The 47,968-nt window shown below is 58.6% G+C and carries 35 protein-coding genes and 11 pseudogenes; 4 read left to right on the forward strand and 42 right to left on the reverse strand.

The features are described from left to right. Positions 1-121: 121 nt before the first annotated feature. The 14 genes and pseudogenes from PACILC2_RS11715 to cymR form a co-directional block, all read right to left on the reverse strand. Positions 122-2,281: a methyl-accepting chemotaxis protein gene (locus PACILC2_RS11715; RefSeq protein WP_244863458.1), complete on the reverse strand. Its 2,160-nt coding sequence runs from the start codon at positions 2,279-2,281 to the stop codon at positions 122-124. 221 nt (positions 2,282-2,502) lie between these two features. Then, positions 2,503-3,756 carry a peptidase U32 family protein gene (locus PACILC2_RS11720; protein ID WP_443678847.1) on the reverse strand — a complete coding sequence of 418 codons (1,254 nt, stop codon included), beginning with the start codon at positions 3,754-3,756 and terminating at the stop codon, positions 2,503-2,505. A 91-nt stretch (positions 3,757-3,847) separates the two neighbouring features. Beyond that, positions 3,848-4,768: pseudogene (locus tag PACILC2_RS11725) on the reverse strand (peptidase U32 family protein); the annotation flags it as partial. After that, entirely contained in the window at positions 4,701-5,843 is a 1,143-nt protein-coding gene (gene mltG, locus PACILC2_RS11730) for an endolytic transglycosylase MltG (RefSeq protein WP_244863459.1), read from the reverse strand. The gene mltG and the pseudogene PACILC2_RS11725, both read right to left, overlap by 68 nt. A gap of 92 nt (positions 5,844-5,935) precedes the next feature. Next, positions 5,936-6,238 carry a DUF1292 domain-containing protein gene (locus PACILC2_RS11735; protein WP_213528966.1) on the reverse strand — a complete coding sequence of 101 codons (303 nt, stop codon included), beginning with the start codon at positions 6,236-6,238 and terminating at the stop codon, positions 5,936-5,938. Then, positions 6,235-6,540, reverse strand: coding sequence for a DUF1292 domain-containing protein (locus PACILC2_RS11740; RefSeq protein WP_062492009.1), 306 nt, complete (start codon positions 6,538-6,540; stop codon positions 6,235-6,237). Before PACILC2_RS11740 ends, PACILC2_RS11735 begins: the two co-directional genes overlap by 4 nt. Before the next feature lie 8 nt (positions 6,541-6,548). Continuing rightward, on the reverse strand, positions 6,549-6,965 hold the full coding sequence (ruvX, locus tag PACILC2_RS11745; protein ID WP_062492007.1) for a Holliday junction resolvase RuvX: 417 nt from the start codon (positions 6,963-6,965) through the stop codon (positions 6,549-6,551). Positions 6,966-6,987: 22 nt separating this feature from the next. Further along, on the reverse strand, positions 6,988-7,248 hold the full coding sequence (locus PACILC2_RS11750; protein ID WP_062492005.1) for an IreB family regulatory phosphoprotein: 261 nt from the start codon (positions 7,246-7,248) through the stop codon (positions 6,988-6,990). A 54-nt stretch (positions 7,249-7,302) separates the two neighbouring features. After that, positions 7,303-9,934: pseudogene (alaS, locus tag PACILC2_RS11755) on the reverse strand (alanine--tRNA ligase). A 397-nt stretch (positions 9,935-10,331) separates the two neighbouring features. Next, complete coding sequence (locus PACILC2_RS11760) at positions 10,332-11,402, reverse strand: AI-2E family transporter (protein ID WP_213528967.1); 1,071 nt, start codon at positions 11,400-11,402, stop codon at positions 10,332-10,334. A 151-nt stretch (positions 11,403-11,553) separates the two neighbouring features. After that, positions 11,554-11,751, reverse strand: coding sequence for a YrzR-like zinc ribbon domain (locus tag PACILC2_RS11765; RefSeq protein ID WP_062491997.1), 198 nt, complete (start codon positions 11,749-11,751; stop codon positions 11,554-11,556). A 3-nt stretch (positions 11,752-11,754) separates the two neighbouring features. Further along, positions 11,755-12,303, reverse strand: a complete 549-nt coding sequence (locus tag PACILC2_RS11770) for a PRC-barrel domain-containing protein (RefSeq protein WP_213528968.1) — start codon at positions 12,301-12,303, stop codon at positions 11,755-11,757. A 40-nt stretch (positions 12,304-12,343) separates the two neighbouring features. Continuing rightward, positions 12,344-13,486, reverse strand: a pseudogene (locus PACILC2_RS11775) (cysteine desulfurase family protein); the annotation flags it as partial. 16 nt (positions 13,487-13,502) lie between these two features. Continuing rightward, positions 13,503-13,922 carry a cysteine metabolism transcriptional regulator CymR gene (cymR, locus tag PACILC2_RS11780; RefSeq protein ID WP_062491992.1) on the reverse strand — a complete coding sequence of 140 codons (420 nt, stop codon included), beginning with the start codon at positions 13,920-13,922 and terminating at the stop codon, positions 13,503-13,505. Positions 13,923-14,182: 260 nt separating this feature from the next. Here cymR and mnmA point away from each other — a divergent pair. Then, positions 14,183-15,320: pseudogene (mnmA, locus tag PACILC2_RS11785) on the forward strand (tRNA 2-thiouridine(34) synthase MnmA). Positions 15,321-15,406: 86 nt separating this feature from the next. Here mnmA and PACILC2_RS11790 read toward each other — a convergent pair. The 18 genes and pseudogenes from PACILC2_RS11790 to PACILC2_RS11870 form a co-directional block, all read right to left on the reverse strand. Continuing rightward, a pseudogene (locus tag PACILC2_RS11790) lies at positions 15,407-16,728 on the reverse strand (hemolysin family protein). A gap of 290 nt (positions 16,729-17,018) precedes the next feature. Next, positions 17,019-18,331 (reverse strand): annotated as a pseudogene (locus PACILC2_RS11795) (replication-associated recombination protein A). Positions 18,332-18,422: 91 nt separating this feature from the next. Further along, positions 18,423-18,632 carry a hypothetical protein gene (locus PACILC2_RS11800; RefSeq protein WP_213528969.1) on the reverse strand — a complete coding sequence of 70 codons (210 nt, stop codon included), beginning with the start codon at positions 18,630-18,632 and terminating at the stop codon, positions 18,423-18,425. A gap of 294 nt (positions 18,633-18,926) precedes the next feature. Continuing rightward, on the reverse strand, positions 18,927-19,682 hold the full coding sequence (locus tag PACILC2_RS11805; RefSeq protein ID WP_213528970.1) for a tRNA threonylcarbamoyladenosine dehydratase: 756 nt from the start codon (positions 19,680-19,682) through the stop codon (positions 18,927-18,929). Between the two features lie 36 nt (positions 19,683-19,718). Next, positions 19,719-21,551, reverse strand: a complete 1,833-nt coding sequence (gene aspS / locus PACILC2_RS11810; RefSeq protein ID WP_213528971.1) for an aspartate--tRNA ligase — start codon at positions 21,549-21,551, stop codon at positions 19,719-19,721. A 20-nt stretch (positions 21,552-21,571) separates the two neighbouring features. After that, positions 21,572-22,825: a histidine--tRNA ligase gene (gene hisS / locus PACILC2_RS11815; protein WP_213528972.1), complete on the reverse strand. Its 1,254-nt coding sequence runs from the start codon at positions 22,823-22,825 to the stop codon at positions 21,572-21,574. Between the two features lie 818 nt (positions 22,826-23,643). After that, a pseudogene (locus PACILC2_RS11820) lies at positions 23,644-25,156 on the reverse strand (coproporphyrinogen III oxidase). A gap of 13 nt (positions 25,157-25,169) precedes the next feature. Then, complete coding sequence (locus PACILC2_RS11825; protein WP_213528973.1) at positions 25,170-25,340, reverse strand: hypothetical protein; 171 nt, start codon at positions 25,338-25,340, stop codon at positions 25,170-25,172. Positions 25,341-25,448: 108 nt separating this feature from the next. Further along, positions 25,449-25,892 (reverse strand): D-aminoacyl-tRNA deacylase, encoded by a 444-nt coding sequence (dtd, locus tag PACILC2_RS11830; RefSeq protein WP_213528974.1) that lies wholly within the window; start codon positions 25,890-25,892, stop codon positions 25,449-25,451. A gap of 24 nt (positions 25,893-25,916) precedes the next feature. Continuing rightward, entirely contained in the window at positions 25,917-28,100 is a 2,184-nt protein-coding gene (locus PACILC2_RS11835) for a RelA/SpoT family protein (protein ID WP_213528975.1), read from the reverse strand. A 256-nt stretch (positions 28,101-28,356) separates the two neighbouring features. Further along, a complete protein-coding gene (locus PACILC2_RS11840; RefSeq protein ID WP_062491973.1) occupies positions 28,357-28,869 on the reverse strand; it encodes an adenine phosphoribosyltransferase in 513 nt (170 codons plus the stop codon). Positions 28,870-28,872: 3 nt separating this feature from the next. Next, positions 28,873-29,067 carry a hypothetical protein gene (locus PACILC2_RS29880; RefSeq protein ID WP_213528987.1) on the reverse strand — a complete coding sequence of 65 codons (195 nt, stop codon included), beginning with the start codon at positions 29,065-29,067 and terminating at the stop codon, positions 28,873-28,875. Beyond that, positions 29,064-31,325, reverse strand: a complete 2,262-nt coding sequence (recJ, locus tag PACILC2_RS11850; RefSeq protein WP_213528976.1) for a single-stranded-DNA-specific exonuclease RecJ — start codon at positions 31,323-31,325, stop codon at positions 29,064-29,066. Before recJ ends, PACILC2_RS29880 begins: the two co-directional genes overlap by 4 nt. Before the next feature lie 40 nt (positions 31,326-31,365). Beyond that, positions 31,366-32,010, reverse strand: coding sequence for a cation transporter dimerization domain-containing protein (locus PACILC2_RS11855; protein ID WP_372447116.1), 645 nt, complete (start codon positions 32,008-32,010; stop codon positions 31,366-31,368). After that, positions 31,962-32,276: a cation efflux transmembrane domain-containing protein gene (locus PACILC2_RS29380; RefSeq protein ID WP_372447115.1), complete on the reverse strand. Its 315-nt coding sequence runs from the start codon at positions 32,274-32,276 to the stop codon at positions 31,962-31,964. Before PACILC2_RS29380 ends, PACILC2_RS11855 begins: the two co-directional genes overlap by 49 nt. A gap of 42 nt (positions 32,277-32,318) precedes the next feature. After that, positions 32,319-33,257, reverse strand: coding sequence for a protein translocase subunit SecF (secF, locus tag PACILC2_RS11860; RefSeq protein ID WP_213528977.1), 939 nt, complete (start codon positions 33,255-33,257; stop codon positions 32,319-32,321). Continuing rightward, positions 33,247-34,479 carry a protein translocase subunit SecD gene (gene secD / locus PACILC2_RS11865; RefSeq protein WP_213528978.1) on the reverse strand — a complete coding sequence of 411 codons (1,233 nt, stop codon included), beginning with the start codon at positions 34,477-34,479 and terminating at the stop codon, positions 33,247-33,249. Before secD ends, secF begins: the two co-directional genes overlap by 11 nt. Before the next feature lie 82 nt (positions 34,480-34,561). Then, entirely contained in the window at positions 34,562-34,801 is a 240-nt protein-coding gene (locus PACILC2_RS11870) for a post-transcriptional regulator (protein WP_372447117.1), read from the reverse strand. Between the two features lie 256 nt (positions 34,802-35,057). On the opposite strand from PACILC2_RS11870, the gene spoVB reads away from it, so the two are divergent. Then, positions 35,058-36,614 (forward strand): stage V sporulation protein B, encoded by a 1,557-nt coding sequence (spoVB, locus tag PACILC2_RS11875; protein ID WP_213528980.1) that lies wholly within the window; start codon positions 35,058-35,060, stop codon positions 36,612-36,614. Here spoVB and PACILC2_RS11880 read toward each other — a convergent pair. Further along, positions 36,611-37,362, reverse strand: a pseudogene (locus tag PACILC2_RS11880) (YetF domain-containing protein). The gene spoVB and the pseudogene PACILC2_RS11880 overlap by 4 nt on opposite strands. 238 nt (positions 37,363-37,600) lie before the next feature. On the opposite strand from PACILC2_RS11880, the gene PACILC2_RS11885 reads away from it, so the two are divergent. Both PACILC2_RS11885 and PACILC2_RS11890 read left to right on the forward strand, forming a co-directional pair. Next, positions 37,601-37,987: a TIGR04086 family membrane protein gene (locus PACILC2_RS11885; RefSeq protein ID WP_062491964.1), complete on the forward strand. Its 387-nt coding sequence runs from the start codon at positions 37,601-37,603 to the stop codon at positions 37,985-37,987. Positions 37,988-38,101: 114 nt separating this feature from the next. Beyond that, positions 38,102-38,953, forward strand: coding sequence for a phosphatase PAP2 family protein (locus tag PACILC2_RS11890; RefSeq protein WP_213528981.1), 852 nt, complete (start codon positions 38,102-38,104; stop codon positions 38,951-38,953). Positions 38,954-39,150: 197 nt separating this feature from the next. On the opposite strand, the gene yajC is transcribed toward PACILC2_RS11890, so the two are convergent. The 9 genes and pseudogenes from yajC to PACILC2_RS11935 form a co-directional block, all read right to left on the reverse strand. After that, the gene (yajC, locus tag PACILC2_RS11895) at positions 39,151-39,465 is read right to left on the reverse strand and encodes a preprotein translocase subunit YajC (protein WP_062491960.1); all 315 of its coding nucleotides are present in this window, start codon (positions 39,463-39,465) and stop codon (positions 39,151-39,153) included. A 13-nt stretch (positions 39,466-39,478) separates the two neighbouring features. Continuing rightward, positions 39,479-40,611 (reverse strand): annotated as a pseudogene (gene tgt, locus PACILC2_RS11900) (tRNA guanosine(34) transglycosylase Tgt). 30 nt (positions 40,612-40,641) lie between these two features. Beyond that, complete coding sequence (gene queA / locus PACILC2_RS11905) at positions 40,642-41,685, reverse strand: tRNA preQ1(34) S-adenosylmethionine ribosyltransferase-isomerase QueA (RefSeq protein ID WP_213528982.1); 1,044 nt, start codon at positions 41,683-41,685, stop codon at positions 40,642-40,644. 13 nt (positions 41,686-41,698) lie between these two features. Beyond that, positions 41,699-43,792 (reverse strand): SpoIID/LytB domain-containing protein, encoded by a 2,094-nt coding sequence (locus tag PACILC2_RS11910; protein ID WP_213528983.1) that lies wholly within the window; start codon positions 43,790-43,792, stop codon positions 41,699-41,701. A gap of 84 nt (positions 43,793-43,876) precedes the next feature. Further along, positions 43,877-44,905: a Holliday junction branch migration DNA helicase RuvB gene (gene ruvB, locus PACILC2_RS11915; RefSeq protein ID WP_062491955.1), complete on the reverse strand. Its 1,029-nt coding sequence runs from the start codon at positions 44,903-44,905 to the stop codon at positions 43,877-43,879. 19 nt (positions 44,906-44,924) lie between these two features. Then, positions 44,925-45,547 (reverse strand): annotated as a pseudogene (gene ruvA, locus PACILC2_RS11920) (Holliday junction branch migration protein RuvA). Beyond that, entirely contained in the window at positions 45,544-46,047 is a 504-nt protein-coding gene (gene ruvC / locus PACILC2_RS11925) for a crossover junction endodeoxyribonuclease RuvC (protein WP_213528984.1), read from the reverse strand. Before ruvC ends, ruvA begins: the two are co-directional and overlap by 4 nt. Before the next feature lie 190 nt (positions 46,048-46,237). After that, positions 46,238-46,876, reverse strand: coding sequence for a BofC C-terminal domain-containing protein (locus tag PACILC2_RS11930; RefSeq protein WP_213528985.1), 639 nt, complete (start codon positions 46,874-46,876; stop codon positions 46,238-46,240). A 144-nt stretch (positions 46,877-47,020) separates the two neighbouring features. Continuing rightward, positions 47,021-47,968, reverse strand: a pseudogene (locus tag PACILC2_RS11935) (hypothetical protein); the annotation flags it as partial.

Below are 47,968 nucleotides of genomic sequence, written 5' to 3' on the forward strand. Positions count from 1 at the left end.
GGGCGACGATTTGACGGAAGGCGCGGACGGCCTCCGGGGCTTGCAAGCAAAAAAAGCGGCCGCCATAGCGGCAGCCGCCTGTCGCTCCGCGTCCGCAAGGACCGGGCGAAATTGCACTCGCTTATATTGAAAACTTGGACAGCGATTCCTTGAGCTGACGTGACGCGTTCTCCAGCTTGTCGGACAGCTTCACGAGCTCTTCGCTCACATGGAGCTGCTCGTTGCCGAGCGAAGCGACCTCTTCCGATGTGGCGGACGATTGCTGCGCGACGGCGCTCACGTTGCTCATTGCTTCGGACAGCACCGATTGCGACTGATCGAGCTCGCCGATCGATTCGGTCACCGAATGCAGGCTGTGCACGAACAGATTCATCTGACCTTGCACCGTATGGAAAATTTGGCTTGTCTCTTTAACCGACTCGATCTGCTGCTGGAAGATCGGGTAAGCGTCCGACAGCGCGGTAACCGTCTCGTCGATTTCGTGTTGAATCGTCTCCGTCATCTGCGCCACGACATCGATCGACTGCCGGGACTGGTCGGCCAGCTTGCGAATCTCGTCCGCTACGACCATGAACCCCTTGCCCGCCGCTCCTGCGCGGGCCGCTTCGATCGTGGCGTTCAGCGACAAAATGTTCGTTTGCTTCGTAATGTTGTTCAATACGTCCAATATTTTGCGGATCGAACGGGTGCTTTCTTTCAACCGGTCCACTTTCTCGACCATGTTGCGGGTCATTTCTTCCGCTGCTCCCGTCTTCTCGATCAGCATGCTCATATGCGTCGTTCCGCGTTCGCTCGCTTGCTCGACCTCGCCGGCCGCCGCGCTCATTTGCGTTTTGGCGTCCAGCACCCGTTTCATCTGGGTGTTGATGTTCAGCGTCAGGTCCGTGCCTCTTTCCGCTTCCATCGCCAGACTTGTCGCGCCTCCGGCAATTTCTTCCGTGGCCACCGCAATTTCTTTGGCGGCGAGCGCCGTTTTCTTCGACGCTTCCGAAAGCTCGCCGGCCGTATGAAGCACATCTTGGGCCGTCACGTTCGTTTGCTGCACGAGCTCCGTAATTTTCTCCATCATCTGATTGAAGCTTTGCGAAAGCTGGCCGATTTCGTCTTTTCGTTTCAATTTCGAACGGACGGACAAATTGCCTCTCTCGCCTTCGTTCATCAGGTTCCGGATATTCGAAAGGGGAACCGCCACCGTATAAAGCACGAAAATCCCGATGCCGGCCGCCAGCATCGCTGCCAATATGGAAACGACGGCCGTCACATTGCGGATATAGCCGGCGCTCTTCACCAGCTCGGCGACCGGAATCGTTCCGAGAAGCCGCCAGCCGGGCGATTCCAGCGTCTGATAGATAGCCAGCACCTTCCCGCCGGCGCTCGTCGCCTCCAGCGTACCGGAAGCCTTCGCATTCTCTCCGACAGGAAGCTGAACGTCGGATGGCTGGCCGATCAGCGTCTCGTCGGCATTCGTCAAATAGTTGTTGTTCTGGTCGAGCAACACGATGCGCGATCCGTTGCCGAGATGAACATTTTCAAATTGATTTTGGAATTCCTTCAGGCTGATTTCGAGAACAAACACATACTGGGCGTCGTTATTCAGCGTATTTTTCAGCAGACGCGCCACGCCGAATGTCGCCGATCCGCTGCCGCCGAGCGATTTCGGCTGCGTCGGAATCCATACCGTACGCCCGTTCTGCTCCAGCGCGGCCTTGTACCAGTCCGTGCTTGTGACCGATTCCCACGAAAGCGACGAGCTTCCCAGTATGCCCTGATCGCCCGCTTGCTTGATCGGTATCAAATAGCTCCCTTGCACGCCCCGGTTGCTCATCGTAAAGCTTTGCAGCCGTTCGTTCAGGGAGCGGCTGGCCTCGAACCGCTCGTACTGCGATATCCCGGTTTTGCTATACTGCGCAATCCGCTCTTGAATGACGCTGTCGACGATAACCTGCATGGTCAGCTCTTCGTAGTTTTTGATCATCAGGTCAAGCTTCTCGGCCGTCTGCTGAATCGTCTGATAACCCGATTGCTTCGCCTGCGATTCGATCGTCGACTTCGAAATAGAATAAGACAGCAACCCGACAATAAGAACGCATGCCAGAATGCTGGTGAAAATGACAAGAAACAGCCGGGTCCCTACCGATTTGGCCGGATTGAAGGACAGCGCTCCCTTCAAATCGGCAATTCGGAACATTCCGATCCGCTTCTTTGCCTTCTCCCCGTTCTGCTGCGAAGTATTGCCCTTGTCGACCGGCTTGTCGTTTTTGGGCGACTTGCTTCTTTTCATGTACAGACACCACCCGTTTCTTATGCATAATAACCGGTCGGAGGGATAGTTCCTCCTCCCATTGTAGCCTCAACATTTTATATATCGGTATTAGGGCGGCAAAACATAAGACCAACGGGCAAAAATGAAGCGAAAACTCGTCTTAAAGACCTATGTATGTTTTGAGAGACCTGTAAATAAGATAAAAGACCCGGGGTCCAAGTACCCAGGTCTTGTCGTTATTATGATCCGATGCGCTTGCGCATCATGTCCATCGGCTTCACCGGTCTGTCCGTACGAATGCGGAGCCGCTGCAGCGGATGGCGGGCGGCGTCCAGCCGCTCCCCTTCCTCGCTGAAAATTTCGCCGATCGTCTGCTTGAAGAACGTCCCGCCCGGACCGAAAAATTCGACTTCCTGTCCCGGACGGAAATGATTGCGCTGCTGAACGATTGCAGTGCCGGTCGCGCTGTCGTAATCGAGCACGACGCCGGCAAAATCGTACGGCGCCTTTTTCTCTTCCGGCTCGTAAATATGGGCTTCCGCGCCGGGCTCGTCCAGGAAGAAGCCCGTATTGAGCGGCCGGTTGGCGGCCTTGTCGATCTCTTCCCGCCATTCCGGCTTCAGCTTATAGCCTTCCGGATCGGCGAAATAGGCGTCAATGGCTTGCCGGTATGCGTTCACGACCGAAGCGACATAATGGACGCTCTTCATCCGCCCTTCGATCTTGAAGCTGTCGACGCCGAGCTCGATCAATTGCGGCAAATGCTCGATCATGCACAGATCTTTCGATCCCATCGTGAAGGCATCCCCCGCTTCTTCGAGTGCCGGCGCTCCCTCCCGTTGCAGCTCGTACTTCCAGCGGCAAGACTGGCAGCATCCGCCCCGGTTCGAATCCCGGTCCGTAAAATGGTTCGACAATACGCATCTGCCGGAATAGGACGAGCACATCGCGCCGTGAACGAACACTTCGAGTTCGATATCGACATGGGCCTTGATTTCCGCAATATCTTCGAAGCTCGTTTCCCGGGCCAGCACGACCCGCGGCAGCCCCTGCTCTTTCCAAAATTGCACGGCCCGCCAGTTCATCGTCGATTGCTGGGTGGACAGATGCACTTCCAGTTCCGGCGTCAGCCGCTGCGCCGTCTCGATGACGACCGGATCGGCGGCGATAATGGCGGCGACTCCGACATCGCGCAGCCCGCACAAATATTCGCCCAGCCCCTCGATATCCTCGTTATGCGCATAAATATTGGTAGCCACGAACAATTTTGCGCCGTAGCGGCGGGCAAATTCGACGCCCTCCCTCATCTCCTCGAGGCTGAAGTTGTCGGCATTGGAACGCAAGCCGTATTTTTGCCCGCCGATATAGACGGCGTCCGCGCCGTAGTGGACAGCAAACTTCAGTTTCTCCAGACTGCCCGCGGGTGCGAGCAGTTCGGGTTTGTCGAGCCGATGCCGCTTGCCCTTCGGCAGCGGCTTCGTCATCGTTGTCACTCGTCAGGCACTTCCTTTCGCTTGCTTCAATACACTTGTTCCTTGTAAAAAAGCCGAAGCTCAATTCCCGTCCGGGCGGCTGGACCGCCCGAATCGCATCCAGCCATTCTTCCCGGAACACGTATTCGTCCGGATTCGCGGCGTATGCGTCGATGGCGGCCCGGTAGCTCCGGACGACCGTCTCATTATAGGCGACGGATTTCATCAAACCTTCGATCCGCAAGCTGTCTATGCCGGCGGCCAGCAGTTCGTGCAAATCCTCGATCATGCAAATGTCGTCGGCGCTCATCATATGCGTGCCGTTGGCGTCCTCGTAGATCGGATACATCTCGCCGGCCCGCTCTTCTTCGGTCAGGTATAGGCCGGCGTCGGCCGAGACCGGCACCGCCCGGTGCGCGCCGCGATGATCCAGATAGCTGCCGACGAGTTCGCGCCGGGAATGATAAATATTGGTCATGCCGTGCACCTGGACCTGAACTTCAAGCGAGGTCCGGGCCTTCAATTCCTTCACCTGCTCCAGATTGAGCTCCCGGGCCAGGACGACACGGGTCGCCCCGAACCGGCCCCAATAGTTCGCCGACGCGTAATTGGTCGACGTCATCTCCGCATTCCAATGAAGCTTCAGATGCGGAGCTTCGGAACGGACCGCCATCAGTACCGCCGGATCGCCGAACACGACGGCGTCCGCGCCCGTCTCGGCTACGCCCCGGATATAAGCGGGCAGCTCCTCCGCTCGGTGATTGTCCATAATATTGTTGACGACGGCATAAATTTTGGCCCCGTGCGCATGGGCGAGCCGCACCGCTTCCGCCATGGCCGGCAGCCCGAATTCGCCCGGAAGTCTGAGCCCGTACCGGGATTCCCCGATGGCGAACGCGTCCGCTCCTGCCGCCAGCAGCACCTTCATCTCTTCAAGCGACGAAGCCGTCGCGAGCAATTCCGGTTTATTGCGCACCTTCTCCCCCTCCATTCCGCTTCGCCGTCCGGTTGCTTTCCTCGATGTTGCGCTCATGCTCCTCGAACGTGCGGGCGAACAGATGCTCCCCGCTTCCGTCCTTCTTGGTCACATAGAACAAGTAATCGGATTTCGCCGGGTACAGCGCGGCTTCGATCGAAGCGAGGCTCGGACTGGCGATCGGGCCCGGCGGCAGTCCTTCGTACTTGTACGTGTTGTACGGATCGTCAATTTCCAGATCTTTGTACAGCAGCCGCTCCTTCTGTTCCCCGAGCGCGTATTGAACCGTCGCATCGATCTGCAGCAGCATCCCTTTTGCCAGCCGGTTGTAAATGACGCCGGCGACGAGCGCCCGCTCCTCGTCGACGACGACTTCCCGTTCGACAAGCGATGCGACCGTCATCAGCTGATGAAAATTCAGCCCCCGTGCGGCCATTTTCTCTTTCCATCCTTCGGGAAGCTCGTTCAGCTTGCGCTCCAGTTCGCTCACCATCCGAACGATCATATCGTTCAGCGTACTGTCCTTCGGAAACTCGTACGTTTCCGGGAACAGATAGCCCTCGAGCCGATAACGCAGCTTCCCGTCTTTGGGAATGGACTGCAGCACGGACGAATCCGCCGGCAGTTTAGGATCATCGACCAGACGGAGAAACTCTTCTTTATCGGCCAATTTCTCCTTGTCCAGCTTCTCGGCCATTTGCAAGATCGAATAGCCTTCCGGCACCGTGAACCGTATCGTCTCCGGCTTCACTGTCTCTCCCGCATTCAGCTTCGCGACTATCTCATCGTTCGTCATGCCGGGATGCAATTCGTATATGCCGGCCTGGAACTTGTTTCCTTCATCCTTGTAGCGCAAATAATATTTAAACAGGAATGAATTTCGAATGATTCCTTGTTGCTCCAGCATGTCGGCCACCTGGAAGGCGGTCATTCCGCGTTCAATCTCCACCCGCTTCGCTTCGCCTTCCGGCGCCGGCCGCAAGCCGTTCCAGACATACAGGGCCACCGCTCCGCAGCCGGCCAGCAGAAGCAAAATGATGACAACGATTACCCAGAATGTGATTCGTCCCTTCTTCGGTCCGAGAGACGTATCGGACGAGTATCCGTCCGTCCCTTTCATCGGCCTGTCCAACGCACTTTCCTCCGTTTCCGCAAGCGAAGGGCGGTATCAACCGCCCTTCGCGCCTCGATGGATATATAGCTGCGACAGCTTCGACATGCTGATCAGGAACGTTCGGTTTCCTGGAACAACAGATCGTCGTACGCCTCGGCAGCGGCCTCCCATTCCTCGTCGTCCTCGATGCTTTCAAGCTCCGGCTCCTCGCCGTCGACCACGACGCGGAACATCTCAACCTCGTTCTCCTTGCGCATGGCGGGAGACTGCAGGGCGGCATAGACTTGCCCGCCGAGTTCGAATTCCGCCATAATCCGGTACGATTCGGGCTGACCGCCCTCCGACAGCAGTTCTACTTCTTCGCCGTATTTGCTTGCAAGCAGACGGACCCGGACCGGCTGTATTCCGTTCATCCGTTATCATCTTCCAGTTCGCTAAGGAGCGTATTGAACGTTTCTTCGACCATATTCCATTCTTCTTCGTCTTCGATCGTATAGAGCTTCAGGTCGTCGCCGTCCTCTTCGTAGCGGAACGCGTAAACCTCGTCCTCTTCGGCGTCCTCGTCGCCGTCTCCGATCGGCACGACCATCATATATTTCTTGTCGGAACCGTCGACTTCGAACTTCATGATGACCTCGAATTCTTCCTCGTTGCCGTCTTCATCCGGAATATAAATAATTTCCGGCTCATCAAACTGCATGTCGTCCTTTGTCATCGTTACCCTCACCTTTTCGTTTTAGAATCGAGAAAATTTTGCAAAATGAGCGCCGCGGCCATTTTGTCCACGACCCGCTTTCTTTTCTTTCGGCTGATGTCCGCTTCGAGCAGCGTTCGTTCGGCCGCCACGGTGGTCAGCCTTTCATCCCACAGGTGAACAGGTAATTTCAGTTTTTGCCGGAGCTGTTCCGCAAATGCGATGCAAATTTCGCCACGAGGACCGACGGTGCCATTCATATTCTTCGGCAAACCGACGACAACTTCCCCAATTTCGTGCTCTCTGACCAGCTCGGCGATCCGCTCGAATTCGCTTCCGTCCCGACGCCGTTCCACAACCGTGACACCTTGCGCGGTCCAGCCGAACGCGTCGCTGACGGCAACGCCGATATTCCGGTCACCGTAGTCCAGTCCCATCCATTTCATGCCTGACTCCGTTTCCCGCCGCCTACCGATGCCGGCTTAAATAGGAACGGACCAACTCCTCGATCAGTTCGTCCCGTTCTTTTTTGCGAATCAAGCTTCTGGCGTTGTTGTGCCGTGGAATATACGCCGGATCACCGGAGAGCAGATAACCGACGATCTGGTTGATCGGGTTGTATTCCTTCTCCAGGAGCGCATCATATACTTTCAGCAAAATTTCCTGCGAAGAAATTTCGATTCCTTCCGCTTTCACGTCAAACTTCATCGTTTTATCCATGGAACTCATCGCCAGCACCTCGCTTTCCTCAATCGGCAGGTTTCAAAAGGTTCTTATTTTCTACTATATCACATTTGCCTGCTTTAGAACCAGTTCTTCGGCAAGTTTCAGCGCTTCTTCCAGTTTGGACGCATCCTTGCCTCCGGCCTGCGCCATATCCGGCCGTCCGCCTCCTCCGCCGCCGCAGCGCGCGGCCGCTTCCTTGATCAGCTTGCCGGCATGAAAGCCTTTCTGCACGAGATCGGGCGAGACGGCGGCGACGAGTTGAACCTTGTCGTCCTGAACCGCGCCAAGGACAATGACCGCCGAACCGAGCTTCGCCTTGAGCTCGTCGGCGATGCTCCGGAGCGCGTCCATGCTCGGCGCCGAGACGCGGGCGGCCAGCACCGTAACATCGCCGGCCCGCTTCGCTTTCGACTCGAGCGAGCCGGCCTCGATATGGCTCAGCTTCGCCTGAAGCGATTCGTTCTCGCGCGCCAGCTCTTTCGTCTGGGCGAACAGCGCCTCGATCCGCTTCGGCACGTCCGCCGGATTCGATTTCAGCAGCGCCGCAGACTGCTTCAGCAGGTCAAGCTGGCTTTCCACATAAGCATAGGCGTGACGTCCGGTTACCGCTTCGATGCGGCGCACGCCGGAACCGATGCCGCTCTCCGCCACCAGCTTGAACAGGCCGATCTGGGACGTGTTCGTCACGTGGCAGCCGCCGCACAGCTCCAGACTGTAATCGCCGACCCGGACGACGCGGACGATATCGCCGTATTTTTCGCCGAACAGCGCCATCGCGCCCATCGCCTTCGCTTCCGCGAGCGGTTTGCTCGAAATCTCCACTTCGGTTCCGAGCCAGATCTGGCGGTTGACGCGGCGCTCGATCTCCGCCATTTCTTCCGCGGTGACCGCGCCGAAGTGGGAGAAGTCAAACCGCAGACGTTCCGGCTCGACGAGCGAACCCGCCTGGTTGACGTGCTCTCCGAGCACTTCTTTGAGCGCCTTGTGCAGCAGATGGGTCGCCGTATGATTTTTACAATATCCGCGCGCAGCTCTTCCGCGACGGCCGCCCGTACGACATCGCCCTTGCGGATCGTGCCGGATACGACGACCGCCCGGTGAACGGGCTGGCCGTGGGGCGCCTTCGTGACGTCCTCGACGTTCAGTTCGAAGCCTTCGCCCGCAATCGTTCCCTTGTCTCCGACCTGTCCGCCGCTTTCCGCATAAAACGGCGTCCGGTCCAGCAGCACCAGCACCCGGCTGCCGGGTCCCGCGATGTCGACCATGCTGTCGTCCTTGACGATGGCCGTCACTCTGGCTTCAGTTACCAACTCATTATAACCAACGAACTCGCTTTTAACCGTGAAATCGGCGAGCGGACCGCCCTGCGTATTCATGCCGCCGGTCTCCGTCCGGGCATCGCGCGCGCGCTTGCGCTGCTCTTCCATCGCCGCCTCGAACCCTTCGCGGTCGACCGTCAGCCCGTGCTCGCCCGCATAGTCTTCGGTCAAGTCGAGCGGGAAGCCGTACGTGTCGTACAGCCGGAACGCGTCTTCGCCGCCGATAACCTTCCGGCCTTCGGCTTTCGCGTCCGCGACGAGACCTGCGAGCAGGCCGAGCCCGTCCGACAGCGTGCGATGGAACTGCTCTTCTTCCATCCGGATGACGCGCTCGATGAACGCCCGCTTCTCGACCACTTCCGGATAGTAAACGCCCATAATGCCGCCGACCGTCTCCACCAGCTCGTACAGGAACGGGCGGTCGATGCCGAGCTTCTTGCCGTAGCGGACGGCGCGCCGCAGCAGCCGCCGGATTACGTAACCGCGACCTTCGTTGCTCGGCAGGACGCCGTCGCCGACGGCGAACGTGACTGTCCGGATATGGTCGGCGATCACCTTCAGCGCCACATCGGCATCCGCGTCTTCCTTGTAGGTTACGCCCGCTATTTTGCACGTCCGCTCGATGATCGGCAGGAACAGGTCGGTGTCGAAGTTGGAATCCACCCCCTGCAATATCGAGGCAAACCGCTCCAGGCCGGCGCCGGTGTCGATGTTTTTGTTCGGAAGCGGCGTGTAGCTGCCGTCCTTGTTATGGTTGAACTGCGAAAATACGAGGTTCCACACTTCCAGGAAACGCTCGTTCTCCCCGCCCGGATAGCATTCCGGGTCGGACAGGTCGCCGTATTGGTCGCCGCGGTCGTAAAAAATTTCCGTACAAGGTCCGCAAGGACCTTCGCCGATATCCCAGAAGTTGTCTTCCAGCTTGATAATGCGTTCGTCCGGCAGACCGATCATGTTGCGCCAATAGTCGTAAGCTTCCTCGTCTTCCGGATAGACCGTTACCGAGAGGCGTTCCGGATCGAAACCGATCCAGCGGGGCGACGTCAGAAACTCCCAGGCCCATTCGATCGCTTCTTTCTTGAAATAATCGCCGATCGAGAAGTTGCCGAGCATCTCGAAAAACGTATGGTGGCGGCGCGTTTTGCCTACATTTTCGATATCGTTCGTGCGAATGCATTTTGCGAGTTGGCAATGCGCGGATTGGCGGGAATTTCCCGGCCGTCAAAATATACTTTAAGCGGCGCCATGCCGGCATTGATCCACAGCAGCGACGGATCGTTGTTCGGCACGAGCGATGCGCTCGGTTCGATCGCATGACCTTTGCTTGCAAAAAATTCGAGCCATTTGGAACGGATTTCGCTAGCTTTCATGGAATTACGCCTCCAATCGGAATGTTATCGTTCGTGTGCTGCGCCCGATCTGACGTTCGGACACAAAAAAACGCCCACTGAATACTCAGGGACGAATGATCGCGGTACCACCCTGGTTATCGCCCCGCGGCCGGACGCTTCTTGGCTCCTGACCGGCGGCGATCGCCTCTAACGGACGGTAACGGGTCCAACCGGTGAAGTTCGTTCACGCTCCGAAATGAGCTTTCCGCCATTCTTCGTCACAGGCGTTATCGCAGCCGCGCAAGCCGGACTCCCGAACATGCGCGTAACGCCCTCTCTGGCTGACGGGCTATGGCGTACTTCCAATTCGTCATCGCTCTCATCGTATGGAACATACATAGATATTCAAGATTATAGGGGATACTGCGGCCTGCTGTCAAACCATGTTCCGTCTGACATAATAGGCGAAAATGTGCTGGAAGATCACCTTCAGGGCGGCGAAGATCGGAACGGCCAGAATCATGCCGACGATGCCGGCGATTTCCCCGCCGACGAGCAGCGCGAATATAATCGTCAGCGGATGCATATGAAGCGTCCGCCCTACCACCTGCGGCGAGACGACGTTTCCTTCGAGGATTTGGCATACCGTATTGACGACGACGACGAGCAGCATCATTTTGACCGACAAGGTCGATGCCACGATCAGCGCCGGAGCGGCGCCGAAGAACGGTCCCAAATACGGAATGATATTGGTGATCGCGACGATGCCGGCAAGCAGCAGCGCATACGGCATGCCGATGAGCAGGTAGCCGATATAGGCCAGCGTCCCGACGATGACGCAGACGAAAAACTGGCCCCGAATATAACTGCCGAGCGCGCTGTCGATATCTTTCAGCAGCCGGACGGCGCCTTTCCGGTGGCTCTTCGGCACAAACGTGATGACCGTCCGTTCGAACACTTCGAAATCCTTCAAAATATAAAAAGCGAGAAACGGGATAATGAAGGCGATGAACAGCGCGTTCAGCATCGCGCCGATATTGTTGACGAAATCGAATATGGCCGCCGACAGCCGCTTCTCCATCTGGTAAAGCGAATTGTTGATGCCCGTCCGCACGCTTTCCGGCAGCAGCGAGTTGTTGTTCAGGTCGCTGACGATGTCCTGCGCGCGTACGGTCAACTCCGGCACATGGCGGTTCAATTCCTCCAGCTGCTCCAGAACCATCGGGATAAGGTTGACCAGCACTACCGCGATGGCAAATCCGAAAACAGCGTAGATGAGCAGCACCGCAATCGTGCGCGGCATTTTCCGAACGTTCAGCATACTGACGATCGGATTCAGAACGTAAGAGATGATCATCGCGATCAGAAAAGGGGCCAGCACCGCCTTCAGAAAGTTGTATACGTTCACGATAAGCGGCTTGAGCTGCAGCAGCAAATAAAGGGCGGCAAGGCCCAAAATAACGTATACCAGGCCGGCAAACAGCCGGCTGTTTGTAAAACGTTCCATACTACCGTACCCCCGCATTCCGGCAGCTGTCGAAGCGTCAGGCCGCTGACGGTCAGCCGCTTCGCGCCGGAGTCGTTGCTCCGTTCAGTATATGTACATGCAGGGCAATTCATCCTGTCACATAAAAAGACGGCCCTTAAGGCCGTCTTCGTCAGTTCGCATGAATTTGCGGCATATCCTCTTCAAAGAACAGATCGTCCAACGAGCTCAGCGTGCCGTCCTCTTCCACCTGGTAGACGGACATCTTGTCCCCGTTGACGGTCAGTTCGATGAAGCAGCCCCAGCAATAGAACTGATGGGAACCGATTTTCCCGATGTCTTTCGAATTGCAGTTGGGACATCTCATCATCTTTCATTTCTCCCTAATAACCGAATCGGAAGAAGCGACCGGTTCCAGCTCCGTTTCGCTAATGGCCGGCACGATGATCGCATCTTCCCCCAGAAGGATAACGTCGGAATCGGCGGGCGCACGAAACCATTTGCGCCCTTCCATCACGTCCGAAATAAATCCGTCTGTCAATTCATAACCTACTATCTGTGTACCCTGAAACGGATAAAAATAAACGTCCGACAATCTGCCCAGCTGTTGACCGTGAACCGTCATAACGGGCAAATCGCGCAGTTTAACGCATCCGCTTTGGAAGAAAGACCTTCCGATCTCCGCAGCCTTCAACTTGCGAACCGAATCTCCTTCGGCAATAAGAACGGCATCTTCGCCGCAGGTCAGCACGTGGTTCCATTCCACAACGCGTACGCCGCCGGACAACCGCCAGCCCGTCTCCAGAATGAGACCTCTGAGCCGCCAATGTTCGTCGAACCATGCGTCCTTCACTTTCCCGACTTTTTTGCCGGTGTGGATGACGAGAACAGGAAGACCGATAAGCTGTTGAAGTTTGATCACGGGCCTGAATGAGCCTCCTAGTCGGTAGTACGAGCCCGGCGCAAAATCGTTTCAATTTTTGCGCGGCCAGCTCGATCTCCTCCATAGTATTGCCCAATCCGAAGCTGAATCTTACAGCGGATTCCAGCCGCCAGCGGGGGAGGTTCATCGCTTTCAGCACATGCGACCGCTCAAGCGATCCCGATGTGCAGGCCGAGCCGCTCGATGCCGCGACGCCCGCCAAATCCAAATTCATGAGCAGCGTCTCGGTATCGAGTCCGGCGAAGCTGATATTTGCGATATGAGGCAGACGATGGAGCGGATTGCCATTGACGGCGATGCGGTCTTCTCCCGCAATCGCTGCCAGTCTCTCTATCCATGTAGAACGAAGCTTGTCCAAAAATAGTTTCTTCGTTTCCCGTTCGTTCACACAACGTTCAAATGCACGGGCAAAACCGGCGATCGCGGCGACGTTCTCCGTGCCCGGTCTCCGTTTTCGCTCCTGATTGCCGCCGTGCAGCAGCGGCTCGAACGGCGTGCCGCGGGCGATATAGAGCGCGCCGACGCCTTGCGGGCCGTTGATTTTATGGGCGGAGAAGCTCATCAGATCGACAGGCAGCCGGCCAAGATCGATCGGCTCGGTTCCGAGCGACTGCACCGCGTCGACATGGAACGGGACGCCGGCCGCCCGCGTCAGTTCGCCGATTTCCTCAATCGGCTGGATCGTGCCGACTTCATTGTTGCCGTGCATAATCGTCACGACGGCGGTATCCGGCGTGAGCGCCTCGCGCACGTCATCGACCGAAACCCGCCCCGTTTCGTCGACCGGCAGCCGCGTAACCCGAAATCCTTCCTGCTCAAGCGCGTCGCAAGTATGGAGCACCGCATGATGCTCGACCGCCGACGTAATAATGTGGGTCTTGCCCTGCTTGCGGCGGGCTCTTGCCGTTCCGGCGATGGCGGCATTGTCGCTTTCGGTGCCGCCGGACGTGAACATCAGCTCGCCCGGTTCGCATCCGAGGCCTTCGGCGATCAGATCGCGCGCCCGGTTGATCCGCTGCCGGGCCGCCCGGCCAAAGGCGTGCATGCTGGATGCGTTGCCGACCGTCTCCCGCATAACTTCCAGCATCGTCTCGGCAACATCGGGATGCAGCGGCGACGAAGCGGCGTGATCGAAATAATGTCTGTCGTTCATTGCATTCATCCTATCGGTTCGTTTCCTAGATGTAGAACATGTAGCTGTCCGGCTGTCCTTCGTCTTTATAGGAGACAAGGTCGGCCAGCGTCGTCGAGTCAAGCACGTTGGCAATGCTGTCGCGAATGCGCAGCCACAGATCGCGTTTGGCCGGATCGTCTTCTTCGGTAAAATCGACCGGCGAGATCGGCCCTTCCAGAATGCGGATCACATCGCCCGCCGTAATCGATTCGGGTTCTCTCGACAAAACGTAGCCTCCGTAGGCGCCCCGGATGCTTTTTACCAAACCCGCGTTGCGCAGCGGCGCGACGAGCTGCTCCAGATAGTGCTCGGACAACTGGTTACGTTCGGCAATACTTTTTAATGAAGTCGGCCCTTCGCCGAATTTGGCCGCCAACTCCATCATAATCGTCAGACCGTAGCGGCCTTTCGTCGAAATTTTCAATGTAATGGACACCTCTTTCCAAACTTACAGCAGTTTTTCGTCTATGTCTATATGAAAAACAACGCCATCTAATCCATGGTATTCCCAGTTCGAATATATGTTAACATATCTTAGAGGTTAGAGCCACCGGAATCGTCACTTGCAGGTTGTAAACTTGTGAAAAATCGCAGCCGACTGTGTTACAATAGGATTAGCGTTTCTGCGCGGGCCGCCTGCCTGAAACGCCTGCAAATCGGCAGTTACAGAAAGTGGTGATCAAGATGACGAAACCGAAATCGTCGACACGCGTAGTTGTCGGCATGTCGGGCGGGGTCGACTCGTCCGTGGCGGCATTGCTGCTGAAGCGCGAAGGCTACGACGTAATCGGCATTTTCATGAAAATTGGGACGATACGGACGAGAACGGTTTCTGCTCCGCAGAGGAGGATGCGGAGGACGTTCGCCGCGTATGCGACCAACTCGGCATTCCCTATTATACGATCAATTTCGAGAAAGCCTATTATGATAAAGTTTTCGCCTATTTTCTCGATGAATATAAGCGGGGACGCACGCCGAATCCCGATGTGATGTGCAACCGGGAAATCAAATTCGGCGAATTTTGCAAAAGGCGCTCGAACTCGGCGCCGATTATTTGGCGATGGGACATTATGCGCGCATCGAGCGTACCGCCTCGGGGGAGGCGAAATTGCTGCGCGGCGCAGACAGCAACAAGGACCAGACTTATTTTCTGCATGCGCTGAATCAGGAGCAGCTGGCCAAAGCGATGTTCCCGATCGGGCACTTGACGAAGCCCGAGGTGCGCCGCATCGCGGAAGAAGCGGGACTTGCCACCGCGAAGAAGAAAGACAGCACCGGCATCTGCTTTATCGGCGAGCGGAATTTCAAGCAATTCCTGAGCGGTTACCTGCCCGCGCAGCCGGGACCGATGGTCGATCTGCGCACCGGGGAGACGAAAGGACGGCATGACGGGTTGATGTACTACACGCTCGGACAGCGGCAAGGGCTCGGCATCGGCGGCTCGGGAACCGGCGAGCCATGGTTCGTCGCCGACAAAGATCTGGAGCGCAACATTCTGTACGTGGTGCAAGGCGACCGTCATCCCCGCCTTTATTCGGACGGGTTGACCGCTTCCGGCGTCAACTGGATTTCGCCGGCGCGGCCGGACAAGCCGCTGACATGCACGGCCAAGTTCCGCTACCGCCAGCCCGACCAGAAGGTCACCGTCACGCTGCGCGAGGACGGCACGGCCGATGTCGAATTTGCCGAGCCGCAAAAAGCCGTCACGCCCGGCCAGGCTGTCGTCTTCTACGACGGCGACGTCTGTCTCGGCGGCGGCACGATCGAGCGCGTACGGCATACCGATCCCGCCGCTTTCGAAGCGGCCCTGGCCGGCCGCTGATTGCCGGCGCCGATCGGCAAGCGAAAGGGCGGGGGCCCGGTGCATGTGCGCCGGGTCCCCGCCCTTTTCAAGCCTTGAGACAAGGGCTAGCCGAGCCCCGTCTGTGCGACGCCGTCCTCCTCCTGCCGCTCCGTCAAACGGCGGACCATAATGCGCGAGATGCGCAGATGATCCGTTTCTTCGATCGTGAATTCGAAGCCGCCGTCGATCGAAATTTTCTGATCTTTCCTTGGCGGAATTTCGATCTGCGAATAGATCCATCCGCCGATCGTATCGTAATCGTCGGTATCGATATCGAGTCCGAAAAGCTGTTGACCTCCTCGATCAACATGAGGCCGCTGATCGAATAGGTATGTTCGTCCTTGCGTTCGATATCCGGACGTTCCTCATCGAATTCGTCCTGAATCTCCCCGACGATCTCCTCCATAATATCTTCCAGCGTCACAAGGCCGGAGGTGCCGCCGTATTCGTCGATCAGAATGGCAATCTGCGTCTTCTTCTTCTGCATCAGCTTGAGCAGCGTGCTGATCTGCATCGATTCCGGCACCGTCGTAATGGGCCGGATAATCTGTCGGATATCGGTAATCGATTCCGCACCCTCCTGAAGCAAATCTTTAATATGGACGAACCCGATCATATTGTCCTTGTCGCCTTCGCAGACAGGATAGCGGGTCCGCATTTCCCGCAGCGCCGTCAATCTGTTTTCCGCATAAGGCAAATTCGCATCGAGGCAAATAATATCGGTCCGGGGAATCATAATTTCCCTGGCGCTCGTTTCCGTAAACTCGAAAATGTTGTCGACCAGTGTCAATTCGGTGTTGTCGATCAAGCCGCTTTTGTGGCTCTCCTTCATCATTGTGCGAATTTCTTCTTCCGTATGCGCCGAACCGGCTCTCGATGCGGAATCGAAGCCGAGCAGCTTCACGATTCGTCCGGCGCACAGGTGAAGCAGCCAGACGAACGGATAGACGATGCAGCGGAATGCCATGACCGGCACTGCCGCCAGCAGGGCGACAGACTCCGGCTTGCGGCTCGCCAATGTTTTGGGCGCCACATTCCCGATAATGATATGAAGCAGCGCAACGAGCGCGAAGGCGATGACCAAAGCGATCGCCGCGACGGCCTCGCCGCTGAGCTGCAGCCGCTCGAGCCAAGGAGACAACATGCTGGATATGGCTGGCGCGCCGAACAGCCCGAGCCCGAGCGAAGCGAGCGTAATGCCGAGCTGGCAAGCCAGCAAATATGCATCCAGATTGTTCGTCAGATGAGTCGCAAAGCGGGCTTTCATCTTTCCTTCGGACGTCAGCGAGCCTATTCGGCTGCCTCTGATCTTCCCCATCGCAAGCTCAGCCGCAACGAAGAAGCCGTTAATGAATACCAGCGCGAGTATGATCGCCAGGTTCGTCATGATCGCGGGTAGCGGTAAAGGGTCGCTCAATCTTTTTTCCCTGCAGCCGCAGCCGTTCGTAACGGGCGAATGCGGCGGCAGGCGCACCTCCTTTATGGCCGATATTTTATATTATTAAGGGTAGATGATTCCAAGCCTGCCCGTCAAACCTGCAAATCGCCGCATTCGGCGTTATGGAGACGATAGTAATTTTTATTCGCTACAGGTTGGAAGATATACACCTTTTACTTCCGTAATCTTCCGTTTTAGCCTGCGGGAGCCTCTGCGCGGGGTAAGGAAACGATCGGCGGCTACGAGTCGGCCTTTCGTCTCCGCTGCTGATTTTGCCTGATCCGCTCTTCCGTCCCCTGTTCCGTCGCCTCGTAGAACGTCCGCTCTCCGCTCGCGTCGGGCAAATATTGCTGCTTGACATAATGTCCCGGATAATCGTGCGGATATTTGTATCCGACATGTCCGAGCTGTTCCGCACCGCGGTAATGCGTATCGCGCAGATGAAGCGGCACTTCGGCGGCGCCCAGCCTTTCGATCTCGTCCGCGACGCGCCCGATGGCCGTCGCAACGGCATTCGACTTGGGACTTTCCACCGCAAACAGTATCGCCTGCGCGATGTTGTATTTCGCTTCCGGCCACCCGATCTTGTGGTAAGCGTCCATCGCCGTCACCGCCTGCACCATTGCCTGCGGGTTGGCCAGCCCGATATCTTCGCTGCAGGCGACGATCAGGCGGCGGATAAAGACCATCGGGTCCATGCCGAGCTTCTCCACCGCGTACAGAAACCAGAACAGCGCCGCATCGCTGGAACCGCGCACGCTCTTGTGAAACGCCGACAGCACGTCGTACTGGGTCGATTCGTCGGCCTTGACCGTCGGCATGCGGATCGATTCCTGGGCCACCTCCAGCGTAATATGAACCGAGCCGTCGGGCCGGGACGGCGTCGTCACGGCGGCGAGCTCCAGCGCGTTGAGCGCGCGGCGGATGTCTCCGCCGGCCATCGAGGCGATATGGTCAAGCGCTTCCTCGTCCACCTGAAGATTCATAAAGCCGAGCCCTCTATCCTTGTCCGCCAGCGCCCGGCGCATCGCTTCCAGCGCATGACGCTTCGTCAGCTTGTGCAGTTGAAACAGCGTAGATCGCGACAGCAGCGCGCCGTTCACATAGTGGAAAGGGTTCTCCGTCGTAGCGCCGATAAAACGATCAAGCCCTGCTCCACCGCAGGCAAAAGCGCGTCCTGGCGGGACGAGTTGAAGCGGTGCACCTCGTCGAGAAAGAGCGTCGTCTTGCGGCCGTACATCGACTTGTTCATGCGGGCCTGCTCGATCACTTCCCGAACGTCCTTGACCGACGCGTCCACCGCATTCAGCTTGACGAACTCCCCTGCCGTCCGCTTCGATATAATATGTGCCAGCGTCGTCTTGCCGCAGCCCGGCGGCCCGTACAGCACGATCGACGACACCTGGTCGCCTTCGATCGCCCGCCGCAGCAGTTTGCCCGGACCGACGATATGCTCCTGTCCGATATATTCGTCCAGCGTCTCGGGACGCATCCGGTCGGCCAGCAGCGTTCGCTGCGGCGTCTCGAATTCCCGGTACGTAAACAGGTCCATGGCCAGTTTCAACCCCATCTTCATGCTATGTTGCTTCTATTTTAACACATACGCACAGACGTTCTCCAGCGGGACAGCCGGGCGGAAGCATTCAAGCCCAAAAAGCTGCAAATGTGCAGCTTTTTGGGCTTGAATGCGGTGGTTTTGATAAAATTCCTGCAATTGTGCAGGAATGAATCCCCTTACCTAGCCTGTACGCCCTTTTCCGCCCGAAAATGTTGTATTTTTGCAGGAATTTGGCTTGCAAAGCTGGATTGGGGTCGGAAAAGATGCATTTTTGCAGAATTTTAATTTTCAGCATGACCGCGCGGTGCTCCCCGGGCGATTTTCGCCCAAGCCACACGCTCGCGGCAGCCTGTTGGCGCGCTGCGCGAATGGATATGCGCAGCACACGCCGGACGGACATTTAGAGACGAAATTGGCACATCGTGTCGAACGGACATTTAGAGACGAAATTGACATCGCGCCGAACGGACGTAAAGGACGGCCGCATCGCCCCGTTCCGCATGAAGCGGCCGGCGATCGGCCAATCCGACGAGGCCAGCCCGTCCGACGAGGCCGGCCTTCCGCCGCCAGCCCGGCCGCGACGCTTCGATTATGCGTCGATGCCGGCTTTTTTCAGCAGGTCGCGCACGACGACGCTGACCATAATGAGCCCCGCCACCGGAGGCACGAAGGCGTTGCTGGCCGGCGGCTGCTGCGCCTTGCGGATTTCCGGCGCGTTCTCCGGCACGATCCGCTGCGTGACGTCTTCACGCGGCTTGATCGGCTCCTCAGGGGAGAACACTACCTTCACGCCTTTGTGAATCCCGTCCTTGCGCAGCTTCTGGCGGATGACGCGGGCGATCGGATCGGTGTGCGTCTTGGAAATATCGGTCACCCGGAACTGCGTCGGGTCCATCTTGTTGGCCGCGCCCATACTGGAAATGATCGGAATGTTCCGCTTCAGGCATTGCTTGATCAGATGGATTTTATACGAAATCGTATCCGAAGCGTCAATGACGTAGTCGAGCGGATATTCGAACAACTTCTCGTACGTTTCCTCGGTATAGAACATCCGCAACGCCACCGCGTCGCATTCCGGAAATATAAGCTTGATCCGGTCCCGCATCAGATCCGCCTTCGGCTGGCCGACCGTCGTCGTAAGCGCGTGAATCTGGCGGTTCACATTGGTAATGTCCACGACATCCTTGTCGATCATCACAATACGTCCGACGCCGGTACGAGCCAGCGCTTCCGCCGCAATCGAGCCGACGCCGCCGATGCCGAGCACCGCGACGGTGCTTTTCTTCATTACGTCCAGCCCTTCGGGGCCGATTGCAAGTTCGGTTCGGGAAAATTGGTGAAGCATACTACGCCGACCTCTCCTTACTGTACAAATATCTTGTCAAGCGCCGTTCGCCGAGCCGGCCGCCGCGGCCGCCTGTCCGCCGGCATTCGGTCCCGGTTTGGCCCCCGGCTTCGGCAGCGTACGGATGTGCAGTTGCTGCAGCTGCGCAGGATCGACGGCCGACGGGGCGTCCATCAGCAGATCCGTTGCGCTCGCCGTCTTCGGGAAGGCGATCGTCTCGCGCAGGTTGGAACGGCCGGCAAGCAGCATGACGAGCCGGTCGAAACCGAAGGCGATTCCGCCGTGCGGCGGCGTGCCGTACTCGAACGCTTCAAGCAGGAAGCCGAATTTCTCGTACGCTTCCTCCATCGTAAAGCCGAGCGCCTTGAACATTTTCTCCTGTACGTCACGTCTGTAAATCCGCATCGAACCGCCGCCGACTTCGTAGCCGTTCAGCACGAGATCGTACGCTTGCGCGAGAATCCGGCCGGGTTCGGTGTCGAACAGATGCAAATCCTCGTCGCGCGGACGGGTGAACGGATGGTGCAGCGCCACGTACCGCTTCGCTTCCTCGTCCCACTCGAGCAACGGGAAGTCGACGACCCAGGCGAATTTGAACTTGGAATCATCGATCAGCCCGAGCTCCCGTCCGACTTTCAGCCGCAGGTTGCCGAGCACGTCGGCGACGACTTGCGGTTTGTCGGCGGAGAAAGTCAGCAGGTCGCCGTCCTCCACGCCGAGACGCTCGGTCAACGCCGCGATTTCTTCCGGCTTCAGGAACTTGACGATCGGACCGCGCCATTCGCCGTCCTTGACCGTAATCCAGGCCAACCCTTTGCCGCCGTAACGAGCGGCGAACGGCTGCAGGTCGTCCAGCTCCTTGCGGCTCCAGTTGGCGCAGCCTTTGGCATTGAGCGCCCTGACGACGCCTCCGCTCGCCGCGACGCTGGCGAATACTTTCACATCGCTGCCAGCGGCGATGTCCGTAATATCTTCGATCTCCAGACCGAACCGCAGATCCGGCTTGTCGGAGCCGTACTTGCTCATCGCGTCGGCATAAGTGATGCGCTGGAACGGCAGTTCCACCTCGACGCCGACCGTTTCGCGGAGCAGCTTCGCGACGAGACGCTCCATCATCTCCAGCAGTTGGTCGCGGGAGAGGAACGACGTCTCGATGTCCACCTGCGTAAACTCCGGCTGGCGGTCCGCACGCAGATCCTCGTCGCGGAAGCAGCGGGCGATCTGATAGTAGCGCTCGAGACCGGACACCATCAGCAGCTGCTTGTAAATTTGCGGCGATTGCGGGAGCGCGAAAAATTCTCCCGGGTGGACGCGGCTCGGCACGAGATAATCGCGCGCCCCTTCCGGCGTGCTTTTCGTCAAAATCGGCGTTTCCACCTCGATAAACCCTTCGCTGTCGAGAAAATCGCGGAACACCTTGGCCGCCTTCGAACGGAGCAGCAGCGTATTATACATCTCCGGACGACGCAGGTCGAGATAACGGTACTTCAGCCGGATGGCCTCGTCGACCTCCACGCCGTCCTCGATCGGAAACGGCGGCGTTTTCGCACCGTTCATCACTTCAATTTCGGTAATGCGGACCTCGATTTCGCCGGTCGCGATATTCGGGTTGAACGTCTCCGGATCACGCTCGACGACCGTGCCGCGCACGGCCAGCACATATTCGTTGCGGACGCGGTCGGCGATCGCATGGGCTTCGCCCGAGAAGGCCGGGTTAAAGACGATCTGGACGATGCCTGTCCGGTCGCGCAAATCGATGAACAGCACCCCGCCGAGATCGCGTCTGCGCTGCACCCAGCCGTTGAGCGTAACCGTTTGTCCGACTTCGGCCTTGCTTAAGGTGCCGCACGAATGAGTTTTCAACAACATTATGGTTCCATCTCCTTCAGTTATGATTCGATTCCTTTAATTTCCGCAGCAAGCCGCTCCAGCTTGACGAAGCGCTGCTCGCCGGTCGCCATCGTTTTGAGCGCAATCTCGCCCCGCGCCAGCTCGTCGTCGCCGAGAATCGCCGTATACGACGCCCGAAGACGGTCGGCCGATTTCATCTGCGCCTTCAGCTTTCGTCCCTGATAGTCGCGGTCGGCAGACAGCCCGGCTTCGCGCAGCGCATGCAGCAGCTTCACCGTCTCCCGCTCGGCCGCTTCGCCGAGACCGACGAGGTAGACGTCAAGGCCGGGGCCGTCTCCTTCCGCCCTTTGCTGCTCGAGCAGCAGCACGGTCCGCTCCAGTCCGATCGCGAGACCGACGCCCGGACGGTCCTCGGCGCTGATGGAGGACACGAGGCCGTTGTACCGTCCTCCGCCGCCAATCGTATCGATCGCGCCGATGCCTTCGGCCTTATATTCAAACGCGGTGTTCGTATAATAATCGAGCCCGCGGACGAGCCGGTGATTGATTTCGAACGGGATGCCCATGTCGGCGAGATGGCCCTTCACCCGTTCGAAATGCCCGGCGCACGCCTCGTCCAGACTGTCCAAAATCGACGGCGCGTCGGCAAAATGCCGCTGATCGACTTTGCAGTCGAGCACCCGGAGCGGGTTCCGCTTCATTCGCGATTGACAATCTTTGCACAGCAGTTCGCGCTTCGGCTCCAGATAGGCGAGCAGCTTGCCGCGGAACGCCTCGCGAATCGCCGGCGTGCCGACGGAATTCAGCTCGACGCGCACTCCCTTCAGCCCGACCTCCTGGTAAAAGGCGTAGCCAAGCGCGATTACCTCCGCGTCCAGCGCCGGATCGTCCGAGCCGATCGCTTCGACGCCGAACTGGTGAAACTGGCGGTACCGGCCGGCCTGCTGGCGCTCGTAGCGGAACATCGGACCGATATAATAAAGCTTCGACAGATCGGGGTCCCCGTACAGCTTGTTCTCCACATACGCCCGCACGACTCCGGCCGTCCCTTCCGGCCGGAGCGTAATGCTTCTGCCGCCGCGGTCGGTGAAGGTGTACATCTCTTTCTCAACAATGTCGGTCGTTTCGCCGACGCCGCGCTGGAACAGCTCGGTCATCTCAAACATCGGCGTACGAATTTCTTTGAAATTAAAGCGGCGGCAAATATCGCGGGCGACCTGTTCGACATACTGCCACCGCTCGACGGAACCGGGCAATATATCCTGCACGCCCGGCGGCTTCTGGATTGCCATTGCCATAACCTCCTATTTAAAATAAAAAAGCTCCCGCCCCCGGCATTACAAGCCAGGGACGAGAGCTGTTCGCGCTCCCGTGGTGCCACCCATCTTCCGGACCGATAACATTAACGGTCCGCTCTCATGCGGTTAACGCCCGCCTGCGCATGACGACTACTGATCCGCGCCCGGCCATTCCGGCATATGCCGCAATCAGCCGCTGCGTCGTTCGCCGCCCGTTCTCCGGGATGTCGTTCATCCGTCCACCATAAGGACGCTTGCAGCCGTGGCGCCCCTCTCTGGATACGTGCGAAGGATTACTTCTTCCCCTCATCGAATTTTAAATATGACATCGTATTTTAGATTTTACCCGCGCCCGCAGGCAAAGTCAAGCGTCACATCACATCCGGAGGCCCATTGACGCACATTCTTGCCGTGATTGACGCCCGGCAGTCTCCCTTTCGGTAGCGCTTGTTCCGTCTCTGCCCCACTCGTTCTCAGCCTCGCGGCCCATAGCACACCTGCGGGGGGCCTATTCGCTCGTGCCGTCCCCGGGTCCCGCTGCCCATAGCGTACCTGCAGGGCCTTATTTGCTCGCGCAAACTAAGTTCGACTATCAGACCCTTTTCGAGGCGTTGTCAATCTCGTACAGGCTGATGCACCTCACGCGACCGGGTGCACAAAAACAGAAAAAAACCTGCTATCGCCAGCAGGTTTAAAAATATTATTTAAAAAAGGGGGTCATAACGTATTATAGGCAAGCCATATTAAAGAAACATGTTATTCATGTTACAATTTGATTACAGAAAATAAAACGTTTCCTGTGCGACAGCCTTCTAGTTTCCCGCGAACAACGTTTCAAGCGCCTTGATTTTCGCCTCCGTCGATGTCTGGAAGGCATCGATATACGCCTTCGGCTCCTTCGGGTTGGCCAGCCGCGTAATGTCTCCCGTTTCCGGATGGACGAACTTGCTGGTCGCGCCGCAGCCGAGACCGACGATGGTCTGCATCTCTTCAATGATGAGGATGTTGTACAAGCTTTCGGCGCCCGGCTTCGCATAACCGACATTTTCCAGATTGCCGAGTATATTTTTTGGCGGTACAAATAGTAAGGCAGATAACCGAACTCGTTCGTCCATTCGACAGCCCGTTCCATCATCCGGTTGATTTCGTCGCGATCCGCCACCTTGTATTTTGCTTCGCCCCTGTGTCGCGTCATCTCCGACGCCCGCTTGAACGACAGCGTATGCACCGTGAGCGATTCCGGCAGCAGCTTGGCCGTCTCGGCCAGCGTATGCTCGAATTCGGGCAGCCCTTCGCCGGGGAGGCCGATAATCAGATCCATATTGATATTGTCCATGCCGGCGTGGCGGGCCATCTCGAATTTGTCGATCGTTTCGCGCACCGTATGATGCCGTCCGATCAGATCGAGCGTCTCCTGAATATACGATTGCGGGTTGATGCTGATTCGGTCGATGCCCCATTTTGCAGAACGGCCAGCTTTTCCGGCGTAATCGTGTCGGGTCTTCCGGCTTCGACCGTCACCTCGCGGACGCGGTCCATACCCGGAAAATATTCGTACATCGCAGCGTACATCGCGTCCATCTCTTCCGCCGTGATGCTGGTAGGCGTACCGCCGCCGTAATAGACCGTCGTGATGCCGACATTGTGGCGCCGGAGCCACTGCCCGATTTCTCGCATTTCATAATGAAGGCCATCCAAAAAACCGTTGACCGACCCTTGGCGGCCGTTGATGTCATAGGCGGGAAACGTGCAGTAGGCGCATTTCGTCGGACAGAACGGCACCCCGATATAAATGCTCACCTCGCGGCGCAAATGGTACAGATCCGGCAACGCCGTCAGCTGACGTTCGACGATCTGTTCCATCAGCCCGATTTTTCGTTCGCTGATCAAGTAATCCTCGGCCAGCTCGCGGCGGGCCTGCTCCATCGGCACTCCTCTGCGCACCCGTTCGTGCAGCAGCTTCGTCGGCCGCACGCCGGTCAATATTCCCCACGGCTGAATGATGCCGGTATGGCGCTGCAGCACGTCAAGCAGCGCGTGGCTCATCGCCTGCTTCAGCTGGCGGCGGCGAAATTCTTCGCTTGCGCCGGCCGGTACGGGACGCTCATTGCGCGAAGAAAGCCGGCTTCCGTCCCGCCGGTCCGTAAGCTCAGCCGCGGCGGCGGCGCCGGATTCCCGCTCCTCTGCAGACAGCAGTACGAGAAGATCGGCGCCGTCGTCCGGCCCGGCCGAAAACGTCGTCTTCGCATCTTCGAAAAACAGCGCCACGATATGGCTGAGCGACCGTTCGAACGACGTTTCCGACGCCTGTATATGAACTTGCATTCCTCATTTCCCCTCATGAATGGTCAGGCTGTTCCCGCCGGTGGGCCGGTCCCGGGGACGCCCATTCGGCGGCAGCCTCCATATCGTCTTCCGTATCCGCAAGCGCGAACGCTTCGCGCCGGTCGGCGTGAAGAAGCTGACCGGCCGCTTTGCGGATTCTCGTTTCCTTCTTCGATTGCCGCATCTGCAAGTGACCTCCGGTTTCGGGCGTTCGCCGCGGCGAACGCCCTTTTACCTTCTAGTGTATCCTTGCGGATGCGCTTTAACCGTCGCCGCAGCCGGCAGACGGCCGTCATGCCTTGCTGTCCAGGAGCAGCGTGACCGGTCCGCTATTGACGAGCGAGACGTTCATCATCGCCCCGAACCGCCCGGTTTCAACGGTCAGTCCCAGCCCGCGCAGCCGCTCGTTGAACGCCTCGTACAACCGTTCGGCCTGCTCGGGTCTGGCCGCCGCCATAAAATTCGGCCTGCGCCCTTTGCGGCAGTCGCCGTAAAGCGTAAACTGGGAAACCGACAAAATGCTGCCGCCGACGTCCGATACGGACAAATTCATCTTCCCTTCGGCATCCTCGAAAACGCGCAGGCCCGCCACTTTATCGGCCATCCACCTGACGTCTTCCTCCGTATCGTCATGCGTAAACCCGACAAGCAGCGTCAGGCCGCTCTCAATGCTTCCCACCATATCTCCGTTAATTTCGACCGATGCCGCGCCGCTGCGCTGCACGACCACTCTCATCTGCCGACACCGCCATTCCTGCCTTTATTGCATAATCCGCTGTACGGAATAAACGTCCTTGACCCGCTTGATCTTCTCGACGACCGCCTGCAGATGGTCGACGTTGCGGATCAGAATCGTCATATGAATCATCGCCATCTTGTTTTTGACGGAGCGGCCGGTGACCGCCGAAATGTTCGTTTTGCTCTCGGATACGGCCTGCAGCACCTCGTTCAGCAGTCCGCGCCGGTCATGGCCGGTAATTTCGATATCGACGCTGTAGTTCGCTTCGACCGATTCTTCCCATTCCACTTCGATGACCCGTTCCGCTTCCTCCCCTTCCGCGCCGAGCGGAAGATTCGGGCAGTTGGCACGATGAATGGAAACGCCCCGGCCGCGCGTAATATATCCGATAATGTCGTCGCCGGGCACCGGATTGCAGCAGCGGGAAAATCGGACGAGCAAATTGTCGACGCCTTTCACCTTTACGCCGTGGGTCGGCCGGTTTTTGCGGGAGGAGGCAGGCGCTTTCACTTCCTTCACTTCGCCCGTCAGCTCGATCTGGCTCGCTTCCTCGGCTTCCTTGCGCAGCTTCTCCGTCAGCCGGGTGCAAACCTGGGCGGCGGTAATGCCGCCGAAGCCGATAGCCGACATCATATCTTCGATGTCGTTGAAAGTGAACTTCGCCGCCACTTCCTGCAGCTTGTCTTCCGTCATCCAGGCGGACGGCTCCAGACCGAGCCGCTTCAACTCGCGTTCCAGCAGCTCGCGGCCTTTCGCCACGTTCTCCTCCCGCTTTTCCTTCTTGAACCACTGCTTGATTTTGCTGCGGGCATGCGACGACTGCGCGATTTTGATCCAGTCCTGGCTCGGTCCGTACGAATGCTTCGACGTCAATATTTCGACAATGTCGCCGGTTTTCAACTTATGGTCGAGCGGCACGATGCGGCCGTTCACCTTGGCCCCGATCGTGCGGTTGCCGACCTCGGTATGAATGCGATAAGCGAAGTCGAGCGGCACCGCTCCCGCAGGCAGGTCAAATACTTCCCCTTTCGGCGTAAAGACGAATACGCGGTCGGAGAAAAAGTCCATTTTGAGCGATTCCATAAATTCGGACGCATCCCGCGCTTCGTGCTGGAGCTCCAGAATTTCACGGAACCAGGTCATTTTATCCTCGAAACTGCCGCCGGGCACGAACGCCCCTTCTTTATAAGCCCAATGAGCCGCGACGCCGTACTCGCTCGTCCGGTGCATGTCCCACGTCCGGATCTGCACTTCCGTCGGCTCTCCGTTCGGTCCGATCACCGTCGTGTGCAGCGACTGGTACATATTCGCCTTCGGCATCGCGATATAGTCCTTGAACCGGCCGGGCATCGGCTTCCACAACGTATGAATAATGCCGAGCGTCGCATAGCAGTCTTTAATGTTGTCAACGATAATGCGAATCGCCAGCAGATCGTATATTTCGTTAAACTGCTTGTTTTTCTCGGTCATTTTCTTGTAGATGCTGTAAATATGCTTCGGCCGGCCCGAAATGTCGCCGTTGATGCCCATCTCCGCCAGCTTCTCGCCGATCCGTTCGATAACACTGGCGATATATTGCTCCCGCTCGGCCCTCTTCTTCTTCATCAGATTGGCGATCCGGTAATACTGCTGGGGATTCAAATAACGGAGGGCGATATCTTCCATTTCCCATTTGATCGCCGATATCCCGAGCCGGTGGGCGATCGGACAGTAGATTTCCAGCGTCTCGTAGGCGATGCGGCGCTGCGCCTCTTCGGACTGGAATTTGAGGGTCCGCATATTGTGCAGCCGGTCGGCCAGCTTGATCAATATTACGCGCAAATCTTGCGCCATCGCGACGAACATTTTGCGGTAATTTTCGTTCTGCTGCTCCTCTTTGGAACGAAAGCGAATCTTCTCCAGCTTGGTCAATCCGTCCACAAGCATGGCGCATGATTCGCCGAAACGGGCGCGTACGTCCTTGAGGTCGACCGTCGTGTCTTCCACCACATCGTGCAGCAGAGCGGCAATGATCGACAGCACGTCCATCTGCATGTCAACCAGAATGCCCGCAACCGCGACAGGATGAAGGATGTACGGCTCGCCCGATTTGCGCACCTGTCCCGCGTGCGCCTTCTCGGCGAAATCATAAGCTTCCTTGATGCGTGTCAAATCCTGTTCTTTCAGATAGGTCGCTGCCTTTTCAAGCAATTGCTCTATGCCCATGAAACGATCCTTTCCAAGAAGAGTCGCCAATAGAAAAAGCGGTTCGCTACCGGGTGCGCCAGCCGGTGCGAAGCTTCTCCATGTGGTCATAAAACCCCCGATTATATGGATATGTTATTAAGATGTATTATGCCTCTTGCGCCTTCCTGCGTCAACCGTTCCGGATTGGCGCCCGGCAATTCGGCAAAAACAAACTGCGCCGGCTGCGGATGGCAGCCGGGCGGCAGGGATCGGAATGGCCGGTAGGAGCGAGCGGCTAATAGGTTACAAGCGAGAACACGTCGATGTCTGTCAGCTTGTCCCGTCCGTTCAGGTAGCCGAGCTCGATCAGAAAAGCGGCGCCAACGACTTCGCCTCCGAGCTGACGAACGAGCTTGATCGTCGTGGAGATCGTTCCTCCCGTCGCCAGCAGGTCGTCGGCAATCAGCACTCGCTGACCGGGCCGGATCGCGTCTTTATGCATCGCGAGCATATCTTTGCCGTATTCGAGGTCATAGCTCGCCTCGACCGTTTCGCCGGGAAGCTTGCCGCTTTTCCGAATCGGCACGAAACCGACGCCGAGCGCCAGCGCGAGCGGCGCGCCGACGACGAAGCCGCGCGCTTCCGGCCCCGCCACCAGATCGATCCGCTTGTCCTCCACCGCCTGTTTCATCGCTTCGATGGCGGCCCGGTACGCTTCGCCGTTCTTCAGCAGCGTCGTAATATCTTTAAACCGGATGCCCGGCTTCGGAAAATCGGGAATGACGCGTATAAATTGTTTGAAATCCATCGTTCAGGTCATCCTTTCAGGACTTGAAATCGTTGCTCCGCCATTTAACGTTCCGGTACGGTGCGCCGAACGTTCGGCGATCCAGCCGGACAGCTCCTTGTACGGCGCATGCAGAATGGAGGCGGATTCCGCCTCGCGAACCGCTGCCCGGTAACGGGCCGACTCGGAGAGCTCCCGTTTTTGCGGCGACGGGTTCACATATATGCTTCCTTCGCGCCGTTCGATAAATGCCAGTTCGGCAAAACGTCCAGCATCATTTCGACGGTGTCGGCGGGCAGTCCCGCCATCGCGGCAAGACGCTCGGACAAGCCTCGCTCGGGCAGCCGCTCCGCTCGTCGGAGCAGCTGATACACTTTGGCAAACTGCTCGCGTCCGGGGAATCGCCGGGTCCGCCCGGGTGAAGCGCGTTCCTGCCGGTATATGGCGTGCACGGCTTCCAGTCCGTTGCATCGCTCCAGCACTGCCGCCAGCCGTTCGCCGGAGGCCGGCTCGCCCAGCAGCACCAGCTCCTCGCAGCATATGCCCTCGGCGGGCATGCTTTCGAAGGTGTAAAACGAGAGCGTCCCGTTCTCCGCGCCTTGCTCCGGCTGCGCGGCGCCGGCCGCCGCCTCGGCCCACGCCTGCGTCGCCGCCAATACGGCCGCCGAACGTTCCCGCGCGGCCGTTCGTTCCAGAACGGCGCGCAGCGCGGCAAGCGGCTCGCGCTCCCCGCGCAGATCGAACAGCTGCACCTGCTCTACCCGCAAATCTTTCATCAGCAGCTGCGGACGGCGGTTGCCGTTCCATTCGTTCATCGCAAGTTCGCCGATTACGCTGACATAGGCGCCCTGGGCCAGCTGTTCGGCATACCCGCCCATACCGAAGCCAACCGCGTCAAGCAGCCGGCCGCCGCCCGCGAGCGACAGCTTCAGATGCTTGCCGTCCTTGCCCATCGTTCTCCTGTCCGCAACATTGACGTTCGCGATCAGGACGCGCGGAGACGGATTGTCCGCGCCGAACGGCTGAAGCCTGTCCAACTGCTCGATCGTCTCGACCGAAGCTTCCTCCAAAGCGCATACGAGATCGACGCGCGTTTTCGGAATCCAGTCTTCATCCGTCAACGTCCGCAGCGCCCACTCGCCAAGCCGGCGTTCGAGCTCCGCCAGCCGGTCGCGATGAAGAGTCATGCCGGCCGCAGCCTGATGGCCGCCGAAGTGTTCGAACAGCTCGGCGCATGAAGTAAGCGCAGCATGAAGGTCATAGCCGTCGATGGAACGGGCGGAGCCTTTGCATAAGCCGGTCTCGCCATCGACAGAGAGGATGACCGTCGGCTTGTAGTGCTTCTCCAGCAGCTTGGACGCCACAATGCCGATGACGCCGACGTTCCAGCCTTCCCCGGCGAGAACGATGACCGGCGGTGCCGTCTCTCCTTCGCGCCGCGCGCGGTCGCAGCGCGCTTCCCACATCTCCTCCGCTTCGCGAACGATGGCGTCGACGATTTTCTGCCTTTCCCGATTGAGCCCGTCGAGCAGCGCCGCTTTCTCTTCGGCTTCCTCGGGCCGCTCCGTCGTGAGCAGCGTGACGGCATGATCGGCATGGGACAACCGGCCGCTCGCATTAACCCGCGGCGCCATGCCGAATGCGACATCGGCGGCCGTTACGGCGGCCAGGTTCACATTCGCCTTCTCGGCCAGCGCCCGCAAGCCCGGAACGCTTCCGCCCCGCATCTGGGCGAGGCCGCAGCGGACGAGGATACGGTTTTCGCCGGTGAGCGGCATCAGATCGGCGATCGTGCCGAGCGCCGCGACATCGGCGAGTTCAAGCGGCGGCTCGCCCGTCAGCGCATGGGCGAGCTTGAAGGCGACGCCGGCGCCGGCCAGTCCTTTGAACGGATACGGGCATCCCGGCTGCTTCGGATTAATGAGCGCATGCGCTTCCGGAAGCACTTCCGGCGGTTCGTGATGGTCCGTGACGACGACTTCCATGCCGAGCTCGCGGGCATAAGCCACTTCATCGACCGCGCTCATCCCGGTATCGACCGTCAGCAGCAGGCGAACGCCGGCGGCCGCGGCCTGATCGATGGCCGGCCGGTTCAGACCGTATCCTTCTTTCAAGCGGTCCGGTATGTAATAATCGAAGTCATAACCGAGTCGCCGGAACAGCCGGATCAGCAGCGAGGTCGCCGATACGCCGTCGGCGTCGTAATCGCCGTAAATGCGGATTTTCCCGCCCTCCGCCGTCGACCTGCGAATCCGCTCGACCGCTTCTTCCATCCCCTTCAGCCGATACGGGTCGTGCATATGCTCCGGCCCCGCCTCGAGAAACAACCTTGCCGCCTCCGGCTCGTCCACGCCTCGCGCCACCAGCAGTCTGGCGACGAGCGGCGGCAGCTTCAGCGCGGCGGCGAGCTTCGCGGCCCGCTCATCCTGAACGGGCGTCCACTGGCCGACATCCCACCTTGTTTTCGGTTTGATCATTGGATTAAACCCTTCCTATGCAGCATGAATAACGCTGCTGCTACTGCAGCAGCGTCGGCATATGCTCCTGATTGGGATCATGATTCGATCTGTAAGGATAGCCGGGATCGTACGGCTCGACATGTACCGTCACATCCGCCACATGAATGAATCGGTCGAGCAGCAGCAGTCTGACCCGCTTGGCGATCTCGCTTCCTTCCATCACGCTGATGCGCGGATTGACGCTGATGACGACTTCGACCACCACGTAATGTCCGCGTTCGCGGGCCCGCACCATTTCCACCGTGATGACGCCTTCAACCCGCTGGATCACCTGCATCAGCTCATCGGCGCGTTCGGCTCCGCGCTCGGCGAACGCCCCGCTCCGGGCCGTGCCGATAATGAGCCGGCAGCCTTCCGCCAGCACGAGCGCGGAAATGATGAGCCCGGCGGCAGGATCGAGATAAGACAAATGCGGTACGGACATCAGACCGCCGATCCAGGCGCCGCCGGCGCCGGCCGCGGCGGCAGCCGACACATACAGGGCGGCTCTTCTGTCCCCGGCTCCGCCCGGCGGCAGTACCCACTGCCGGACGAGCAGACCGAACAGCGCGGCAGCGGCAGCCGGCCAATGAGGCGCTTCCATATCTCCGGCTATTATAACGCGAATCGACGAGATGCCGATTTCCATCCCGGCAAGCAACATGATCGCCGACAGCACGACGTTTTGGCGGTCTCCGCCTTCATATCTCCGCCGCGGACTGCTCGTCCCGCCCGCGCGCGGCGGCTTAATCGAAGATCCGCATACGATTCCGCCGCTTCGGCGGTCGAGCGGAATGCATCGGCCAGCAGCGCCGTGCTCCCGCTCAGCCAGCCGACAATTCCTTTGAACAGCGCCAACGCCGTATTTCCCCACAAGCCGTACCTGATAGCGGCTTCCGATCGAGCGTATCGCTGCTTCATTTTGCACATGCGCCTCCTAATGCCATTGCGATCCGCCGGCAAGCAAGACAACTACGACGCGGACTGCGCCTTGACCGCCTGCTTGTTCGGCTTCTGCTTGTTCTTCATGACAAGCCAGAGCTGGCTGGCTATGCAAATCGTCGAATAAGCCCCGCTAAGCAGACCGATAATTTTCGCCAGCGAGAACAGCTTGATCGATTCGCTGCCGAACAGGAACAGACAGACGGCGACAATGACGACCGTCAGAACGGTGTAGATGTTTCGCGCCATCGTCTGCCATATGCTCGCGTTGACCAGTTCGGCGAGCTGATCGAAATTTTTCACTTTATTGAACCGCATATTTTCCCGAATTCGGTCGAATATGACGATCTTGTCGTTGATCGAGTAACCGATCGTCGTCAGAACGGCGGCGATAAACGGCAAGTCGACCTGCAGCCGGAAGATGGAGAAGATCGCGACCACGACGAACGCATCGTACAATATCGCAATGTTCATCGCGAGCGCCATCCGCCATTCAAAGCGGAGCATGACATACAGCATGATCGCCACAGAGGCGATAATGATCGCAAATATCGTTTTGATGCCGAGCTCCCGGGCCATATCCGGAGAGACGATGTTAATTTCCGACGAGACGTCTTCTCCGTATTTGTCCTTGAACAGCTTCATAATATGATTCGTTTCCGACTGTTCCAGCACCGTTTCGAACCGGACCGTCACCCGCTCGCCGCGATTGCCCCCGACGGTCGGCGTAACGTCCTCGTAGCCGGCTTCCGCCAGCAGCTGCTTCGCTTCATCTTGCGTAATCGACGAGCCGCTGAGCGATATATCCATATTCGTGCCGGCCTTGAAGTCGACGCCGTAATTCAAATTAAAAATAAGAAGCGACAGGATGCCCGCTATCGTCAGCGCGATCGAGAAGGCAAAAAACTTGTTCCGGTTGCGAACAAAGTCAAACCGGATTTTCGTCTGGTATTTCGTATTATAGTTCACGGATTTCCGCCTCCTTCACGCCGTAATAGAACGGCTTGGTGAATACATTGCTTTTGGCAAGCAAATGAATCAGGAAGCGGGAGAAAAAGACGTTCGTCAATACGCTGAGCAGGATGCTCAAAATCATCGTCAGCGCGAAGCCGCGGATCGCCCCGTTGCCGATATAATAGAGCACCAGGCTGGAAATGATGCTCGTAACGTTGGCGTCCATAATGGTGCGGAACGAGCTCTTCGATCCGGCTTTCAGCGAAGACAGCAAACTTTTGCCGCTGCGGATCTCTTCCTTGATCCGCTCCGCGGTAATAATGTTGGCGTCGACCGCCATCCCGATGCCGAGCACGAACGCGGCGATGCCGGGAAGCGTTAACGTGGCATGCATCAGATTGTATACGATAATGAGCAGCCACGTATACGTGATCAGCGAAATGCAGGCGACGACGCCGGGCAGCCGGTACAGAATGACGAGAAACACGAGAATAATCAACGTGCCGATGATGCCGGCCTGCACCGTTTGCTCCAGCGACTGCTGGCCGAGCGTCGCGCCGACGCTCTGCGTATATTTCTCCGTCAGCTTCAGCGGAAGCGCGCCGAGGTTGATCGTATCCCGCAGCTTCCGCGCTTCCTCCAGCGTATAGTCGCCGCTGATCTGGGCGCTGCCGCCGGTGATCGGGTAGTTGACGACCGGGCTGGACAGCAGTTCGTCGTCCAGATAGATGGACAGCGTCTGCCCGGTCAGGCGAGTCGTCACATCCTCAAACTTCTTCGCATCCTTCAGCTTGATCGTCACAAGCGGATTGCCGACCTGATCGTATTCGACTCTCGCCCCGTTTTCCACAAAATCGCTGCCTTTAAGCTCGATCGTTCCGTCGGGTGCGCGAAACGTCAAATTGACCGGTTTTTTGATGATTTCCCGGACTTCCTCTTCATTCGTAACGCCCGCCAGCTTCACCCGAATCCGGTTGCTGCCCTCCGTCGTAATTTCCGGCTCGGCAATGCCCAGGGCATCGACGCGCGATTCCAGGCTTTTCGCCGTCTCGCGCAGCGATTCGGGCGTCACCTGCTGGCCGCCTTCGATCGGCGAAGCCTCGTACAAAATTTCGAAGCCGCCCTTCAGGTCCAGCCCGAGCCGGACTCCCCGGACAAAATCGGGGCTTGTCCATACGATCGCGCCGAACAAGACGGCGACAACCCCGAGGAAGGCGATAATTCTCTTCCCGCTCATAACGTCCATGCTCCTCCTTCAGTTCTCAATAGTCCTATTATAGCGATGGATAAAATGGCAGTCAAAAAAAGAACCCCTTTCCTCAGAAACGGGTTCTTCGCAAGGCGCTCAACGTCAAGTAGTTCATAAATTGCGTCGCCTTGAGCGACAAAATATCGTTGACGATCCGGTGAAGCGCCGGCATGCCGCTCTTGGCGTAATTGGCGCTCACGCATTCCCAGATTTCATCCGCGCTGACATGCTCGTAGCCGATCAACCGAAACTCTTCCGCCTTGCTCTCGCAAAGCGCCCTGATCGAATCGTCCCATTCCAGTTCCTCCATCATCCGCTTCCCCCTTCAAGTCCGGCTTTGTCGTCCGACAGGCCATGTTCACTAGGACCCTGGATTTTTCATGTGTAGCGGCGAATCTCCCGCCAGTTTCGCTTAACAGTTCGCTGCCGCCGATCCGAATTCCTGCATAAGGCTGAAAATGGCTGACATGGAAACGGACGGGCCTTGCATAAAAATGTTATACGGGCCTGTCTGCGTGCCCCGGACACCGGCCCGTTCAAAACCGTGACGAGAAGAGGGAGCAAATGTGACGAAGCAAACGTTTATCAAAGGAGCCATGATTCTCCTCGCCGCCGGGGTCATCAACCGGATTCTCGGCTTCGTGCCGCGAATCGCTCTGCCTCGCATTATCGGCGCGGAAGGAGTCGGCTTGTACCAGCTCAGCTATCCATTCTTGTCCGTCATGCTGACTCTGATCGTAGGAGGAATCCCGCTCGCGATCGCCAAATGGGTGGCCGAAGCCGAATCGTCCGGCGATACGGAGCGGGCCAAACATATTTTCCGCACCGCGATGGGGCTCGTCGTAACGCTTTCTCTCCTGTTTACAGCGGCGCTGCTGCTGCTTGCGCCGTGGGTGACAACACATGTCCTGCCCGACAGCCGGGTGTACCGGACGTTTCTATGTATGACGCCGCTGCTCTTGATTATCGGTATTTCGTCGGTATACCGCGGTTACTTTCAGGGCAAGCAAAACATGGTGCCGACAGCGGTATCGCAAGTCGTGGAAACGGTCATCCGCATTATCGCCAGCTTGTCTCTCGCCGCCGTGCTGCTGCCGTACGGCGTGGAGTGGGGAGCGGCCGGCGCCATGATCGGCGTCGTCGCCGGCGAAATCGGCGGCTTGTCCGTCCTGCTCTGGAAATTTTACCGCGGACGCCCCCGTCCGGCGCCGGCCGCCGGCTCCGGCACGACCGCGGCGGAACGGGAACCGGCGCTGAAGCGGTTGCTCGGCTTGTCCGCACCGGTCACCGCAAGCCAGATGGTCGGCTCTCTGTCGGGATTGCTGGAATCGATCTTCATCACCCGCTCCCTGGCGGCGGCCGGCATCGTTACCAGCGTCGCAACCGCCCAGTACGGCGCGCTGAAAGGAATGATCATGCCGCTCGTCCTGCTTCCGACCGCACTGACCTATTCGCTCGCCGTTTCGCTGGTGCCGTCGCTTTCGGAAGCGGCTGCGCGCGGCGATCGTGCGACGATCCACAAGCGGTTGCATCAGTCTATGCGGCTGGCGCTCGTAACGGGGGCGCCGTTCGTCATCGTCATGTGGCTGTTCGCCGAACCGATATGCCGGCTGCTGTACAATCATGCGGAAATTGCTCCGATGCTTCGCCTGATCGCGCTGGTCGGCCTGTTCATTTATTTGCAGGCTCCGCTTCAGGCTTCCCTTCAGGCGCTGAACAAAGCGGGCACCGCCTTGACGAACACCTTCATCGGAGCGGCCATCAAGCTGACGCTTATTATCCAGCTCGCGTCCAATCCCGATTTCGGCATATACGGAGCGCTTATCGCCATCAGCGTCAATATTATACTCGTCACACTGCTTCATGCCGTCAGCGTGCTTCGTTATATCGGATTCCGGATGAAAGGAACGGATTTCCTTAAAGTCGGAGCCGCCATGACCATTATGGGCGCGGCGGCGCAGTGGCTGATGAACCGGCAGCTCCTGCCGGCGGAATGGCTGAATTTGGCCGGCGCCTGCGCGGCCGGTGCCGCCATCTACCTGGTGCTGATGGTCGCCATGGGCATTATCGACCGGCACGATGCCGCGAGAGTCCCGTTCATCGGACGCTGGTTTCGGCCCTAGCGGTTCGGATTGTGCTTGCGGTACGTGTTGATGTACAGCTTCCCGTCGTGGTCGATCGAGCAGAAGAAGACGTCCCGGAAATTGGAAACGCCGTTACGGCGCAGTTCGTTTTTGAGCCAGAAGCGGCTTTTGCCAAGCTGCTGCAGATGTTCGTCCTGCACCTGACCATCCATGATCAGGCTGACCGGCAACGACTCGAAACGGAACATGTCGGACGGCGCCATCGGCTGAGCCGCCTGCCCGCTGCCGCCCGATTCTTGACGATGCGGAACCGATGCGTCTTGTTGCGCATTTTCATTCTCGTTTTTTTCACGATGGACAGCTTGCCGTTCGTCTCCAATATGGCGAATTCGACATCGTCCGGCGACGACAACTGATTTTCCCGCAGCTGCGATGTCAGATCGTCGATGTTGTACCGTTCTTTGCGCATCGCTTCGCGGTTCAATTGTCCCTTCGCAATAATGACGGACGGCTTGCCGTCCAGCAGCCGGCGAACGGTCCGGCTCTTCAAGGCCAGAAAAGCCGTTGCGATCTGGATCGCCACCAGCAGCGCCATCGGCAGCACCCCGTCCCAAATAGGGCGTTTGACATCTTCGATGACGATGACCGCGATTTCGGCAATCATGAACGAAATAATCAGGTCGAATACCGACAGTTTTCCAATCTCCCGTTTGCCCATCAGCCGAACCGTTAAAAACACGACGAAGTAAATGACAAGCGTCCGGAACAATAACAGCAAATATTCCATCGTCAACGGCCTCCCGATTTATCATCGTACGCGATCCGACTGCGGCAGCAGTCTTGCAACTCCTAGTGTCACCCCTCGCCGATGGCGGCATACGGCGACAGCCTTACGAATTTATGGCAGGACGAGTCGGGCTTCGGCCGTACTATTTTGTCCGGCTTGACCATATGGTTGTAATAACGTCCGATGGCATGGCCGAATGAACAGATCGCCATCCATTTTTCAAAAGGAGGAAGGTTCAATGAGTTCGAAGCATGTTACCAAAGCTCCGCTCGGTTCCCCGTTTCTGGCCGGTGTCGTAACCGCCGCGCTATGGCTGGCGGCGGGCGCCTTGCTGTTGTCGTTGCTGCTGCGATACGGCGGGGTGCAGGAAAGCGATCTTCCGGTCTCCGCGATGATTGCCCACGGGGTTGCGGCACTGGCCGGCGGATTTGCCGCAGGCAAGCGTTCCGGGCATAAAGGCTGGTATTACGGCAGCATTCTCGGCTTTTTCTATGCGATCATCATTCTGCTTATCGGTTTTCTGGCGGCCGACGGCGGTCTGTCCGCACGCAGCGCGCTGCTTGTCGGCGTCACCATTCTGTCCGGCGCGTTCGGCGGCATGGTCGGCGTCAATCTGCACAAGTAACGGCACCGTACTTGGCGGCATAGCTGCCGGCCGAACCTATCCCCTCTGCCCGACGATTATGCTATACTAGACGTTATATGCGGAACCGGAGACGATATAGGGGGATACAATACCATGGTGCTATTTCATTCCATGAACGACGTCATATGGTATACGACGCTGACCGTTATCATTTTGCTTGCTTACGGAACCGGCGCCAATCCGTTGCGGGTCGGCGGACGGTTCGTGCGGGAGCTGGCCGTTTCGCGCAGCCATCTGCTCCTGTTTGCCGCTCTGCTCGGCATTTTGCTGCTCAACAAGCTGGAGTTGTCGTACGAAGGGAAAATGCAGTACAGCGCCGATTTCACGCCGCTGTTTTATGCGATCGAAGGGGATCTGGTCGCGAATATCCAGCAGCTGCTCGTGCGCGATTGGCTGACGCCCGTCATGTCCTTTATGTATATTGTCGTTTTTCAGTCGCTGCTTATCGCATCGCTCGTCATGTACGTCTATCTCGATCCGACGAAACGGCTGTACAGGGCGACCTGCTATGCGATCATGATCAATTACGTCATCGCGATCCCGTTTTTTCTTTATTTTCCGGTTAACGAAGCGTGGTTTTACCACTCGAACGTATCGTTTCGGATACTTGAGACGTTTCCCGCCTTCGAGTCGGAATACCGCCATTTGTCCGGGCTGGACAATTGCTTTCCGAGTCTCCACACTTCGATCTCGGTCACGCTTGCGATCCTTGCGTTCCGCTCGAAGATTCGGCGCTGGGCCTGGCTCGTCGGAATAAGCGCAGCCGTCATTATTACGAGCATTTTCTATCTGGGGATTCACTGGATGACCGATATGCTGGGAGGGACGGTACTCGGCATCCTTTCCGCAGCGCTCGGGCTCTATTTCAGCCGGTACGACCTGCCTGCAGGCCGCACCGTTCCCGTGCCGGGATCGATGCGCGAGCTGACGAACAGACGGCGCTAAAGGGCGGAAAGCTGCCCCAGCGCCTCCGATGCTGCCCGGCGCTGTGTTAACGGCTGCGGACCTGCCGAGCGGGGCGCGAGGGTTCGGGCGGCTTGGCTACCGGGGGCTTCTGTTCTCCAAATATCTTTTAGGCGAACGGCAAAAAACCGGCTAGGCTTACGGCCCGGCCGGTTTTATACGTTTCGTTTGCCTTTCCGTTACGAATCCGAGGAAGCTGCCGCACTCGAAATAACGGAATTGACAGCGCTCCGCTCGAACGTAATTTTCGTTGCGTCGTTGACGCGCAGCACGACCGTATCGTCGGTCAGCTCGACTATCGTTCCGTGCATGCCTCCGATCGTCGTAATTTTGTCGCCCTTCTTCAGCTGGCTCAGCATCAAATTGCGCTGCTTCTGCTTCTTCTGCTGCGGACGAATCAACAGGAAATAAAATACGGCGAACATCAGCACAAACGGAAGAATAAGGCCGAGAAATCCGCCTGAGCCGGCGCCTGCATCTGCCGCTATAAACATGGTACCCCCCCTTTCAAAACCCCTTCTCATTGTCGAACAGTCCGTACCGGGCGAAAAATTCGTCCCGGAAGTCCAGCAGCCGGTCGTCCCGAATCGCCTGGCGCACATCTTCCATAAGCCGCAGCAAAAAGTGCAGGTTATGGTAAGTCGTCAGCCGGATGCCGAACGTTTCATCGGCTTTGATCAGATGACGAATATACGCTCGCGAATAGTTGGCGCAAGTGTAGCACGTGCAGGCGGGATCCAGCGGACCGAAATCCTCCGCATATTTCGCATTGCGGACGACGAGTCTGCCTTCGCTGGTCATCAGGGTGCCGTTGCGGGCAATCCGCGTCGGCAGGACGCAATCGAACATGTCGATTCCGCGGATCGAGCCTTCGATCAGCGCATCCGGCGATCCTACTCCCATCAGATAGCGCGGCTTGTCCGCCGGCAGGAGAGGCGTCGTGTAGTCGAGCACCTCAAACATGGTATGTTTTGGTTCGCCGACGCTTAGTCCACCAATAGCATACCCCGGGAAATCCATGGAAGTCAACTCGGCCGCGCTTTGTTTGCGCAAATCTTCGTACATGCCGCCCTGAACGATGGCAAACAGCGCCTGCTCGTCTTTGCGGGCATGCGATTTCAGGCACCGTTCCGCCCATCGGGTCGTCCGTTCGAGCGATTGCTTGACATAATCGTACGTTGCCGGATACGGCGGGCATTCGTCGAACGCCATCATGATGTCGGAGCCGAGCGCGTTCTGAATTTCCATCGCTTTCTCGGGTGAAATAAACAGCTTGTCCCCGTTCAGATGCGATCGGAACTCCACGCCTTCTTCGGTGATTTTCCGCATATTGCTCAGGCTGAACACCTGAAAACCGCCGCTGTCGGTCAAGATCGGCCGGTCCCAGTTCATAAACCGGTGCAGTCCGCCCGCCCGGCGAATCAGGTCGTGGCCCGGCCGGATGAACAGATGATACGTGTTGCTCAAGATGATGCGGGCATCCATCGCCTTCAGTTCTTCCGGGCTCATCGTCTTTACGGTTGCCTGGGTGCCGACAGGCATGAACGTCGGCGTCTCGATGACGCCGTGCGGCGTATAAATCCGGCCGAGGCGGCGCCCGACTGCTTGCAAGTTTTGATCAGTTCATATTTAATGGCCACTTTTTCCCTCTTCCGTTCCGTATTTCCGTATTAATAGATAAACATCGCATCGCCGAAGCTGAAGAAGCGGTACTCCCGTTCAATTGCTTCCGCGTACGCTCTCATCACCGCATCCCGTCCCGCCAGCGCGCTGACCAGCATCACGAGTGTCGATTGCGGCAGATGAAAATTCGTCAGCAGCGCGTCGACCATCCGGAATTTGTAGCCGGGATAGATGAAAATGTCCGTCCAGCCGCTGCACGCCTCGATGTTGCCGTCGGGATACCGGCCGCCAAGCGTCTCCAGCGTCCTGGCGGACGTCGTGCCGATCGCAACAATGCGCCGCCCCGCTTGCTTCGCCTCGCGGATCATGCGCGCGTTCGCTTCATCGAGACGATAATATTCCGCATGCATCTCGTGGTCTTCCACATTTTCCGCCGATATCGGCCGGAACGTTCCGAGTCCGACATGCAGCGTTACGTAAGCGATTTGAACGCCCTTGTCCTGCAGCTCCCGCATAAACGGCTCGGTAAAATGAAGTCCTGCCGTCGGCGCCGCGGCCGACCCGGTATGACGGGCATATACGGTCTGGTACCGCTCGCGGTCTTCCAGTCTTGTCTTGATATACGGCGGCAGCGGCATCTCGCCGAGCCGATCGAGAAGTTCGTGGAAAATGCCCTCGTACCTGAAGCGTACGATCCGGCTTCCCATTTCTCCTTCTTCTTCCACGACGGCGCGCAGCAGCGGAGTACCGGCTTGATCGCCAAACGCAATCTCCGTCCCCCGCTTCAAACGCTTCGCCGGCTTGGCCAACGTCTCCCACCGGTCGCCCTCCAGCTGCTTGAGCAGCAGCAGTTCCACCTTCGCGCCGGTATCTGCCTTGACGCCGATCAGCCTCGCCGGCATGACGCGCGTATCGTTAAACACAAACGTATCGCCTTCCCGTACGTATGCCGCCAAGTCACGAAACGTATGGTGGGCGATCCGGCCGGTTGCCTTCTCGAGCGTCAGCAGCCTGGAAGCGGTGCGCTCCGGCAGCGGCGTCTGGGCAATGAGCCGCTCCGGCAGCTCGAAATCGAACCATTCCGCTTTCATATTTTTATTATGGTCAACCTTTCGCAATCGTAGTTTCCGGGTAGTAGTATTTCAATATTCGCTGGTAATCATACCCTTGCTGGGCCAGGCCGAGCGCGCCGTACTGGGACAGGCCGAGCCCGTGTCCGTTGCCCGTGCCGACGAACCGAAAGCCCGGCTCCTTCGTCGTCGCGCGCAGCTTGCCGTTCCCGTCAAGAACGAACACGCCCGGGTCGGGCGCTTGCCGGACGCTCCCCGATGCCCCGAGCACATAGAGGGGATTGCTGTCGGCCGGCAGTTCCCTTCTCGCGCCGGCGCCCGACTCGATCGACAGCCGGGCCGTCTCGTCGACGGTGAACCGGGTGCTCGGCAGCGAACCGAGAGCCGAACGGAATATGTCCGGGTAACGAACGTCAAGCTTCTGTCCGTTCGCGGTCATTTGGGTTACGCGGCCGGAAGGCCCTCTCCCGGTCACCTCCAGCGTACGGATCGGCCCGGTGACAGCGGTCGCCGTTTTCCCTTTGAGCGTCGCGAGCAATTGCTCTGACGTAAACGGCCCGCGCACCCACGACATCGGATTGGATTGGAACGTCGAGCCGAGCGATACGACGCGCGTCCCTCTGTTCAGCGTGCCGACTGGCGCGACGCTATCCTGGACGAGCGGAATCGGCCGGACGTTGACGCCGTCCCCGGTCGCTTCCAGAATCGGCGCTCCCGCCGCGTTGGTCAGGCCGGTATCACGGAGAAAATCTTCCCGGACATAGCCGGTCTCGCCGTTCGGCATGACGATCCGGTACCAGCGGAGCAGCCCTTTCTCAGACACTTCGTCCGGACTCGATACGCTCTTCAAATAAGGTACGGCGTTCCCCCACACTTCCGTTCCGTCCGCTGTGGCTCCGCCGGCGCTGGAAGAGAACAGCGCCTCGATCACTTTACCCCCGTGCATCAACACCTCGCCCGCGGTCGCGTTGACGGCGGCGATCGTCGCCGCCTTCTCGGCGCCGGTGCCGCCGTAAGCCTGGCTGGCCACCGTATCGACCACATGGGCGATCTGGAAGCCGACGCCCTGATACAACGCATAGCTGCGGGCGGCTACGGCTTGCGCCTTGAGCGCTTCCGCCGGCCAGGACGCCGGCATTTCGGCGCCAACGACCGAATACAAATATTGTTCGAACGGCAACTCGTTGACAACCGCCAGTTTGCCGTTAAAACCGCTTGCTTCGAACGCTCCCCTGTACGTACGCCCGTAGCGTTCGGTCAGCTTGATCGGCTCCGCGCCGGACGGCGCAATCCACGCTTTCGTCCCCGTCAGCGGCACGGCGTAATGGCGTATCGCCGCATTCGCTTGCCCGGAGACGGTATGATCGTTCTGCACCAGCAAATACGGAGCCGATGCGTCAGCCTGGCGGAGCGCTTCCCCGCCCGCGCCGGCGACAGCCGACTTGACGGCGTTCAATCCGGCGGCATCGGCAGCGGCCCCGAGCATGACGGTATACGCACCGGCGCCGCGCAGCGCGACGAACGCATCGACGCCGGAAGCGCCGAACGCATCGGCCGCCTGGCGGGCTTCCGCTTCGCTGGCGAAGCTCCCCGTCTCCAGGTGAAAAGGTCCTTGTAGCACCGGCTTGACGGCGCCGGACTGCAGCTTCAGCCCCGCGCCGTTCCAGCGGTCGACCGCCTTCCTCCCTTCGGCGGCGTTCGCGTACCCGCCCTCGATCACCTGATAGACGGTTTTTCCATTCTTGGAGAGCGAGATCAGCTTGCCGGCCCCTTTGGCATCCTGCACCTGCTTGAGCAGCGCCTTTGCGGCGTTGAAATCGGCCGTCTCCGCAAGCTTCACCTTATAGTCGTCCAGCGAGAACCGGATTTGCTCTCCTGCCGGAATGGCGTCCCATGTCTTCGCGCCTGCGGGCTCGCGAAATCCGACGCTCAGCCCTCCCGCGGACGAAAACGTAGCCCAGGACGTATTCTGGGTATATTTGTTCGGCAAGTTCAAAAAGATGGCGACCCGGATCGTATCCAGACCCGGCGCCGCCCCTTGAGACGGGCGCACCGCCCCGACCGACACGGCCAGCAGCAGCGCCAGGCAGACGGCGGCGAGACGTTTCCAAGACGTTATCCCAACCATATGAAAAACTTCCCTCGCTCCCTACTCCATTTACGGATTCGTTCCGGACAACGCCGGGGCGAAGCCGTTGCTCGCATGCCGCTTCTATTGCGGCGCTTCCCGCTTCTCGTCGCCGCCGTCCGGCAGCGGGATTCCGAGGTGCCGGTATGCGAGCGGCGTCACGACCCGTCCGCGCGGCGTCCGCTGCAGAAAGCCGATCTGCATCAAATATGGCTCGTACACGTCCTCGATCGTCTGGCTTTCCTCCCCGATCGTGGCGGCAATCGTATCGAGCCCGACCGGACCACCGCGGAAAGCCGTAACCATCGACCGCAGCATTTTATGGTCGATGCTGTCCAGGCCGAGCGGATCGACCTGCAGCAGCTCCATCGCCGAACGGGCGATCTCATATGTGATGATGCCATCGCCCCGCACCTGCGCGAAGTCGCGCACCCGTTTCAGCAACCGGTTGGCGATCCGCGGCGTGCCGCGGGAACGCATGGCAATTTCGTTCGCGGCTTCCCCAACGACGGTGACGCCCAAAATTTCCGCCGCCCGGGTAACGATAAAGGCCAGCTCGTCCACCGTATAATATTCCAGCCGGCTGACTACGCCGAACCGGTCGCGCAACGGCGCCGACAGCAAGCCGGCGCGAGTAGTGGCGCCGACAAGGGTGAACGGCGGCAGATCGAGCCGGACGGAGCGGGCGCTCGGTCCTTTGCCGATCATAATATCGAGGGCGAAATCTTCCATCGCCGGATACAGCACTTCCTCCACCGAACGGTGGAGCCGATGGATTTCGTCGATAAAGAGGACATCGCCCTCCTGCAAATTCGTCAGCAGCGCGGCCAGATCACCCGGCCGCTCGATTGCCGGGCCCGACGTCGTCCGCAGCTGCACGCCGAGCTCGTTGGCGATAATGTTCGAGAGCGTCGTCTTGCCGAGACCCGGCGGCCCGTACAGCAGCACATGGTCGAGCGCTTCCTTGCGCATTTTGGCAGCTTCGATATAAACCTTCAAATTTTCCTTCGCATTCGTCTGCCCGATGTATTCATCCAGATAGCGGGGACGCAAGCTCAATTCGACAGCATGGTCGTCCATCATCAGATTGGCGGAAACTATTCGCTCTTCCATATGTATCGTCCTCCTTCCGTCAACCCTTGAACAGCTGCTGCAGCGCCCGCTTCATAAGCGAATCGACCGGCTCGTCGGCCGTTACGCTGTCGCGCAGCCGATGCCACGCCCGGTCCAGCTCCGCCGCCGTATAGCCGAGCGCAAGCAGCCCTTCACGCGCTTCGCGCCATGCCGTGCCGGCAGCAGCATCGGCCGGTTCGGCTTCCGGAGCCTCCAGTCCGGCCGCCGAATGCAGATCCGCGCCTTCGGCGCCGAGCTTGTCCTTCAGATCCAGAATCATCCGCTGCGCCGTCTTCTTGCCGATGCCCGGCAGCTTCGTCAGAAAAGCGACATTCTCCTGGCGGATGGCGGCCGCGATCGCATCGGGCCTCCCGCCGGCCAAAATGCCGAGCGCCACGCGCGGCCCGATGCCGGAGACGTCGAGTAGCGTCCGAAACAGCTTCTGTTCCTCCCGCGTCGCGAACCCGAACAGAAGCTCTGCGTCCTCGCGCACATAATGATGGGTGTAGACGACGACCGGCTCTTCCGAACGCGCGAAGCTGTAAGGGTTCGGCGTAAAATCCGATAGCCGACGTCTCTGACGTCGACGACGATATATTCCGCATCCAGATGAACGACGCGTCCTTTCACATAATCGATCATCGGCGCAGCACCTCGTTTATTTTGTGCGCCATGACGGCAGTATGGGCGTGGCAGATTGCCACTGCCAGCGCGTCGGCCACATCGTCCGGCTTCGGCACCGCAGCCAGCATCAGAAACATGCGCACCATCTCCTGCACTTGCCGCTTTTCGGCTTTGCCGTAGCCGACAACCGCCTGTTTCACCTGCAGCGGCGTATATTCGGCGACCGGCACTCCCCGCTCCGCAGCGGCGAGGATGATGACGCCGCGCGCTTGACCAACGGCAAAAGCCGTCGTCACGTTGCGGTTAAAAAACAGTTTCTCAACCGCCACGGCGTCCGGCTTGTACCGATCCATCAGCGTTCCCGCCGATTCGTATATCTGCAGCAGCCGCTTCTCCTGCGGCGTGCCCGCTTCCGTCTCGATCGAACCGTACTGTACCGGCACGAGCTTGTGCCCGCTCTTGTCAATAAATCCGAATCCGGCAATCGCAATGCCGGGATCAATTCCCATAACCCGCAAACCCGTTCTCCCCTCACGATCTGCAGCGCGTTGAAACTCTGCCCTCTTAGTATAACAAAAGATAACGGCCATGAGAACAAGCGTTTGAGATCCCCCTTTTCATAAAAAACAGGGCTGTTCCCGAAGCAGTGTCCTTCTGCTTGGAATCAGCCCTGTGTGACCCGGCTTGGCCGGCTTATCCGGCAACGCATCAATCGGCCGGCTTCATAACCTTCTCGCTATGCTCCAGCGCATAGTCGCTGTAAGTGGACAGTACGCTGTTGTATTCGTCGATATCGTTGATCCGGATTCCTTCGATCAGCCGGTCCACCCTGTCTTTCGGCAGACTGCTCTCCATATACTGAATATCGATCTGGAAAAACGTCCGGATCACCTTCTCCCGCTTGGGGGGACCTGCGAACAGCGCCACGTTGCCCTGCTTGTCCAGGCCGATATAAACTTGGCCCCTGCATGTATCGGCCAAATCTTCAATCCGTTCGACTATCCGTACCGCCCCGTCTTGATCGATCTCGGCCGACCATTCGGGATGGCTGCGCAGAAGACCGATCACCTTCCGGGACGTCATCGTTCCGAGCCGCTCCGTCTCCTCGCCGCAAATGTAAATGCGCCGCACGTAAACTTCGTGCGGCACGTTACTGTCGGCAATCGACTCGATGACGGCGGCCGTTCCGCTCGCATCCCGGCCTGCCGGATGCTGCGGCGCCCCCTCGGCAACAGCGGGCACGTTCCATATTGCGGCAGCGAGAGCCGCCCAGCAGCCCAGGGACAAAATCGGCCGCTTAGCTCTGCGAAGCCGCTTTTTGATTTGTTTCCAGAGGCTGAATTGCATAGGTTGGGAACCCCCTTAACTCCGCTTTTGGTATATTGTCTCTCGAATAAGCGGAATATGCATGATCAGGAAACGAAAAAGAAAGCCCCCTTCTCCCGCTAGGCGAATGAGACGGGGACCTTCCCGCAACCGATCGAATTCGGGTCAACGATTAATCCACGGCGTGCTGCGGCGCCGCACCGGCGGGGACGGCTGCGAAGAGACGCGGACGGTCTTTCTGGCCGATTTGCGCGGCGCGGCCGTCTTCTTCGGCAAGGTCACCGCGTTCGCCGAAAACCCGATCTCGTCATTCGAGCTTCGCGTTTCGCTATCGCTTTCTTCCCGCTTGTCTTTGGAACCGCATTTGCAAGGCTTTTCTTTTCCGCCGCCGTGCACGCCGGCGGCATGCGGCCAGTAGCTGCCATAGACGGGCTGATGCCAGCCGTAGGCTGCCGCGTTATAGCCGTACGCCGGGTTGGCGCCATGCAGATAGGCGGGGGGATTCCCGGGCGTATCGCTGCCGTACGGATACGGAGAATAATCGCCTTCATGCCCATAAGCGTAAGGCATGATGTTCGGCGCTGCGCCCCACGGTGCGGCTCCCCAATACGGGAAGTACGGATCGTTGACCGCGGACGGCATTACGCCCTGCGTATAGGGCCAGCTTTCCCCTTTAGCGAATTCCGGGGCCACATTTTCGTCGCCCTTCGCCGGCATGTGGCTGGACAGCGGACCGTAGCCGTAGTCCTTCGCTTCGCCTTTCGCCTGAATGTTCACGGAAAGCGGACCGTAGCCGTAGTCCTTCCCTTCGCCCTTCGCCGGCATGTTGCCGGACAGCGGACCGTAACCGTAGTCCTTCCCTTCGCCCTTCGCCGGCATGTTGCCGGACAGCGGACCGTAACCGTAGTCCTTCGCTTCGCCCTTCGCCGGCATGTGGCCGGACAGCGGGCCGTAGCCGTAGTCCTTCGCTTCACCTTTCGCCTGAATGTTCTCGGACAGCGGGCCGTAGCCGTGGCCCGTCATTCCCGGAACGTTGCCATGCACCGGACCATAATCAAATCCCGTCGTCCCCGGGATGTTGCCGTGCACCGGGCCGTAGCCGAATCCTGTCGT

The sequence above is a fragment of the Paenibacillus cisolokensis genome (genome assembly GCF_018403665.1).
Taxonomy (GTDB): domain Bacteria; phylum Bacillota; class Bacilli; order Paenibacillales; family Paenibacillaceae; genus Paenibacillus_AH; species Paenibacillus_AH cisolokensis.

Excerpts from the sequence above, each read along its gene's own strand:
- PACILC2_RS11715 (WP_244863458.1), bottom strand. The coding sequence starts at position 2,281 with ATGAAAAGAAGCAAGTCGCCCAAAAACGACAAGCCGGTCGACAAGGGC.
- PACILC2_RS11735 (WP_213528966.1), bottom strand. The coding sequence starts at position 6,238 with ATGAACGGAATACAGCCGGTCCGGGTCCGTCTGCTTGCAAGCAAATAC.
- PACILC2_RS11740 (WP_062492009.1), bottom strand. The coding sequence starts at position 6,540 with ATGACAAAGGACGACATGCAGTTTGATGAGCCGGAAATTATTTATATT.
- ruvX (WP_062492007.1), bottom strand. The coding sequence starts at position 6,965 with ATGAAATGGATGGGACTGGACTACGGTGACCGGAATATCGGCGTTGCC.
- PACILC2_RS11750 (WP_062492005.1), bottom strand. The coding sequence starts at position 7,248 with ATGAGTTCCATGGATAAAACGATGAAGTTTGACGTGAAAGCGGAAGGA.
- PACILC2_RS11760 (WP_213528967.1), bottom strand. The coding sequence starts at position 11,402 with ATGGAACGTTTTACAAACAGCCGGCTGTTTGCCGGCCTGGTATACGTT.
- PACILC2_RS11765 (WP_062491997.1), bottom strand. The coding sequence starts at position 11,751 with ATGATGAGATGTCCCAACTGCAATTCGAAAGACATCGGGAAAATCGGT.
- PACILC2_RS11800 (WP_213528969.1), bottom strand. The coding sequence starts at position 18,632 with ATGCTGAAAATTAAAATTCTGCAAAAATGCATCTTTTCCGACCCCAAT.
- PACILC2_RS11805 (WP_213528970.1), bottom strand. The coding sequence starts at position 19,682 with ATGCTTCACCAATTTTCCCGAACCGAACTTGCAATCGGCCCCGAAGGG.
- aspS (WP_213528971.1), bottom strand. The coding sequence starts at position 21,551 with ATGTTGTTGAAAACTCATTCGTGCGGCACCTTAAGCAAGGCCGAAGTC.
- hisS (WP_213528972.1), bottom strand. The coding sequence starts at position 22,825 with ATGGCAATCCAGAAGCCGCCGGGCGTGCAGGATATATTGCCCGGTTCC.
- PACILC2_RS11825 (WP_213528973.1), bottom strand. The coding sequence starts at position 25,340 with ATGCGGCAATCGAAGAAGGAAACGAGAATCCGCAAAGCGGCCGGTCAG.
- dtd (WP_213528974.1), bottom strand. The coding sequence starts at position 25,892 with ATGAGAGTGGTCGTGCAGCGCAGCGGCGCGGCATCGGTCGAAATTAAC.
- PACILC2_RS11835 (WP_213528975.1), bottom strand. The coding sequence starts at position 28,100 with ATGGGCATAGAGCAATTGCTTGAAAAGGCAGCGACCTATCTGAAAGAA.
- PACILC2_RS11840 (WP_062491973.1), bottom strand. The coding sequence starts at position 28,869 with ATGGATTTCAAACAATTTATACGCGTCATTCCCGATTTTCCGAAGCCG.
- recJ (WP_213528976.1), bottom strand. The coding sequence starts at position 31,325 with ATGATCAAACCGAAAACAAGGTGGGATGTCGGCCAGTGGACGCCCGTT.
- PACILC2_RS11855 (WP_372447116.1), bottom strand. The coding sequence starts at position 32,010 with ATGTTGCTTGCCGGGATGGAAATCGGCATCTCGTCGATTCGCGTTATA.
- PACILC2_RS29380 (WP_372447115.1), bottom strand. The coding sequence starts at position 32,276 with ATGTGCAAAATGAAGCAGCGATACGCTCGATCGGAAGCCGCTATCAGG.
- secD (WP_213528978.1), bottom strand. The coding sequence starts at position 34,479 with ATGAGCGGGAAGAGAATTATCGCCTTCCTCGGGGTTGTCGCCGTCTTG.
- PACILC2_RS11870 (WP_372447117.1), bottom strand. The coding sequence starts at position 34,801 with ATGGAGGAACTGGAATGGGACGATTCGATCAGGGCGCTTTGCGAGAGC.
- PACILC2_RS11885 (WP_062491964.1), top strand. The coding sequence starts at position 37,601 with ATGAGTTCGAAGCATGTTACCAAAGCTCCGCTCGGTTCCCCGTTTCTG.
- PACILC2_RS11890 (WP_213528981.1), top strand. The coding sequence starts at position 38,102 with ATGGTGCTATTTCATTCCATGAACGACGTCATATGGTATACGACGCTG.
- yajC (WP_062491960.1), bottom strand. The coding sequence starts at position 39,465 with ATGTTTATAGCGGCAGATGCAGGCGCCGGCTCAGGCGGATTTCTCGGC.
- queA (WP_213528982.1), bottom strand. The coding sequence starts at position 41,685 with ATGAAAGCGGAATGGTTCGATTTCGAGCTGCCGGAGCGGCTCATTGCC.
- PACILC2_RS11910 (WP_213528983.1), bottom strand. The coding sequence starts at position 43,792 with ATGGTTGGGATAACGTCTTGGAAACGTCTCGCCGCCGTCTGCCTGGCG.
- ruvB (WP_062491955.1), bottom strand. The coding sequence starts at position 44,905 with ATGGAAGAGCGAATAGTTTCCGCCAATCTGATGATGGACGACCATGCT.
- PACILC2_RS11930 (WP_213528985.1), bottom strand. The coding sequence starts at position 46,876 with ATGCAATTCAGCCTCTGGAAACAAATCAAAAAGCGGCTTCGCAGAGCT.